Genomic DNA, 57,671 nt, shown 5'->3' with positions numbered 1-57,671 from the left:
AATGAAGATAATGGTGGAGGTAATAACGGAGGTTTTGTAGTCTCTCAAAACGGTTTATTACAAGTAAGCGGTAATAAAATTGTCAATAGAAACGGAGAGTCAGTGAGTTTTGCAGGACCAAGTTTCTTCTGGTCAAATAATAACTGGGGAGCGGACAGATTTTATAATGCAGACGTTGTATCGTGGGTGAAACAAGACTGGAATGCAGGTATTGTTCGTGCGGCAATGGGTGTTGAAGATCCAGGTGGATATTTTGATGATCCGACAAGCAATAAGGCGAGAGTAGAGGCGGTGGTAAATGCGGCAATTGCCAATGATATGTATGTGATCATCGATTGGCACTCGCATCATGCCAATGAACATGATTGGTCACGTGCGGAGAGTTTCTTTGCAGAGATGGCTCAGAAGTATGGTCAGTATGACAATGTAATGTATGAGATTTATAATGAGCCTTTACAAATTTCATGGTCATCAGGAATCAAACCTTATGCGGAGTCAATTATATCAACGATCCGTCAGCACGATCCAGACAATATCATCATTGTAGGAACACCAACTTGGTCACAAGATGTAGATCAGGCGGCGAACGATCCAATCAACCAATCAAATATCGCCTACACATTGCATTTCTATGCTGGTACTCACGGTCAATATTTAAGAGACAAAGGTAACTATGCACTTTCAAGAGGACTGGCTTTATTCGTAACGGAGTGGGGTTCGGTGAATGCAAACGGCGATGGTGCTGTAAATTATAACGAAACTTGGGCTTGGATTGACTGGATGAAAGCCAACGGAATTTCACACTGTAAATGGTCTATTAATGATAAACAAGAGGGAGCCTCATTCTTAAACCCAGGTGCATCAAGCACTGGTGGCTGGGCCAACTTGACAGCTTCTGGAGCATTTGCCAAGGAAATCATGCAGACTTATGATTATGGTGTAAGTAATGAAGGAAATAACGGTGGTAACACTGGAGGTGTAAATACAGGAGGATCAGGAATCCGTCTTGAAGCTGAAAATTATACTTTCATGAGTGGTATTGAAGCTGGAAATGGTATTGTAGGATACATTGATGCAGGAGACTGGTTAGCATTCCATGGAGTAAACATCCCTTCGAGTGGTAATTATACTATTTCTTATCATGTTTCAAGTCCTTATGCTGGAGGAAAAGTGCAGTTAGAAGGGAATTCTGGATCGACAGTATACGGAAGTGTAGATGTGCCAAGTACTGGCGGATGGGATAACTATCAAACGATATCACATGTTGCTTACTTAAACGCAGGTGAGCAGGACTTCGGAATCGGGTTCCCGGCAGGTCCTTTCAACCTTGATTGGATTGAAATTACACCTGAAACTTCTTCAGGAAGGACAGCCAATAACACTTCACTGTCGTTAGAAGAAGAGATCGAAGTCTTGGCATATCCAAATCCAGCCAATAATTTCGTTAACTTATCTGGCTTAGAGGGGAATTTCTCATCATTGAAATTATTCAATCTTGCAGGTAAAATGAAGGGTGCATTGGATCTTCGAGACAACCAATCTTATAAGCTAGATATCAGTAATCTTCAAAAAGGAATTTACCTGATACAGTTAATTGGAAAAGATAAGTCTAAGACTGTCAAAATTATAAAACAATAATTAAAAAAATATAAGTGGTGATATTTTTAGTGTAATATCGCCACTTATAAGGTGATAAAAAATAAGTGTAAAAGGTGACTTTTATCTTTTTATTCTAGGTGGTTTTAGGGTGTAATTTTAACTCAAAATTAAATTACTTAACAAATCCTAATGACCTAAAAATAATAATATTTTTTACCGTTCTTAAGGGTATGATTAATAACATGTCTAACATAAATTGACACGACAATGGAAAACACAATATTGTCCGCTATAGAAAGGCTAGAACAACAAGTAGCTTTTATTAAAGGAAGAATCAGAGTATTAGAAGGAAATGGTTGTTCCCTGAAGGATACAGAGCACTTAAGAGCACGTATGAAACGTCATAAAGTTGAACTCAACGAACTCAGATTTCAGCAGGCAAGAGGGTAGTTTCCCGAATGGTTAATCATCCGCATACTTAAGAAACTAAAAAAAATAGATAAGCAACCCGTTGCTTATCTATTTTTTTGTAATAGAGCATTGTTACTAAATTTTACATCAATAAACGTAGAAATAACATTTGCATTCTACTGAATATATACGTATTTTTATACAATATACTGTTATATTTATATACATATTGAATTGAACTATCTAAAAGAGACCAATGGTTAGAACACTACTTTTTTTTACTCTAACTTTTTTTACCATACCATCAATTTCATTTTCACAACATATCAAAAAACAATTTGAGCATTTACGTACGGAAGATGGACTTTCTGATGCTACTGTTAATTCAATTTTACAAGACAGTAAAGGATTTATGTGGTTTGGCACATTTAAAGGGCTGAACAGGTATGATGGCTATGAAATGAAAGTTTACCCCTATGATATGGGGAGCGAGAAAGGACCTAATGATAATATGATTTCATGTTTGCTGGAAGATCATCAAGGTTTGCTATGGATAGGCTTTTTGAATAATGGGATGAGTGTCTATAATCCTAAAGATGAAACATTTAAGCATATTGAAGGAGGGTGGCAAGAGAATTTGATGGTGCCAAGCTTTTCAGTGAACTGTATGATGGAAGATGACGAACAACAGTTATGGATAGGTGCCAGTGGTGGAATTTCTATTATATCTAAGGACAGAAAGCAATACAAAAAATACTATTTTGAAGAAGGAAATCCAAATACGATCAATGGAGTATCCGTACATGATATGGTAGAGGATAAATGGAATCGAATATGGTTGGCCACTGACAACAGAAAGTTGTGTGTTTATGATAAGAACACAAAAAACTTTTCTGAAGTTGAGTACACTCATCTTCCGTTAAATAGCCTTGATGATAATGCTAAAAAAAATCTATTTATCTATAATGATACATTGCTTTATGTAGGTAGTAATAGTGGCGGACTAGCGGAGTATAACCTGCTCACCGGTCAATATACTACTTATGTGACAGGCGTTCCCGGTAAAGGGCCTAGTAGTAATAATATCAAAGATATATTGCAGGTGGGCAATAAATTATGGTTAGCTACAGATGGTGCAGGGCTCGATGTGTTTGATGTGAATACAAAATATTTTGAATCTCACATACATTCAAAAGTAGATCCTCTTTCTTTGTCAACGGATGTGTTGTGGAGTATGTATAAGGACAAAGAAGAAAATATTTGGATAGGTGCTTATCTAGAAGGAGTGGATAAGTTTGACCCTCGCAAAAACTTCTTTAAGCAAATCAATCACACTCCTTGTGATGATAATACTTTGCCAAATAAACCTGTACTTTCTCTCTATTATGATAAAAAAGGAAAACTATGGGCAGGTACTGACTGGGGGGGATTGCATCAGCAGTCAGATGAAAACGAAAATAATTTTAAGCATTTTGACATTGACGGCAAGCAGATTGATGGTTTTGCGGTGGATGTAGTGAAAACAATGACAGAAGATTCTCTTGGCAATTTCCTTGTAGGGACTTATAGTGAAGGATTGAGAGTGGTAGATAAAAAAACAGGGAAGTACTTTCATATGAAAAGAGATGGCAATGATGATTGTTTGACTACAAATAATATTTGGGCACTTTATACAGATTCTAAAGGAATCACATGGGTCGGTACTTTGGGAGGAGGAATTACCCAATATGACCCAGTAAAGAAAGAATGTGTGAGTTTGAATTTAGATTATTCTAATGCTGGACAAATTCATGTATATCATATTTTTGAAGATGCTCAATCTAATATCTGGTTTAGTACGGATAGTGGGGTAGTGCTTTTTGAAAGAAGTACAGGCAAGTGGACTTTTGATTTGATGAACAAGCTGATAGAAACCAATCATAATTTCAATTATGTAAAAGCGGTTTTTGAAGATAAGTTGAGACACATTTGGTTAGCGACAGCTGTTGGACTGGTAAAATATCTTCCAGAGAGAAAAGAGTTTAAAGTATTGACGGAAAAGGATGGTATACCACAGTTGCCATTGCTTAATATCACTTCCGACCAAATGGGTAACTTGATTATTGTATCTAAAAAGTACATTTCCAAAATGTCTTTGTCTGGTGAAGATATAGTGAGTTTTCATATTCCTAATAACTCATTTAACTATAATTCATTAGAAAAAAATAACAAGGGAGAAATCTTAATTGGCGGTACAGAAGGCATAACCATTTTTAACCCACAAATGCTAGGAGAAAATGAAGTTGTGCCACCAGTATATATCACAGGTTTCGATATTTTTAATGTACCTCAAATTCCAACCGATTCTACATCTATTCTTAAAAACTCAGTGTTGGAAACTGAGACAATTGAGCTAGAATATGATCAGTCTGTTTTCAATTTTAATTACTGTGCTTTGAACTTCACAGAAACAGATCGAAATCAATACGCTTACAAGCTTTCGGGTTTTGATACAAAGTGGAATTATGTGGGAGATCGAAGAATTGCAACTTACACCAACTTAGATCCGGGCAAGTATACTTTTAAAGTCATCGCATCTAATAATCATGGTGTTTGGAATAAAGAAGGGGCGTCAATCAATGTAATCATAAAAACACCTTTCTGGCAATCCACATGGTTTAGATTGCTGATGTTGTCACTAATCCTTTTGGCCCTTTATTTCTTACAAAGGGTGAGGATTATGAATGTGAAAAAACAATTCGCATTAGAAAGCATCCAAGCGGAGCGAGAGAAAATTAAGATTCAGAATACAACACTTGAAAAAGAACTTGATACCACAAAAGGTGAACTGACTAATATTACAATCAGTCATCTTCATAAAAATCAAAGTTTACAGCAAGTAAAACAGAAGCTGGAAGAGTTGGCTGCCAATTTGGGAAGTACTGAGAAACGTAAAATCAGAACAATCGTCAAAGAAATCAACAAAGAGAGTGATGATCATGATTATTGGGATAAGTTTGAGCACCAATTCAATAAGTCACATGATAACTTCTTGGAGAGGTTTAAAGTACAGTATCCTGATCTAAGCAAAAGGGAACTGAGGATTTGTGCTTATCTGAGAATGGACCTAGAGAATCAGGAAATAGCCACATTGATGAATGTCAGTGTGAGGACACTCGAAACTTCGAGATATAGAATCAGAAAAAAAATTGGTTTGGAGAAACGGAAATCGCTAACCAAAATGATCACAAGGTTTTAAGTAAAAAGAAAGGCTGCTTTTAAAGTGGCCTTTTTTTATGGGGCTAAAAATCATGAGGTCGTGTAAGTACTCTGAATACACGCTGTAGTACACTATTATTAGTTGAATTCTAGATGAAATCGCCTTTACTTTGTAATTGTAAATAATGAGTGAATTATACACTTCTATAAAGTAAAAGTTTTGGAACAAGGAATCATTACAAATTTACAGCGCCTTTCATTGCATGACGGTAACGGTATTAGAACTGTTATTTTCTTGAAAGGGTGTAATATGAGTTGTTTGTGGTGCCATAATCCAGAAACTTTTTCATCAAAAATTCAAATTGAAAGAGTCGAACAGAAGTGTATCTCTTGTGGAGCTTGTGTGGAAGTATGTTCTACTGATGCATTATTTGTTAATGACGGTAAAGTACACTATAATCCTAGTTTATGTGATAATCACAGAAATTGTACACAAGTGTGTTATTCCGGAGCAATGCATGAGGTAGGGAAAACCTATTCACCTCAAGGTTTATATAAAGCGATTGAAAAGGATATTCCTTTTTTTAAGTCCTCCAACGGAGGAATTACATTTTCCGGAGGAGAGCCTTTATTACAGCATCAATTCTTACTTCAGACTTTGAAGTATTTCAAAGAGCGAGGATTGAATATAGCAGTGGAGTCCAACTTCAATGTTTCATGGAGTATTATTTCAAAGGTGCTTCCTTATGTAGATCATTGGTTGATAGATCTCAAATTTGTTGATGCTGCAAAGCATAAGCAATGGACATCCACCGGAAATCAAAAGGTTTTATCCAATATAAAAAGGATAGACCAAGAAAAAGTGAGTTACGAGTTGAGAACCCCTTTAATACCGACAGCGAATAATAATAAAGAGGAGATCACTGCGATTAATGATTTTGTACATCAACTTTCAAACTGCAAGGACTTTAAGCTCAATCCTTATCATAAATTAGGGGAGCAAAAATACAAGAACCTTGGTTTGGAATACAACTTGGCACATATCAATGAAATGAATCATTCAGAATTCAAATTTTGGTCTGATTTGATAAAGAAATAGAATGAAAATGAAAGAATATTACTTACAAAAAATTGAAAACCTAAAAAGAGCGAAATCGCTTCAGACGAAAGAGAAAATTCAGAAAGAAGGACTTTTGGATGAGGATGATTATGGAAGAATTGCTGTTCCTGATGACGGTTGGGAAATTATTCCTAACCATAGTGATGGTTCATTTTATGGTGTAAAAGGCTGGACAGATAATTTTTGTGATTTGATGGACAATCATCCTGTTTACATCGATGAAAAGGATGCATTTGCGGGGCGTTGGATTTATTTTATGTCCAAAATGCGCCCGAACAAATGGAATCCATCTTATCCTTATACTCACTTAATGGCTGATCAGGAGAAGTACGACATTATTCATGGAATAGGAGATGATGCCCACTTTGCACCTGACTTTGAATTGGGATTGCAATTAGGTTGGAAGGGTTTATTGATGAAAATAGAGACCTGTGCTTCTATTCATCAAAGTGATGAGCAGAAAGAATTCTATGCCTCTCATAAAAGAGCAATTATCAGTATTCAAGGCTGGATAGAAAGGCACATTGATGCATTGGAAACAAGAATTCAAAACGAGCAAGATACTTTAGTGAAGGAGCATCTGCAGCAAATGAAAGAAACGAATGTTGCTATTCTGCATCATCCACCTAAAACTTTCCGTCAAGCTTGTCAATGGATCATATGGTTTCATTTGGCTTCAAGAACTTATAATAGAGACGGAGCAGGTGGTCAGATCGATACCTTATTGCAGCCGTATTATGAAAATGACCTAAAAAATGGAATAATAGATAAAGAAGAGGCGGTTTATTACCTTTCTTGTTTTCTCATCAACGACCCTATTTATTGGCAGTTAGGAGGTCCTGATGGTAATGGAGGTGATGTTGCCTCAGAAATTTCATTCCTCATACTTGAAGCAGCAGATAAGATCAATACTTCATTAAATATTACAGTCAGAGTACATGATAATATGAATGAAGCGTTGTTTGAGCAATCATTGAATTACCTGATAAAGAATAAAAATGCCTGGCCTCGTTTTTCTGGTGACAAAGGACTGATCAGTGGTTTTATGAAAAATGGTTATTCAGAAGAATTATCTAGGAAAAGGATTGCAGTTGGTTGTAATTGGATGTCATTGCCAGGATTAGAATATACGATGAATGACCTTGTGAAAGTAAATATGGCTAAGGTTTTTGAGGTGGCATTTGAAGAGGTGATGCTTTCTTCTGAGGTAAAAAGTGCAACACAACTTTGGGATAAGTTTTCATCACACCTTGAAAAAGCAGTCAACACTGCAGCTGAAGGAATAAGACATCATCTGAAATATCAGAAATATAATGAGCCTGAACTGATCCTGAATTTACTATCCTATGGTCCTTTGGAAAAAGGGAAAGACGTAAGTGATGGAGGAGCAATGTATTATAACCTTTCTATAGATGGAGCAGGAATAGCGATAGTAGCGGATTCATTTGCCGCCATTGAGCAGAGAATTGAAGAAGAAGGACGTTTAAGTTGGGAAGAATTGAAATTTCATATGGACACGAACTTCGAGGATGAAAATGGAGAAAGAGTTCGTGCATTGCTTCAAAACAGTGAAAAATATGGGCAGGGTGAAACCAAGGGGGATCATTGGGCAAGCCTAATTTCAAACCTTTTCTCAAAGTTAGTGAAGAGTCAGTCGGATGAAAAATACAATCATTGCTTTATCCCAGGGCTATTTTCATGGGCCAATACAGTAGGGCTAGGTAAAAAAGTAAAAGCCACTCCTAATGGAAGAAAGGCTGGCGAACCTATAAATCATGGAGCGAATCCTACTCCAGGATTTGTGGTAGATGGAGGCTCTCTAGCATTAGCCTCTGCAGTAGCAAAAGTGCAGCCCGGTTATGGGAATACTGCACCGATGCAATGGGAGTTGGACCCGTCATTGGCAAAGCAAGAGCATGCATCTATTATTGGAGCAATCATTAAAACACACTTTGAACTAGGAGGGACATTGATTAATGTGAACATCATGGACAAAGAACAAGTTTTAGCCGCTCACGAAAACCCAGATCTTTACCCTGATTTAGTGGTGAGAATTACAGGGTTTACGGCGTATTTTGCCATGCTTTCTAAGGAATTCAGACAGCTTGTTGTAGATAGAATATTGGAGAATTAAGATGAATATTACAGAAAGATATACGCACGAGGGTGATGGCTATAATCCCTTTTTGATTAGAGAGGGTTGGCAGGTGGCCCAATTAAATTATGAGGAGGAAAGTAAGCCTGAAAATATCAAAAGACTTGATATTCACTACCAGACAGATGAAGCCTTTTTATTAATACAAGGGAAAGCTATATTAGTTTCAGCTCAAATTCATGAAGATAAGATCAGTTATGATATGGAGGAAATGAAAGAAGGCGTAACCTATAATATCCCTAAAAATGTTTGGCATACCATTGCATTAAAAGAAGGTGCAAAAGTGCTTATCATTGAAAAAGACAACACACATTTAGGTGATTTTGAGTTCTATGATTTTAATGAAGAACAAGAAATACAGTTTTTAAATGAAGTAAATAAAATTTGGAAATAAATTATACAGTTAAGTAATAAACCATTATCAAGAGAGTGAAAATGAATACTACCATCAAAAAAACATTAATCGCATCAGTTTTAGTAGCGTCAACAACATTACTAGGAACATCTTGTGGAAATACAGCAAGTGAATCTTCTAAAGAAATAGTAACACAAGAAATTTCTCAAAAAGAAAAGAAAGAATATCAAGAAAGAGTAAAAACGGCTTTCAAAAAAGGGTGGAGAGCATATATGGATTATGCTAAAGGGTTAGATGCCGTTAATCCTATCTCAGAAAAAGGCCACAATTGGTACGCGGAATCATTATTGATGACTCCTGTCGATGCATTTTCTACCATGTATCTGATGGGTTTGGAAGAGGAAATGAAAGAGTGTAAAGAACTTATTTTCTCAGAATTAAACTCCGATAAAGACTTAGATGTACAGCAGTTTGAAATTGCCATCCGAATTTTAGGTGGTTTACTTTCATCTTATCAGTTAGATGGAGATCCAAGGTTTTTAGAATTAGCCAAAGATCTTGGTGATAGAATGATTCCTGTTTTTGAATCACCTACAGGTATTCCTTACAGATTAGTAAACCTTCGTACAGGTAAAACAGGTGGACAGGGTACTAACCCATGTGAAATCGGTTCGATGTTATTGGAGTATGGTGTTTTGTCAAAATTGACGGGTGATGATAAATACTATGAATTATGTAAGAGAGGTATCAAAGCTTCTTATGACAGAAGAGGAGAGACAGGATTGCAAGGTTCATGGATTGACCAAGATACAGGAGAATGGGCGGATACAAGGGCACATATTTCAGGAGGTATTGATGCTTATTACGAATACTTATTAAAAGGATATTTATTATTTGGAGATGAAGACTTATTGGAATGGTATAACGTTTCAAGAGATGCTGTCAACAAATATTTAGTAGATACAACATCTGTAGATGGTGAATTCTGGATCGGTTGGGCTGATATGAATACTGGTGAAAGAATCAGTACTAGATTTGGTGCATTGGATTGTTTCTGGAACTTATGTTATGTACTAGACGGAGATTTAGATAGAGCAGAAAAGTTACAGGCGTCTATCAATAAAATGTGGTTTAAAGATGGAATTGAGCCTGAAGCGGTGGATTACACCACAATGAAACCTTTCTATGAAGGGGCTGAATATTATATGATGCGTCCTGAAGCTATTGAATCTACTTACTATGTTTGGAGAGGTACAGGCAATAACAAATACTATGAGCAGGGTAAGAAGATGTTCGAAAGCATTGAAAAATACTGTCAAGTTGAGAACGGCTATGTACAGTTGAAGGATGTGAAAACAAAAGAGAAGTGGGACACTTTGGAAAGCTTCTTCTTTGCAGAAACAATGAAATACTGTTATTTATTCTTTGCCCCTGAAGATGTATTTGATTTTGAAAAATATGTATTGAATACTGAAGCTCACCCATTGAAAAATACTTGGGATAAAGGGTGGAAAGGAAATAAAATTGGTTTGAAGTAATTTAAATTTCAGAATCATAAGAAGAGCTAAGCTGTTACGGTTTAGCTCTTTTTTTGTGCTTGAGGATAGGACCCTTAAAATTAAATCATCTAAGTACAAAGTCAGAAATAAATACTAGTTAATTCTAATTTATTTTTTGTGAGTACAACGCTAAAAAACGAATTAATAGTGGTTCTATTGAAAGTTTTTTGAAGGAAGTAATCGCAAGACAATAAATAGAATTAGTATTAGATAATTTTGAATTTGTACTTATATTCGCATTACTAATAACAAACTTTTTGGCTGAATAAATCGAAGGATTCAAAAGCCAATATTTTTCGTCAAAAAACAACTTACTTTGAAAAATACTTCCGCCTTCCGTTCACCAATGTACAAATTCTTACTCGTCTTATCCATTGCCACCGCATTAGGATTCCAAGGCTGGCGTACATTGTTCAACAATTTTGCAGTAGATGAAATCGGTTTGAATGGTTTTGATATTGGAGCCATACAGTCATTCAGAGAAGTGCCAGGCTTTTTGGTGGTGACAGCGTTGTTTTTTCTGATGTTTATCAAAGAAGATAAATTTGCTTCCATCTCCATCATTGTCATGGGAGTAGGAGTAGGTCTAACAGGTTTATTTCCTACTTTCTGGGGTTTGATGATGACCACTTTGATCATGTCGATAGGCTTTCATTATTATGAAACTTCTAATCAATCACTCACCCTTCAGAGTTTCTCCAAAGAAGATAGCCCGCATGTGCTGGCAAGACTGAAAAGTATCATGGCTTTTACAAATATAGCTATTGGAGGAGCGATTTACGGGTTGACTTTCGTTGCATCCTATGAAATAATCTATCTGTTGATTGGAGTAGTGGTTGTATTGGCAGGAGCTTGGGCTTTATTCCAAAAACCGATTGAAGAAGATGCAGTGATGCAGCACAAAAAGATGATTTTGAAGTCAAAGTACTGGCTTTTCTATGTGTTGAATTTACTGAGCGGTGCAAGAAGACAGGTTTTTGTGGTGTTTGCCGTATTGCTTTTAGTAGAGAAATATGATTTTACTATCAAAGAGATTACAATCCTTTTTGTATTGAACAATATCGTTTCCATGTATTTCAATCCGATTATAGCAAGAATGCTGAATAAATACGGAGAACGAAAAATGTTGAGTTTTGAATACATCAGCCTAACCATTGTTTTCCTTGCTTATGCATTAATAGAAAACAGATGGGTTGTGGCAGGGCTTTACATCATTGATCATATTTTCTTCAGTTTTTCAATAGGAATCAAAACCTATTTCCAAAAAAATGCAGATCCGAAAGATATTGCACCTTCTATGGCTGTTGGGTTTACCATCAACCATGTAGTAGCGGTATTTCTTCCATTATTAGGAGGATGGATTTGGTTGCAGGATTGGACATTACCTTTTTATGGAGGTGCTGTGCTATGTGTTATCTCACTTATTTTTGCACAATTTGTTAAGGTTCCTACCCTTAAAAAATAAATTCATTGTACTATATCAAGTAATGTGAACCAAAGGGGAAAAAATTGAGCTTGTAATAAAAAAAACTCCTATCATTTTATTACTTTAATATTTAAAATCAACTGAATTAAAGTTATTTAATGAAGCACTACTTAATTAAATAATTCAACCTACGTGCTGAGATGAAAATAATTTGTCTTGGTACTCAATCATTCAATTATTCGTATGGCAGAAAACCAAACTGTAGCACAAGAGTATATCGACAATGCATTTACTTACGAAGTATACAGAGAAGCATTAGACAATCTATTAGCGGAAGAACCGGCACTGATCAGCTACGATGATTCCCAATTAGTCGACTACACTCGTTTGAATGTTACAAGAATGCAAAGGATTGACAAGACCAACAGACTATTGGACCCTTTGAGAGTGGCCGGAAGAGCAGTAAACCGAAGTGTTTATTGGTTGGTGCTGACTGAAGGGTGGTGTGGTGATGCAGCCCAGAGTTTGCCCATTATTGCGGAAGCAGCTCAGGTGTCACCCAAAATTGAGTTGAGGTTCTTATTGAGGGATAATAACCTTGATCTGATGGAGCAGTTTTTAACGAATGGTTCCAGGTCTATTCCTAAGTTGATCATGATTGATCAGAAAACCAATGAAGTGTTGGGAGAGTGGGGACCTAGACCGGAAGAGTTGACAAGACTTATTCCAGAATTCAAGAAGGAAGTAGGAGAAGATAAGCAACAGTTCTCAATGAAAGTGCAACGATGGTACAACAAAGATAAAGGAAAAGCCATCATGAAAGACTTACAGAAAATGCTCGAAAGTTTGAAATAAATCTAAAAAATGCCATAAATTCGATGAATGATTTTATGGCATTTTTTTCTTTAAACACCTATGTCCTCACACCACATTGTCAGAGATGATCAGGAACCTGCAGTGCTGATCGATACGCTCGATGACACCCAATTCCCACTTTTATATTCTTTGTTAGAATGGAGCCCGATAGTGATTGCCTCAGAACAGTCTTATGAGAAACTATTGTCTTTAGATATCAAAATTGATGTTATTTTTTATAAAAAGAATAAAGATAACATCAGTGAGAATATGACAAGACAGAATGAATTTTTTAAGTTAGTACATTACAATGATCAATTACTTGAGACTGTTTTGAAATGGCTTTCTGGTCAAAAACATTTTGCACTTAACTTCATTACAGATCAACTTGAAGCAGAACATCATAAGCTCTTGAAAGGTCAAAATCATATCAACACATTGGTCATCTTTGTAAATTCTTTTAAATATATTTTAAATACAGTTTCACCCTACGAGAAATGGATTCCTAAAGGTGTAGAATTAATAGTAGATGATACAGTTGAGGCGACAGAAAACCTAGTGTCAAAAGTAAATGGAAAGTATAGCGTTGAGAAAGACGGTGTCATCAAAGTTTTTCATCAAGGTAAATTAATAATAGGAGAGAAGTTGAACGTAGTTTATGATCGGTAGCCAATCAAATTGACGGTGTCGACTATTGTTGAAACAAATATTTTTTCTTGATTCACTATTTATTTACAAAACATCCATTAAATTCGTAGATCGAAGAATAATAAACACAATGAATACTTACAAAATTCCATTCGAAACAGCCGGTTTATACGGAAAAATGTTTCTTGATTACCTTTCGGAAAAAGAAGAGATTAAACCTTTATATCAACATTCACCTCAATTATCATCATTTGATCAGATCATTGAAAATCGAAGTGACTTTACTGATGCATCAAGACAAAGATTAGTGCAATCTTTACATGAGCAGTATAGTAAAATAGAAGATTATCCTTCGGAGCAAATCGATTTACTTTTAGATAAAAATACCTACACCATTATCACTGGGCATCAGCTCAATATCTTTACAGGACCTTTGTTTTTTGTCTATAAAATTGCCGCCACCATCAATTTGTGTAAGCAATTAAAGGAGAAGTACCCAGATAAAAATTTCATTCCTGTGTATTGGATGGCAACAGAGGATCACGATTTTGAAGAAATTGCCTCTTTTCAGCTAGGCGGTAGAAAATATACTTGGGAGCACCCTAATGCTTCTGGTCCAGTTGGCCGACTTTCCTTGGAAGGAATGGATCAGATTCTGGATAGAATTAAAGATATGCCAGCACTTTTTGTGAATGCTTACAGACAAAGTGAGAACCTTACGGAAGCATCAAGAAAGATTGTCAATGAACTTTTTAAAGAATTCGGGTTAGTATGTGTTGATGCAGATCACAAAATATTAAAAGAGCCTTTCAGAGAAATCATTAAAAAAGAGTTGTTTGAAGGAGTAAGTTATCAGAAAGTCACAGAGACTAATGCAGTGATTGAAGCACAAGGTTATAAAACGCAGATTTATGCTCGTGAAATCAACCTTTTCTATATGGAAGATGGCGTCCGTTTGAGATTAGAAAAAACAGCAGAAGGATTTCAGACCGTTGGGGGAGATTATAAATGGACTTCTGAAGAAATGAATCTTTTGGTTGACGAGAGTCCAGAGAAATTCAGTCCTAATGTAGTGTTGAGACCAGTATTACAGGAAGTTTTATTGCCTAACCTTGCTTATTTAGGCGGTCCTGCGGAAGTGGTGTATTGGTTACAGTTGAAAAGCGCTTTTGATGCTTACAATGTAAAGTACCCGATGGTATTACCAAGAGGATTTTGTTTGGTATTGGACGGGCATTTCAGTGAAAAATGGCGTAAATCGGGTTGGCCTTTAGAAGAGCTTTTAAAACCCAAAAGGGAGATTGAAGAACAGTTGTTGGATACGAATGAAAGTGTAGACACAGATATTACTTCAGAGTTAGTAAAAATAGAGTTGGCTTATAATGATATTTTGACAAAAGCGAGTGCAATAACTCCTAATCTGAAGAAGCATGTTGATGCAGAAATGACACGTATGCAGAAGAGGGTGCAGCACACTCAAAATAAGTTGCGCAAAGAGGGTAAAAGAAAAATACAAGATGATATTGAAAGAGTACTATGTATAAGGGAATGCCTGTTGCCAAATAACGCTCCACAAGAAAGAATTGTGAATTTGATTGAGTTTTGGCCTAAAAATGTGGATTTTATTCCCGAACTTATAGGAGAGTTAGACCCGTTGTCCTTCAATTTGAATGTGATGGTGGGCGATTAATCCTATAACCCTTACAAAACTATTTATAATGGATATTTCTTCATCATCAATCAATGAAAAAAAATCTAAAGAAAAGAAACTATTTGAAAACCCTCTACTAGAAAAATTAACGCATACACACGCAGCGGTCCCCATCTCAATGTATCTCATTTTTGGAGCAGGGTTGTTGGTGTATGCGTTATACCATGAGCTCGTTACAGTTCCACTGACTATTCTTCTATTTTTCGTTGGCTTACTGCTCTTTACACTCGTGGAGTATGTCATGCACCGGTTTGTGTTTCATATGGAGCCTACTACAAAACTGAAGAAAGATATTACGCACAAGTTTCACGGCGTGCATCATCATCACCCCAAAGACAAATCAAGATTAGCCATGCCTCCAGTAGTGAGTGTAGTGTTGGCGTCCTCCTTTTTTTACTTGTTTTATTTAGCCTTAGATGACTATTGTTATCCCTTCACAGCAGGTTTTCTAACAGGATATGCATTATATTTGGGGGTCCATTATATGATTCATGCTATGCACCCTCCAAAAAACTTCTTAAAGATTTTATGGATCCATCATAGTATCCATCACTATAGGGATGACACTAAGGCATTTGGAGTATCATCTCCCTTATGGGATTTCGTCTTTAGAACTATGCCTGATTGATATTAATCAGTTTGACTTTTTAAACACATAATAACAATGACTAAGTACATCGAGGAGAACAAGGATAGATTCTTATCTGAGCTTTTTGAATTATTACGCATTCCTTCTGTCAGTACCGACGTTGCATATCAGCCTGATATTAAAAAAGCGGCTGCATTTATTGCACATAAACTGAATGAAGCAGGAGCAGATAAGGTAGAAATTTGTCCTACAAAAGGTAATCCTGTTGTTTACGGAGAAAAAATTATTGACCCTTCTTTACCTACAGTAATCGTATATGGCCACTATGACGTACAACCTGCAGATCCAATTGATCTTTGGGATACGCCTCCATTTGAGCCTACGATCAAAAATGATAGTATTTACGCAAGAGGAGCTTCAGATGATAAAGGGCAGATGTATATGCACGTCAAGGCTTTTGAGTCGATGATGAAAAACAATACATTGGCTTGTAATGTGAAGTTTATGCTGGAAGGAGAGGAAGAAATTGGTTCTGTGAATTTAGGTGACTTTATCCGCGAGAGAAAAGAAGACCTGAAGGCAGATGTGATCCTGATTTCGGATACAGGAATGATTTCAGTAGATACGCCATCAATTACAGTTGGTTTAAGAGGTTTGAGTTATATGGAATTGGAATTGACAGGACCAAACCGTGACCTTCACTCAGGCATGTATGGCGGTGCCGTGCAGAATCCATTAAATGCGATGTCTGAGGTTTTAGCAGCCTTGAAAGATAAAGATGGTCACATTACCATTCCAGGATTCTATGATAAAGTGGAAATTCTTTCTGAAGAAGAAAGAGCTAAAATGGCAAAAGCACCATTTGATCTTGAAGCCTATAAAAAAGCGTTAGATATTGATAAGGAATTTGGTGAAAAAGGATTCTCAACAAATGAGAGAACAAGTATCCGACCTACTTTAGATATCAATGGTATGTGGGGTGGTTATACTGGCGAAGGAGCCAAAACGGTAATTCCTTCAAAAGCTTACGCTAAAGTATCCATGCGTTTGGTGCCTCATCAGTCATGGGAAGAAATCTCTGATTTGTTTACGAAGCATGTAGAATCTATCGTACCTGATGGCATTACTGTAAAAGTTACAGCACATCATGGCGGTACTCCTGTAGTTATTCCGACAAATTCTGTAGAATATCAAGCTGCAAATGATGCCTACACAGAAGCGTTCAGTAAAGAACCAATTCCAGTAAGAAGTGGCGGTTCTATTCCAATAGTTGCACTTTTCAAAGAAGAACTGGGTTTGGACTCTGTTATGATGGGATTTGGTTTGGATTCAGATGCGATCCACTCACCAAATGAAAAATTTGGAATTTTTAATTTCTTGAAAGGGATTGAAACAATAGAATTATTTTACAAGCATTATGCAAAATTAAAAAAATAATTCTTCCTCATTATAGATATAAAAAGCAGTTAGGCTACCCGCTTAATTGCTTTTTTTATGGAATAGAAAGATCAAAGAGAGCCTGTTAGGTGGTAAGAATTGCAAAAAGAAAGGGTTATCTAGAAAGACAACCCACAATTATTTAAATTCTTTAAATAAGTTAAGGCTAAGGTATACAGTCATGAAAAAAAATACCCGTAATAACACAACTTGAGGCGGAGTTGTGTTAGCAACTTTAACGTTTGTAAATATAATTATTATAGTGTATAAATTGCATTTAATGTAGTTTTTTTTTCAATTTTCTGCAATAATCATCTTTTTAATAGAATTGATAAACTTTTTGATGCTAAAACTCAACTTTCTGAAATTTATGTCTTAATTTTGCAATTTAGAACCATACTAAATAATTAATGGATTATTTTTATTAATTATAGTAGGTATCAAACAAAACAGTTGTGTTTCTAGTTTTACTAAAAGCATAGTGAAAATTGTGTAAGAATTAATAACGTATAAAACGTTTTTATATAATGAGCGCAGATCAGGATAACAAAATTTTAGAAGACTTTACGTCCAAAGAGTATGAGCATGGTTGGACTGTCGATATTGAGGCAGACCAGGCTCCGAAAGGATTAAATGAGGAGATTGTAAGATTCATTTCTGCAAAAAAAGAAGAGCCGGAATGGTTGCTGGAATGGAGGCTTAGTGCTTTCAGAGAATGGCAAAAGATGGAATGCCCGGAGTGGGCTAACGTGGTCTATGAAAAAGTAGATTACCAAGACATCATTTATTATTCTGCACCAGTGCAAAAGAAGGCCATCGAATCTTTAGAGGAAGTTGATCCTGAATTATTAGCTACTTTCGAAAAATTAGGTATTTCTCTTGATGAACAAAAGCGTTTGACAGGAGTTAAAGATTCAAATATTGCCGTTGATGCTGTATTTGACTCTGTATCTGTTGCTACTACATTCAAAGACACTCTTGCAGAAAAAGGCATTATTTTCTGTTCTTTCTCAGAAGCAGTAAAAGATCACCCAGAGCTAGTGAAAAAGTATTTAGGATCAGTTGTTCCTGTAAAAGATAACTTTTTCTCTGCACTAAACTCTGCAGTATTCTCTGACGGTTCTTTCTGTTACATTCCGAAAGGAGTACACTGCCCTATGGAATTGTCAACTTACTTCAGAATCAACGCTTCAGGTACTGGTCAGTTTGAGCGTACTTTGATCGTTGCTGAAGATTCGTCTTACGTTTCATACTTAGAAGGTTGTACTGCACCTCAGCGTGACGAGAATCAGTTGCACGCTGCTGTAGTAGAAATCTTTGTACACGAAGATGCAGAAGTGAAGTACTCAACAGTACAGAACTGGTATCCTGGTGACGAAAATGGTAAAGGTGGTGTTTACAACTTCGTAACAAAACGTGGTATTTGTGATGGCAACAACTCAAAGCTGTCATGGACACAAGTGGAAACAGGTTCATCTGTAACTTGGAAGTACCCTTCATGTATTTTGAAAGGTGATAATTCAGTAGGTGAATTCTACTCAGTAGCTGTAACAAACAACATGCAGCAAGCGGATACTGGTACGAAAATGATTCACATCGGTAAAAACACAAAATCTAGAATTGTTTCTAAAGGTGTTTCTGCTGGTAAATCTCAAAACTCATACAGAGGTTTGGTGAAAGTGAACAAAAACGCTACAGACTCAAGAAACTTCTCTCAATGTGATTCATTGTTGATGGGCGACCGTTGTGGTGCTCACACTTTCCCTTATATTGAAGTAGATAATCATACATCAAAAGTAGAACACGAGGCTACAACCTCTAAAATTGGTGAAGATCAAATTTTCTACTGTAACCAAAGAGGTATCGACACTGAACAAGCTGTCGCTCTGATTGTAAACGGTTACTGTAAAGAAGTATTGAATAAATTACCAATGGAATTTGCAGTGGAAGCTCAAAAATTATTGGCTTTATCACTAGAAGGTTCAGTAGGTTAATCATTCTACTCTTATAATATTACAAAGGTCACCTCTGCAAAGGGGTGGCCTTTTTATATAATACAATGTTCATAATTCATTACACTATTACAGGATTATACTTTGAACCTATAGAAAGTCGCTTAAAATTTAGTATTTTAATTATGACGCAAGTACACACTGTTGAAAGTATAGATTTAGTTAAAATATAGTTGTCAGATTTCACTGTTAAATGTAATGATAGATCAATATTTTTATAGTTTATATTTTTCGTTTGTTTAATGTGTATGCTTTTGACGATGTGTATTGTGCCCGGTTTAATTTGAGATTATTTGTTTCGACTTTTCTTTCAGTCTTTAAAATTGAGAGATTAGCTTAATCTGAAGAGAAATTGTTCGAATAAACCTATAGTTTATTAACCTGTTAATTTAGGACATACTGAAATTCAAAGATTCTTACCATAATACAGAACCCTAGTGTGTCCAGACTATCAATAGATTTGGTAAATGAATAATTGTATAGTGAATTCAAAAAGAATACATAGAGAACAAAAAGTAAGTATAAAAGACCTAAGGACATTTGCAGAAACTATACCCACTCCTGTGATGATGCTAGATCAGTCGAAAAGAATTGTAGCATACAGTAAGTTATGGCCATCTTCTTTTGGAATAAAAGACGAAATTCATGGGGATTTGTTCACATTTCATTTCAGTAAATTAAAACTGGAAGAAATGATTGATAAGGTTTTGACTACTGAAGAAATTGAAGTCCTGCCTGCTTATGAGTATCAAGAACAGGAGAAGGTGAGGCATTTCCAAATAAAAGTTACTCCATGGGAAAACACCGAAAATAACATTGGAGGGGTAATGATTTTGCTTGAAGATATTACAGTCCTGAAGGAAAAAGAACTGGCACTTCAAGAGCATAATGATGAGCTGAAACAGTTTGCCTACATTACAACGCACGATGTAAAAAGCCCAATCACTAATATCAATAGTTTTTTACATTTTCTGAAAGAAGATAAGTCAATCACTGACCCTTCTTCATTGCAGGCTATACATTGGATTGAAAAGTCGATTGACAAGGCTAACGCTAAAATCAATGATTTGGTGAAAGTGATTGAGCAAAGAGAGGCTTCTGTATTAATGGAGAATATTGAGATGGAGCCATTGATCGAAGACTTAAAAAAGAGTATTACAGTAGATGAATTATCATTAAATGATCACTTAAAAGTTGAATTCTTAGGAGAATCTTACTTGAAAAGTTCTAAAAAGCAATTAATCACTATATTAGAAAATCTGTTAACGAACGGTTTGAGATATAGAAAAAATACAAATGACCTTCAGCTCGAATTAAGAATAGATACTACACCCGAAACCCAAACAGTTATCAGTGTTAAAGATAATGGTGTGGGTATTGACTTAAGTGTTCATATGCAACGCATCTTTGGAATGTTTAAACGAGCCAATGATGTGATTGAAGGTAATGGCTTGGGTTTATATTTGACAAAACAAGCTTGTGAGCAACTAAAAGGGAAAATTGACGTGACGAGTCAGTTAGGAAAAGGGACCACTTTTTTCGTTTACTTGCCAAAATAAAATTAAACTATGAATATTCTTTTAATTGATGATGATGAAGCTTCTAACGCCTATACTGAAATTATATTGAATAGGTCGGGACTTCTTTCAAATCTAAATGTCTTCAGAAACGGAGAAAAAGCACTAGACTTTATGCTCGAAGGAGCGGATCAACAAATAGACCTCATACTTCTGGATATAAACATGCCCGTTATGAGCGGACATGAGTTTTTAGAGGAACTTGAGAAATGTCCTCAAAACGTACCCGTAGTCATCCTAAGTACTTCTATTATTGAAGAAGACGAACAGGAAGCATTAAAACATCCTTTTGTGAAAGGCTATCTAAATAAGCCTATCTCTTTTGAAAAACTACAGAATTTGATTTAGATCAAGGTATGATGCTGTAGGAAGTGAGCACTCAAAAGGGCTCCCCCAAAGCCACTAAGAAAGCCAATCACTGCACCTGTCAATATTTGATAGTACGTATGTGCTTTTAAGTATAATCTTGCCGTCATTACTACACCAAGCAAAATAATACTGATACCGAAAGCATCAAACAGGATGATATTTGGTTCTGCTTCAGCTTCTCTGATAAAGTAATACAGTATGCCAATCAACCCGGATAACCCCACCGAATGAAGACTTATTTTATCGACAAAGTTGGCGATGTTCGCTGTAATCAGTGTAATGGTAACCGCACAGAAAGAAATACTGAGGGCCGTACTTACATTGACTTTGACAATCAGTAGATAACACAGAATAGCCAAAGATAAAATCATGATGGAAAGTGCAAAGGCACGTTCTTCTCTATGATGCATCTGCGGACTTTTTACCACTCCGAATCTTTGCATAATTAAAAGACAGCTGATCGGCATTAAAGTGGTGATGGTCGAAATCAGGCTGAATAGAGACCATCTCGCTTTTGCATCTAGCCAAGGTGCTTCATTTACCCCAAAAAGAAATAACCCCGCAATAATGCAGGGTATAAATATGGGATGTAAAAGAACGGATATAATCTGAAATACTTTTTTTGTTTCAAGCATGTTATTATAGTTCTTTTCTCATTCTTGCTACTGGAATATTCATTTGCTCTCTGTACTTCGCCACAGTTCTACGGGCAATGTTGTATCCTTTGATACGGAGTAGTTTCTCAAGTTTATCATCAGACAAAGGTTTCTTCTTATCTTCAGTTTCAATCATCTCTTTCAAGACAGATTTCACTTGTTTGCTACTTACATCTTCACCGCTTTCTGTAGAAATACTTTCAGAGAAGAAATATTTAAGAGGATAAATACCAAAATCAGTCTCTACCACTTTACTGCTTGCTACTCTTGATACTGTAGAGATATCCATTTGAATAATTTCAGCAATATCTTTTAGGATCATAGGTCTCAGCTGTCCTTCATCTCCACTAAGGAAGAAAGGCATCTGATAATCTACAATGGCCTGCATCGTTCTCAGCAAAGTATCCTGACGTTGTTTGATAGCATCAATAAACCATTTGGCTGCATCGAGCTTTTGTTTTACAAAACGCACCTCCTCACGCATTTTCTTCGTCTTCTTCGGGGTTTTGTCAAAAGCGTCAATCATATCGCCATACTGACGGCTTACACGCAGGTCTGGAGCGTTCTTACCATTGAGTGATATGTTGATTCTGCCGTTTACCTCTTTTATGATAAAATCGGGTGTTAAGAATTGAGCGGATGCGGCGTTGCTATTCACTCCTCCTGGCTTAGGATTGAGGTGAATAATCATTTCAATGGCATCTTTCATTTGCTCATCATCAATACCCAGTCTTTTTTGAATCTTAGTGTAGTGCTTCTTTTTGAATTCTTCAAAACACAACACAATCATTTTGATGGCAATCTTGACGATAGAATCCTGCGTATCTTTCTTTCTCAGTTGAATTTCAAGACACTCCTGCAAAGTTCTAGCTCCAATTCCTGGAGGATCAAACTGCTGGATTTTCTTTAATACAGCTTCTACATGATTGAGATCCGTTTCCACATTCTGTAAGAAGGCAAGATCATTGACAATCGCTTCTAACGGTCTGCGGATATAGCCATCGCTTTCAATACTGCCAATTAATTGTTCACCAATCTGCTGTTCCACTTCATTGAGATTGAGAAAACTCAATTGAACAAGAAGTGAATCACCGAGGGTGTCCATCATAGGGATAGGAAGTTCTTTATCATCAGATACATCACCATCTCCATACATTTTATAGCCTGCCACGTCATCTCTGTTGACGTAGTCATCTAAATTTACTTCGTCTATTGGGTCAATTTCAGGAATGTCATCAAACTCATCATTGGTGTCATCATTTGTTGAGGCGTCATCGTTTCCGAACTCTTGTTCTTCACGGTCAGACTCCTTCCCTTCTTCAAGAACGGGATTTTCTTGAAGTTCTTCTTGAATTCTTTTTTCCAGCTCTATAGTAGGCACCTGCAAAAGTTTAATAAACTGAATTTGCTGCGGTGATAACGTCTGTGTCTGCTTGAGCTTCTGCGCCTGTTTTAACATGGTACTTGAAGTCAGTAATTAAAAAATACATTTCGATGCTTATAATAAGGCAAAGAAATAATAACAGATTCCTGATCAGTAAAGATCATAGCTTTTACCTAAAATTTGCACAAAAATCTTTTGATTCATTAACTTGTGAAAACTTTAAACACTATAGGTTATAGGTATAAGTCAAATATAGTACACGAAAAATAACATATTTTGTTGTGGAATTAAAATTAAAATCGTGCCATTATATTTTTCATACTGAAAATCAGTTATTTATATTTTTAAAAAATAATTTCTAATGAAAAACTTCTTCATCTCACTTCTTATCGGAATTGTATTTTTCAGTGCTTGTAACAGAGCAGTTAACAACGAACCACAAGTGGCAGTGTCTGATTTTGTGGAGATTAGACAAGAAAATCCTAATGCTATTGTATTGGATGTAAGGACTCCAGGCGAATTTAATGGAGGAACAATGGAAGGAGCCGTCAATATAAATGTGATGGATGATTCTTTCACGGAGGAAGTGGAGAAACTGGACAAAGATGCTACTGTAATGGTGTTTTGCAAGTCAGGAGGAAGAAGTGCCAAAGCAAAACAAAAATTAGTGGATCTTGGTTTTACTAAAGTAGTGGACCTAGAAGGTGGCATTACAGATTGGAAAAAAGCAGGAGGGAAGGTCATCATTCCTCAACAATAAAAAAGGTCTATCAGTACATAAAATTTTTTGATTGGAATAAGTGTGGTTTCAGTTGTAAATTGCACTCAGTTAATACAGCAAAAAAATATAAAAAAGATATAATTATGAAGTTAGTGGTTTCCCCAGCAAAGAGTTTAGATTATGAAACGCCATTTTCATCGGAAATTGTTTCTAATCCTAGATTTATGGATCAATCTGAACAACTTGTTAAATCATTAGCCCAACTCTCTTCTGAAGATATTGGAAAGTTGATGAGCATTAGTCCAAAATTATCTGACCTGAATAAGGAAAGATTTATGGAATGGAAGAAAGATTTTGATCCTAATAATGCCCGTCAAGCAGTTTATGCTTTTAAAGGAGATGTATATGTTGGTTTGGATGCTTATTCATTAAATACTGAACAGCAGGAATATTTACAAAATCATCTGAGAATTCTATCAGGTTTGTATGGAGTGTTAAAGCCAATGGATTTAATGCAGCCTTACCGTTTGGAAATGGGAACAAAATGGGGAGTGGAAGACCACAAAAACCTATATTCTTTCTGGAAAGAAACGGTAACGGCTTCTTTAAATGAAGAACTGACTGAAGGGGAAATGCTTGTTAACCTTGCTTCTAATGAATATTTCAAAGCTGTAGATAAGAAAAAATTGAAAGCTGAAATTGTAACGCCTGTTTTTAAAGATCATAAAAATGGAACTTATAAAGTCATCAGTTTCTTTGCCAAAAAAGCGAGAGGCTTAATGGTAAGGTATATTGTTGATCATAAAATTGATAGTATTGAAGGTTTGAAAGGTTTTGATTATGAGGATTATACTTTCAATGAAGAATTAAGCAAAGGAAACGAACTTGTTTTTACAAGAGGATAAAAAATGTTATTTGATATACAAAAGCCACTTTAGATTATTCTAAGGTGGCTTTTGTGCTTATATTTAAACTAATGAATAAGCAATGGTTATTTTCTAAGAAACTAGATCTACTTTTTTTATACCTTCCAATTTTTATCACTTGGGGTTTATGTTTTCTATTTGACAGTACATTTGCAGATATGAAGATTCCCTTGCTGGTGTGGGTGTTTTTTGTGTTAGGAGTAGACGTATCGCATGTTTGGAGTACCATTTTCAGGACTTACCTTTCCAAAGAAGAACGAGTCAATTACAGTTCAGTGATTAAATTGGCGCCAATGATCGCTTTCCTTTTTACCCTTATCTTCTCATGGTATTCTGAAAATTTATTCTGGAGAGTATTAGCCTATTTTGCATTATATCATTTTATAAAGCAACAGTACGGCTTTTTAAAACTCTATAAAATTAAATCTCCAGTAAAAGGTAAAGTATTCAAAGATGAGGCTATGATCTATCTAGGAACTTTATATCCTGTGTTTATATGGCATTTTTTAGGAGATAGAAAGTTCAATTGGTTCAATACGGATGACTTTATCACGTTCCCCATTCTTTCAACAGGAATAGTAGATATTCTAAATATTATATATTTCTCTATTTTGATGACTTGGATAGTAGAATTGTTACTTTCAAGCCAAAAAAACAATAGGTCGTTCCCTATTGGAAAAGTGCTGTGGGTAGTTTCTACTTTTGGTACATGGTGGTTGGGGATTGTGTATTTCAATTCTGATTTTTCTTTTACGATTACCAATGTTGTAGCACACGGTATACCTTATATGTTTTTAGTCTTCTATTATGTGGAAGAGAAAAAAGTAATTCGGAATAATCATAGTCAGTCCATCATGAAAGTAGTGTTCAGTGTTTTGTGGATGTTACTGATATGTCTTTTTCTAGGCTCTTCTGAAGAGATGCTCTGGGATATTTTTATTAATAATGAGAGAGTGGACTTATTTGGAAATTGGCCTGAACTCTATGTTGACCATCAGTTTTTAAGAGCGTTAATTATTGCCTTTTTATCTCTTCCTCAGATAACACATTATATACTAGACGGTTTTATCTGGAAAGGAAAAGACAACCCATACATCAAAAATATTTTTACAAGATAAATGAAAAGAAGATATTTTCTTCAGCTGTCCTCCACTGCCTTACTCGGAGTTTTGGCGGGGTGTGATAGTAAAGAAGAATACCCTTTCGAAATAGAAGTTAGATCTGATGATAAAGTAGGTCATTTGGTCTATCAAAGTAAATCATTTCCAAAAGAGGAAGCTGAAAAAGTAAAGACCATAATAGTGGGTGGAGGTGTAGCAGGTTTGGCTTCCGCTTATCAATTAAGAGAGAAAGATTTTTTATTATTTGAATTATCAGACCGTTTTGGAGGAAGTTCATCCTCACAAAATCATGGCAATACTGTTTTTGCACAAGGGGCTCATTATGATATGACTTACCCAGAGAAGTTTGGTAAAGAAGTGCTTCAAGTTTTAGAGGAATTAAATGTAATAGAAAAGAAAGGGGCATTTTATGAATTTAAAGAAAAAGAATATTTGATCTCTGAATCCTTTTTGACGAATACAAAATATAAAGGAGAATATTATGATCAAGTACTTTTGCCTTCAGCTGAAACCACCAAGTTTTATGAATTACTCCAGCCGTATTACTCAAAAATAACTTTACCTTCCCGTTTGTCTGCTGCGGAAACCAAAAGCTTGAACGATATCAATTTTAAGACTTGGCTCATAGAGCAGAGAATCAATCTTACAGAACAATTAGTAAGGGGTTTAAATTATCATTTAATAGACGATTTTGGAGCAGGAATAGAGAAGGTATCCGCTTTTGCAGGAATTGCCTATTATGCGGTAAGACCGGAATTTGGGGAGTGCTGTGCTACTTTTTCTCCACCAGAGGGCAATTATTATTTCATCAATAAATTCTTGAAACAGTTACCGGCCGAAAAATTAAAGGACAATCATTTAGTGACTTCTATTCAAAAAAAAGAAGGGCAGTTTGAAGTTTCAGTGATTGATGTTAAAGCTAAGAAAATTAAAATCTTCTATGCTGATGAAGTGATTTACGCAGGACAGAAACATGCATTGAAGTATATCTTAAAAGAAAAACAACCTTCTCTAAAACACTTAGAACAGGCTCCATGGATGGTGGTCAATATTGTTTTGAAGAAAGACAATACTATACCTTTTGGAGCTTGGCAAAATGAAGATTTATCCAATGAAACAGAATTTATGGGATTTGTAGATTCCACTACTCAAACTCTAAAAGAAGACAGAGTACTGACAGCCTATTATTGTTTTTCTTCAGCTGACAAACATAAATTGACAAAAGTAGCTCAATACCCAAAAGAAATAGCACTGCAGACAAGCCGTAATATTTCTTCATTTTTTAACCTAAAGGAAGAAGATTTAATTTCTCAAATTGAAAAAGTATATATAAATTTAATGGGGCATGCAATGCCGATTCCTATTCCGCATTACCTTTTTAAAGATATGAATGACAATAGAGAACATGAAAAGCTAGTATATGCAGGCGTAGATAATGGCAGGTTGCCTTTCTTGACTGAAGCAATTGACTCAGGGCTAAAAGCCGTTGAACTATTAGGACATAAATAATCTTTTTTTTAATCAAAGACTAAACAATTATGAAAGAACTACTATTGGATATTCTTACCGAATGGGGAATGAGTAGTATTTACATTCTCATTTTCGCTGTTATCCTTTTAATCTCTAAATTCTTCAAAAGAATTATATACAAAGACAATGTTGATGTACAGTTGACCGAAAAAGACAATGTAGCATACGGTATTTCTATCGGAGGCTATTTTATTGGTGTTTTTGCCATCTACGTTGGGGCTTTGATAGGCCCTTCTGTTGATCTTCTTCAAGATATTATAAATGTAGTTGCTTATGCTTTAGGGGGTATTGCCATTATGTTTCTTTCTTCATGGGTCAATGATCATGGTATTTTCAGAAGAGTAGCCATCCGAAAAGAGATCAAAGAAAAACATAATATTGCGGCTGCGATTGTGCAACTTGCTTCATTGTTAGCTTCAGGACTGATGATTGCAGGTGCAATTAAAGGTGAGGGTGGAGGACCTCTTCAAGCCCTTGTTTTTTATTGTATTGGTCAGGTTTTCCTAGTTTTATTTACGAAAGGATACATCAAATTCAGGTCATATGATATACAGCATCAGATTCACGAAGGAAATATCGCTGTAGCATTTAGTGTAGCTGGTAAAATGATTTCAATTGGTCTTATTGTAATGATTGCCATCGGTCATGATTTTCAAGGGTGGGGTAAAACCTTTATCATGATTTGTATGGATGGTACCATTATGATATTCTTATTATTAGTAGTCAGCTATTTCTTTGATAAATTGATTATACCGAAATCTGACCTGGATTATGAATTGGTGGAAGATAAAAATATAGGGGTAGGTGTACTAGATTTCTGTGTTAATCTAATGGTTTCCCTTTTAGTTTTATTTCTTTTTTAAGGAAGAATTTTAAAGCTACCATTATAGCACAATGATCATAACATTGATCATTGTGCTTTTTTTGTTATTAGATATAATGTTAGATATTAAATTATTTGAAGATCTCTTAAATTCAGTAATTAAATATTAAAATAAGCAGTGTTATTGGTAATGTGATTTAATAAGACTTATTGGGTAGTTGAATTCAACGTAGTTTTATATCAAACTATATAAATTGATTAATTCGTGAAAGACTACCTTTTTGTAATTTTATTATCCTTTGGTTTTATAACCATTACCCAAGCACAAGAAAACGAAGCTACCTCCCAAAATAATAACTCTAATGATCGTTATGAGATCGGAGTAAATATTAAGATTGTAGATGGTAATGCTTTAGATGCTTTAAAACTAATTCCAGCTGTAGACGTCAATGCCGATGGTATAGTGAGCTACAGAGGTAATGAGGGTGTGCAGATCTTTATCAATAACAGACCTGCCAGTCAATCGGGAGAATATGGGCCAATTCTGGAACAGATTCTTATTCAGGATATTAAATACATCGATATTATTTCCAACCCTTCAGCTCGTTATGATGCTGATGGAACAGCAGGTATTATAAACATTGCTACAAATTCCAATAATTTGAAAAATACTTCTGCCAATGTGATGCTCGGTTACGGTAGCGGAGATAAGTATGACGGTGGTGTAGGCTTTCAAAAACAAGAAGGAAAACTCTCTATTAACTCATCTTACACCTTCAAAGAAGAAAACCGATATGCGTCCATGGATGCCAATCTTCAAAATTTTGGTGAAGATGATCCATTCAAAAATACAGATCAGGGGTATTACGGTGATAATAATTTTACGAAGCATAATTTTCAGTTGGGTGCCCAATATGATTTTAATGAACACAATAACCTGAGTATTTCCACAAATGTTGTAAAGATAGATTGGTTGAGGGATGGAGATCTCTGGACAGAGGTAACAGAGGATGGAAATATGCCTCACAGATCGATGCAAACTAATATAAATGAAGGCAGTAAAATGAAAGGAGAAGTTCGGTTGGATTATTTACATACCACTGAAAGAGAAGGAGAGGAGCTAGCAATTAGTACTGCTTATGCTTCAGGAGATGTAGGTATTTTCAAAGAACTAGGTACAACGGAACAAAACTATAAAGATGCTACATTTTCAAATTTCTCATTTCAAACGGACTATACTCGTCCAATGGGAAATGTAAATTTTGAGACGGGAGTGAAGCAAACCATAAGAACAAAAACGGAAGGTTTGAATGTGATGAATTATGATGAAAATTCAGATGGGTTCCTTCCTGATGAAAGCAGAAATAATATTTTTAATTATAATGAATATGTGACTGCAGGCTATGTGATGATTTCAGGATCACATCAAAAGTTTTCTTATCAAGCGGGAGTCAGAGCCGAGCAGACTATTATCAGAACGAATTTAGAATCAGATCCTTCAGATATCTATAAAAACGACTATTTCAAATTATATCCGAGTTTGACTTTAAAACAAGGTTTGTCAGAATACGATGATGTGTTTTTTACCTATACAAAGAAAGTAGAACGTCCAAGCATGAGAATGATCAACCCTTTTGTAGATTATTCTAATCCAAGTTATATCAATCAAGGAAATCCCGAATTGAATGCATCCTTCATAGATTCTTTTGAACTCGGTTACAATTTGAATAAAGATAAAGTCAGTTTTAAAGGATCACTCTATTATAAACTTTATCAGGACCCTGCAAGGTGGTACACTACCGAAGGAGAAGATGGCGTAATGGTCAATTCTGTAGAAAATATGGACAAAGCATCAGATGCTGGTGTAGAACTGATTGTAGATACTGAATTGAAGAAGTGGTGGAATGTGAATGCTAATGTAAATGTATTTTACAATATGATTGATGGAAGGAACATTGATCCAAATGTTTATCAGACAAGTATAAACTGGAGAACTACCATCACTTCAAACATGAGACTTTGGAAAGGCTCTCAGTTTATGCTTTCAGGAACTTATCTATCACCTCAGAAAAATCCGCAAGGTGATATTGACAGAAGGTACTTTGTAAATGCTTCTATTTCTCAGTCAGTATTGAAAGGACAAGGGAGTTTAGTATTAGTTTTGGATGATATGCTAAATACACAACACTATACAATGAGTAGAAGTCAACCAACTTTTTCAGAAGATAAAACCTATGACTGGGAATCGAGAGTGGTAAGACTCACTTTTAGATATAGAATTGGAAACGCTTCAAATAGTAAGAAAAAGCCTTCTAGAGCCCCAAGTGACGCAACAGAGTCTATTTTTAACTAAAATCTAAAATAATGAGTTTTGTAAAACATTGTTAATGTTTAAACTTAAACAATTAAAATGAAGTATAACATAATACACAACTAAAGAAAGGGTTTTCCTTAAGAAGAATTCCCATTAGAGTTACTACTATTATTTATACTACATTGATTATGAAAATTCAAGACTTATTTAAATTTATTGCCCTAAATACACTATTAATTGGTTTGTTTTCTTGTTCGAATGACGAACTTGATGATTCTCCATCCACTTTACCTGTTCAGGTAAATTCTTTCACAACCTATTCCATTGAATCTTTTTCTAAAAGTGGACAAGTTCATATAGAAATGGATGAAAATGAAAAGATCTTTGTAAGAGTAAACCTGAACCAAGCTGTTACGGATGAGAATACTGTCAAAATCTACAATGGTTTATTTGATGGTACTGAACAAGATGTCTACTTGACATTAAATCCAATTCCTGCTGGAGAAACAAGCAGTTTGACAGAGGTTCATCAAAGTGATAATGGTGAAAATATTAGGTTTGAAGATCTTGTAACCGCAGATCGTAATCTTAGAGTTTTATTGAATAGTGAAGAAAACCTTTCTATTAATGTTTTTACAGATTTGGGTGCGAATGCGTTTGTGCAGTCTGGAGAAAAAAATTACCCATTATATGATAAGGATTCATCTATTATAGCAGAGACAATTATGTTGCCTCGTGAAAACGCAAGCCCTATGCTTGTGGCAGTGAAAATGTCGGAAAAAGAAGACAGCAAAGAATATTATCCACGTATTATTACAGGAACAGCCGCTACAGGTTCGCTTTCTAATGAAGTAATTGTAGAACTGCCTACAATACTAAAATTTGGAAATGAAACTACAGGAAACATTTCATTCGCAAGCCTTACTGAGTTTACAGATCCTATGGCAATTGATAATGGATTTATGGCCATTACTGAGGAGTCTGTAACAGGAAATGAAATAGGTAGAGGTGATGTTGGTGGAAACGAACTGACAGGTAACTATAATGATTATAGTTTCGATAATGAGAAAAATAAAAATTATAAAGGTACAGTGCGTTTGCAGGAAAGGAGAAATGGTTATACACTGATTGGTTATCAAATGCATTCTGGAGAGAACAATCCTTCAGAAAACTCATCGGTAGGATTATATGTTTCTAATCATATTCAATACAATGAAGGTAAAGTAACTTTATTGACAGAATATCAAGCAAACAGTGAGTCAGTTTTTTACTCAGATGTTCGCGAATTAAAATACAATGATTTGTTAGCTTCAGATTATCATATCAGAATGTTCCAAGGAACAGAAGATAAAGGAGGAGATTATTATGTGGTTTCCAATATTGGTACTGCTGCATACACAGGTACAAATTCTATAACTGATATTACTTATTTTGAAGATGTTATTGCAGAACCGCTGAAAGTGAAGCTGAAACAAAGAGTGAATGGTCAGACAGAAGGTGTAATTGAGTTTGCATCATACATTAATTCAAATGAAAGATATGAAATCTCTATTTATAAAGGAACAGATATTAATGAAGAAAACCCAACTGCTTTAGTTAATCTATTGTCAGTTAAAAGTACTGATGGTAGAGTTTCTTACAGAGATTTACATTCAGATTCAAATGGTGATCCGATTGATTATATTGATATGGTTGGAGGTCAAAACCATTACAGAGTGAAAAGAAAAATCGACGGAGGAACTTATGAATATATCGGTTACGGAATAGTGGAATAATCAATTCTGAAAATGTTTGAGGGGTTATTACTTTTGAGTAGTAACCCTTCATGTTTTATTACAATCTTCTTCCTATATTAGCTGTTCATTTCATTGAAAAAGCTTAATTGATGAGTAAAACCTACAAAATTATAACTACAACTGTTGATGCCGTTAAAGGAGATATTTCACTGTTGGATGGTGAAGAATTGAAGAGGTATAAACGGTTTATATCAGATATAAAAAAAGAAGAATTCTTAACTGCTCGAACTTTTTTGAAACATGCCTTGGCTAAAGAATTGAAAGTGGCACCCAAACAAATTTCATTGTCCTACTCAGATAATGGCAAACCGTTTCTTTCTAAGATTTACGGTGACTTCCATTTCAATTTATCACATAGCAATGGATACATAGTACTGGCAACATCCAATCATGAAATTGGAGTCGATTTAGAACCGATATCCGCTTTGGATGAGGAAAAACTGAAATGGTTTTTGTCTGATCAAGAATTGAAGGAGGTGAAGTCTATAAAAGATGCTTCCCAGAGAAAATTCGCCTTGTTCCAATTGTTCACTATGAAAGAAGCATTTATCAAGGCAACAGACAAATCTTTTTTACTTGATACTTTTACCTTCTGGTATATCAATAATCAATGGGAACTTCAAATTGAAGGGGAAAACAACTGGAAATTTGATATAAAAACGATAGGTAATGAGCTTGTAGTGGCTATTTGTTATAAATAAAACTCAAAACAAAGGCTGAAAGCCCATATAGGTTACTAAAATTTTTGCAACGCTAGCTAGAAGAAAAGTTGAGGTTAAAAACGAAAGTGCGACTGCCTCTACCACCTCTAAACCGAAATACTTGAATAAAGAAGTAAACTTCACGGTTCCTATACCTAGCAGTGTTAAAGTAATGAATATTATGATGACTTTTTCCATTTGAATGTACTTATGAATCTTGTAAAAATATAGTGATAGCAAAAATAAGAAACATTGTTACATATATTTTACATTTTTATAGTTTTTATTTATTTCATTAACACAAAATCACAAAGTCCTTTATTACAGTAGGATACTTGAGTAAGAAGTAGACAAAAACAGAATTTAAATGAATTATGATGATGTACTTCATATAATTTATTGTTAACTTCTGCGTTAGAAAATAAAATCAATCTATTACTGCTTTCAAGATAAAATCTTGATTATAAAATACTAATTGAATAAACTACTAGCATGGAGAAAATTAGAGCCATTATTACAGGAGCAACCGGCATGGTTGGAAAAGGTGTTCTATTAGAATGTCTGGAAAGTAATGATGTAGAAAAAGTTTTGATTATTGTTAGAGAATCAACAGGAATCAATCACCCAAAGTTAAACGAAGTTATTCACAAAGATTTCACGGATTTTACTGCAATTATCCCCCAGATGTCAGGATATAATGCCTGTTATTTTTGTCTGGGAATTTCATCTGCAGGTATATCCAATGAAAAGTACCATCAGATTACTTATGACCTCACTATGCATTTTGCAGAGATTGTATTACCAATCAATCCTGATATGACATTCTGTTATGTATCTGGTGCGGGAACTTCAACAGAAGAAAATTCATCACTCAACTGGGCTAATGTGAAAGGGAAAACGGAGAATGCCATTCTGAAAATGCCATTTGAAAAATCTTTTATGTTCCGTCCTGCCTTTATTCAGCCTGAAAAAGGCACATCATCAAAAGTGACTTTCTATAAAGTGATTTATATGTTTATCTCTCCTTTATTTCCTATTTTGGATAAACTTTTTCCAAAAAATATCACCACGACATCTAGATTGGGTAAAGCTATGATATCTGTGGTGAAGAATGGCTATAATGCCATTTACTTGGAGAATGATGATATTAATAAAGCAGCCTTAAAATAGTTTTTAACTACAAAAAGGAAGTCGGCCGGGTTGTAATTATTCTAGCAGTGAAAAGTCGGCCAACGTTCCTTTTGTAGTGTGTAGTTATCAGATTATTAAAAGGTAGAAAAAGGTTGCTAATCCATTTGATTAATTGAAGTAGCGGCCTCTTTCATGATATCTATTATGACTGTATAACAAGTGTTCCAAGCTATACTTATTTCACTTGTCCACTCTTGTTCCAATACAGTCTCTAAAGCATACAATAAAGCTTGTTTTACAGCTTCATAATGTGTGTCTTCAACGTTATATTCTGCATGAGTCCTACCAAAGTCATGTAGTATTGGTATAATTAACTCAATGTCAACTAAACCATTTACTACAGCAGACAGCATAGGAATCATTTTACGTTCTTGATCACTAGGATCTAACTTTAAGGAAGATTCTAGAACAGGGTCTACCTGAAACAGCTTTGCAAAAAATAGATCTGAAAATTGCTTTCTATGTGGAGTTATTAAAGTAAAAGAATGCTGCACAAGTTCAATTTGCCTGTCTGAAATTAAATCTTTTGGACTTTTTTTCTTTTTACCTAATAGTGAGCTTATAAAACCCATAGTATTAGTTTATTATGTAGTATAAAAGGAAATGTAAATTATGCAGTAGCATTACTCATCGTAGGGATGAATATTGCTTGATTGAAATTCTCCATAAAGTAGGTTGTCTCTTCTTTTATAATTGCCTCTACTTGAGGAATTGTTCTTTTTCTTCTCAATATTGTGTGATCTGTTTGCTGTCCCAAATCATCTACATTTAGTAGTTTTGTTCCCAAGCTGCAAACCTCTGTAGATACAGTTCTTGGAGAACAAAGGTCAATAACAAGTTGAGGTGGTTTGTTATTGAAATGTATATTTTTGTAAGAATAGGCTTGTTGACGGGCTGTTGTTAGAACGATATCAAACATGTGCAGTTTTTTAGAGTGTAAACCATAATCAATACAGTTGAACCCATAAGTTCTGCTCATTTCTTTTGCCTTCTTCATGGTACGGTTTGTTACCCATACATTTTTAGTATTGAATTTATTTAAGAAATAGCAGACATCACTGCCCATCTCCCCAACACCAATGATCAATACTTTTTTATTTGAATTCTTGTTGTATTCTTTCTGAATAATATTTGCCGCAGCATAAGAATTTGAAGTTATGCCATAGTTATATTCTGTTTCTGATGACACTCTTTGATAGAATTGAATTAAACGTTCCATCAAGCTGTTAAGTAAAGTTTTAACCATACCAACTTCTTTAGCTATCTCAAACGACTTTTTCAGCTGACCAAAAATCTGATGATCACCCAAAAGTGTTGAATTTAAACCAATACCTGTACATAATAAATGCCTCACAGTAGCTTCATTTTCCTTTTCCTCCACATATTCTCTATACTTCTCAGAAGGTATCAGACATTTATAAGCACAAAGCACTTGTAAAATGTCACTTGTTTGTAGGGTATCAGAACTGTAGTAGATTTCTGTACGATTACAAGAACTGTAAATCATAGCTTCATTAATGGAAAGAACCTCTTTTAATTGATGAAGTAGGTGTTTGATTTCTTGTGTATTAAGAGCAAATTTTTCACGAATTTCGACATTTGCTTTTGCATGTGAAATAGAAAAGAGTTTTAAATCAGCTGTCATTATAATAAAAGTTTAGTGTGAGAAGAAGTAAGGTATTCGAAAGTAGTGCTATATCATAGATTAACTTTACTCTTACAAAGGTAGATTCCCAAGCACGTCTTTACTATGTTATATTTCATTGTGCATTGAGTTTTATTAGAGGTTTTAAACTGTTTTTTCGCAGGGTTTTTATTTTATAAGCATCACCGTTTAAAAATTAATATGTATTGCTTTAACATATTTTACAAGTGAATGAATAAACATTTATTTAAAAACACTCGTTAATAAGCTTCAACTACGTTTTTAGATCCTCTAAAAGGATTAGGGGAGATTATTACTTTATAACAAGTAAGGAACTTACAGTTATCATTTTATTCACTATTTTAGATCGATAGGTAGTTAATATTAACTAAAATAGTCGTCGTTTTTAATGAATAAATTAATAAAATCATTAAAATAGAAGAAGCAAACAAGTTCTTACTATAATAAAAAATTAACGATGAGCGCAAAACCGTCAAATGCTTACGTCATATCTTCATGGGTAGCCACAGGAATAGGTGTATTAGGTTACTCAATCGGACTTTTCAGAGCTGAAATGGAACTAAACGAAAAAGGTTATTACTTAGTAGTATTGCTTTTCGCACTTTATTCAGCCATTTCAGTACAGAAGTGTGTAAGAGACAAAGAAGAATTTATACCGATGACCAATGTTTATTTTGGTTTTAGTTGGTTCTCGCTAATAGCATCAGTAGTGCTGTTAGGAGTGGGACTATTTAATGCGGAATTAATACCAAGTGAAAAAGGGTTTTATGCTTTTGGCTTCATTTTATCCATATTTGGAGCTATCACAGTTCAGAAAAATACCCGCGATATCGCAAAGTATGAAAGTTCTTAACTGAAAAAAGGGCTACTTCTAATCGAGGTAGCCCTTCTTGTTATGTTCAAGAACAAAAGTAAAACCTTCTGCATTAAGTACTAGGGCAGGAGAAAAGGGATAGTTTTAGGTTGATATTTTTTATTCTAATCGAGACAGATTTGCAGAGCATAGCCGAGCTACGCGATAAAAATCTAACGAAGAATAGGATAAAAAAGATAAGATAAAATGTCCATTTACTTTTATCCTAGTACTTATAGTTTAAAACTAATTGGCATTACGAGTCTTTGCTTCACAATGGTTCCGTTGTGATTGGCAGGGTTCCAACCTTTCATAACTATTGGAGCAACTCTTAAGGCTTCTTCAGAAAGTAAAGGATCGACATCATTAAGCACTTTAAAGTCCTGTCCATTGCCCTTTTCATCAATTACAAATTCAAGATAAACCTTTCCTTCAATCCCCTTTTCTTTAGCCTCTTGAGGGTATTTCATTTCTTCCCCAATAATTTTATACAAATTATTCATTCCACCCGGGAAGTTGGCTGGGTTTTGTACTTCTTCAAATACACGATCCGATTTTTCATCTTGCTTAGCCAGCATTTCCTTGTTTTCATTGATATCAAAAACCAATGAAGTAGAAGGTAAATTTTTAAGTTTTCCAATCAATTCAGTATTCAAGTCGTCTTTAAAGGAAAGAACAAGAACCCCTTTGACACTGTTATTAAAGTAAGAAGGAACCTTCTCACCTTTCAGTACATTAATAAATTTTAAATCATCAGGATTAGATCTGATCTCTTCAGAAAAGGTGTTTTGAACATCCCAATATGTTCTTCCATCAATCTGATAGCCAAAAACTTGTTCAGAAGTGACTTCAGCGAGCTGAGAGTCCGCGTCTTTAATGTCAAACTCATCTTTTACACAAGCTTGAAGGAAAACAATACTGGTCACTAGAATGGAGAAAGTAAATAGACTAGAAACTCTTTTCCATTGATTTGTACGTTCTTTTTTTAGCATTTTAATTCTTGATTTTACAGTTGAAAATTGAAATCCATGGCCCACATTTAAAGAAACATCTTCAAAAAGAGACCGGATCATTAATTGACTGTATGATGCATCGTTAGTCGTTTGGTTTGCCTTTTGATCGGCAAGGTATTCATGCTGCGTGCGCAGTGCAGCATCAATGAGGTATATAGCTGGATGGAACCAGAAGATGATCTTCAGGATTTCCATCAGAAAAATGTCTATTGAGTGGAATTCTTTGATATGTGTTCTTTCGTGCTGAAAGATAAGTTCTTGTTCGTGTTCGGTTAGTGAAGTGGTATTATCCCAAAATATATACTTCAAATAGGCAAAAGTAGGGTACTTACCCTCTGTATAGATAAGTGTGCTGCCTCTGAAATTGATTTTTTTGTGAAAACGGATAAAACGAATGAGTTTGAAATTGGAAATACAAAAACGAATAGCCAATACGATCAACACAATTGAATAAATGAGTAGTATAAAATTACTCCAGCTCCATTGTATGCTTTGCTCTTCAATGCTCTGATTGCCGACAATTATTTCTGGTAAATAGATAACAGGCAATGATTCTGAAATGAAGGACTGCTGTTGGTAGGAGAGTATATTCTCAAACAATGGAAAAACGAGACTTACGATCACTCCCACAAGTATTGTAAACCTATTTTGCTGGAAAAATGTCTCATTCTTATGAAATACAAAATAGAATAGTGCTAAAACGAGCAGGCCTGTTGAGGATAATAATAAATAACTAATCATCACTTTCTTCTTTTTTGTCCTGATCAATATCTTTTAGTAAATCTTCCAATTCATGAAGGTCTACATCTTCTTTTTTGGCAAAGAAAGAAACCATATTTTCAAATGAACCACTAAAGAAACGTCCAACAAAACTCTTTAAATACTGATGAGAGTATTGCTCTTTTGTCACTAACGGATAATACTGATGACTTTTCCCAAAAGAGTTATGACCTACAAACTCTTTTTGCTGTAATATTCTAATAATAGTGGAAACGGTATTATATGCAGGTTTAGGTTCTGGCAGTTCAGCAATTATTTCTTTGACAAACGCTTTTTTCAGGTCCCATAATACCTGCATGACTTGTTCTTCGGCGGTAGTTAATTTTTTCATTGATTTTATGATTAAATGTCTGATGATGTATGCAATGTATGAACTAAGTTTTTAGTTTACAAGTTTTAAACTAAAAACATAGTTACAAAACTAATAATTTAGTTTATGTAGATTATTAAATACTATTATTAAGTATGTAACACTGGGTTAATATTAGGGAGCTTTTATTCATTTGTTCTTTTTTGTGAAATATTTATTCTTTTTATCAGAATAGAGTGAAACCAGAATGAATTATTAACCGTTACAGTGCTGTATGTGATTATTATCATCAAAAAACCTTAAGTGTACTTAGTACATTATTCAAAATAAACAACCATCTTTATGTTACATTAATGTTAAGGAAGTGTGACATTAGTGATTTATAAACTAAAAAAGTAAAGTCATGAATATTAAAAATATATTATTACCAGTAGCATTTATTTTTGGATTAGTAATTAACGTAGTAGCAAGTAATCCAGATGACGATAAGCCATTATTCACATATCAACAAGCTAAAGTTGTAAACTATGATGCCGTTACAGCTGAGATTGATTACCCTAAAATCGGGAAAGATATGGGTATTGAAGGTCAGGTGAAAATTAAAGCTTATGTGAATGCTGAAGGAGAAGTAACAAAATATAAAGTAATTAAGGGTAGCGAAATGCTTGCATCTTCAGTGGAAGAGGCAATTATGAAGTTAGAATTTGAGCCAACAGTAGTAACAAATACTGTTACAGGTGAAGTTCAGGCAGTTCCTTCTTGGGTGATTGTTCCTTTTAATTTCTCTTTGAATTACTAATTGATAGAGATAGATAAATAAATTAGCTTAGATTATACAAAAACACCTCATCGTATTATTTTTCGATGAGGTGTTTTTCTTTTTATAATAAATTATCTTCTTTTCTTTCTTCTGTTAGAAGCTTTGGATTGTCCCATTTTCATTTCTTTAGAATGAGAAGGCTTTCCTTTGTGATGAGAAGGAGTACTTTTTCCTCCTCTTGTTTTATTTTTAGGACCTGATGATGGATTGGCTTTTGCCTCACGTTCATCTCTTTTCGCCTTAGCATGGTATTTCAATAAATCTTCCGCCATCTTGGAGTTGCCACTCTTACGCAGCGTTTCTCTGATCCACGCTTGATTTTCTTTTTTATACCAGAAGAAGAATTTATTTTGATCTTTTTTCTTTTTAGGATCTTTTACGGTGTCAACCGGTTTCAAAGTATAAGGATGCACCCCAGTATAATAAATCACTGTAGCAACAGTCATAGGAGTTGGGGTGAAGTCTTGTACTTGTTCGAGTTGGAAGCCCATTTCTTTTGTTTCCAAAGCAAGATTGGCCATGTCTTTCATATCACATCCAGGGTGGCTTGATATAAAGTAAGGAATCAAGGGCTGTCTCAAACCATGTTTTTTATTGATCTGATCAAATTTCTTTTTGAATGTATGGAAATGCTTAAAAGAAGGCTTTCTCATAATTCTTAAAACAGGATCAGAAGTGTGTTCAGGCGCTACTTTCAATCGGCCAGGAATATGTCTGGTAACCACCTGTTCCATATATTCATGCAAACTCTTTGTTTCATCCGATTTGTTGTAATCACTTACTAAAAGATCATACCTGATACCACTACTCACAAAAGCTTTCTTGATTTCGGGATGTTTATCCACCTTTCTGTAAAGTTGTGTCATGGCCTTATGAGAAGAATCCAAGTTGTCACAAACAACAGGATGGATACATGAAGGACTTACACATTTATCACAAATAGACTGTATCTTACCCTTCATTTTGTACATATTAGCACTAGGTCCGCCAAGGTCACTTAAATACCCTTTAAAATCAGGCATTTTCGTCACTTCATCAATTTCTTTAAGAATAGAAGACTCCGAGCGACTGGCAATCATCTTACCTTGATGAGCCGAAATTGTACAGAAAGAACATCCTCCAAAACACCCTCTATGCATATTGATAGAGAATTTAATCATATCAAATGCAGGGATTGCACCTAGGTTATTGTACTTCGGGTGTGGTAAACGTGTGTAAGGTAAATCAAAAGAAGCATCAATTTCTTTCTCCTTCATGGTTTTGTAAGGAGGGTTGATGATCAATTTCTTATCTCCAATTACCTGAGTTAATCGATCAGCGTATTGCTTATTTGACTCTCTTTCGATGTGTTTGAAGTTGGAGGCAAACTTGATTTTATCTTCCAAACATTCTTCATGCGAGTGGAGGTCGATCGTATTCCAGTGAACACCTTTAGGTAATTCCTCTTCAGCCGGCTGTAAAATAGCTGTTTGCTGAATCGTTTTCAACGAACGCATGGGAACCCCTTTTTTGACAAGCTTAATAATTTGTCGAAGTGGCTGTTCCCCCATTCCGTAAACCAGAATATCAGCTTCAGACTCTTCAAGAATAGAAGGTTTTAATTTATCTGACCAATAATCATAATGAGTTACCCTACGCAAAGAAGCTTCAATACCTCCAATAAGCACAGGTACATCAGGGTATATTTCTTTTAATATTTTAGAATAAACTACAGTAGCATAATCAGGTCGTTGTCCAGATTCACCACCTGCAGTATAAGCATCATTGGAACGTCTTCTTTTTGCAGCTGTATAGTGATTCACCATTGAATCCATACATCCGCCAGTCACTCCAAAAAACAGATTAGGTTTACCTAACTGTTTGAAGTCGCTTAAATCTCCTTTCCAATCAGGTTGTGGTATAATTCCAACTTTCAATCCTTCAGATTCTACTAGTCTTGCAATTACAGCCGCACCAAATGAAGGGTGGTCAACATATGCATCTCCTGATATAATAATGACATCTAGGCTATCCCACCCTCTTAATGCCATTTCTCTTTTAGTGATTGGTAACCAATCAGATAATTTATTCTCTCTTCTAATCATTCTATCTCAAGTTCGGGGTACAAATTTCGTAAGAATGTCATTAGAAATAAATTTTAAGTAAAAGTATTTCTGAAATGAACGTAAATTTTTCAGATATAAACTGATATTCAGTGTTTTTGTTCTTTTTTTAATACAATATTACTTGAGTAGTAGATTGAAGAAAATGAATTGTAGTTCAGTCAGTAATACAATATTTTTGAGATACTTCTTATCATAGTACTTAGCAGAGACTATTTCCTGTTAGACCTATTTTTTATCATTATCATTAATAAATAAAAAAAGTGGAACCGTTTTTCGATTCCACTTTTTAGTTTTATATAGGTTTTGTGTTTAAAATCTTTTTGTGATCCACCTTGGAAGGACAATCGAACCTATTGCCAAGTAAGCATAATAAGTAAACAATCTCCAGAAAAGAGCAACGATCAATACAATCCCACCATCTTGGAAGAATTCCTTGAAAAATTCACCAAAGAAAAATTCAGCAGTTCCTGCACTACCCGGTGTAGGAGAGATTAACATTACAATCCACATGATCACTTGTCGTCCAAAAATAAGGCACTGATCCAAGAAGCCCTGATGACTTATTCCTAAGAGGCTGATATGCAAAAAGGCATTGATCAAACAATTCAGCATAGCATACCTTGCCGACCAGATAAATATGGTAGAAGCAATCACTTTTACCCAATAACTTAAAGGATGACCTCTTAATTCTCTTGAAGCGACAATCATTTCATTACCACTTTTTACAGCGTCTCTTCTCCATCTTTTCGTGAATTTTGTAGAGGTTAATTTCCAGAGAAATCTTTTAAAGGATTTAGGACCGATAAAAAGTCCCCAAGCCATAAAGAGTGTATATACTGCAATCAAAGAAACACTGACCACAAAGATTTGTTTCAAACCTAATGTGAAGCCAAGAATTTCTGTAGTGTAATTATTTTCAGGGAAAATGCTTCCAGGGAATAGTGCGATGACAAGTAAAGAAGCAAAAACAAAGAATAGGTTATCTAGAATTGCTGTAAGCATTACAAAACTTAGTGCTTTTCCGAAAGGAATTTTCTCTTTGTTCATAATGAAAACAGCCACAGTTGTACCACCAACTACGGAAGGGGTCACTGCTGATGCAAACTCCCAAAGCATGATGACAAAAAAGCTGGAATTCCAATCTAATTTATTATCCGTTAATGCTCTAATTCGGAACATATATCCGAAATCTCTTGCAAACAAAACAATAAAGGAGGCAATTACCCACCAGAAGTCCATTTGTGAAAGACTATTTTTAATGACTTCTGCATTGATATTATCATCGGTTAATATCATATAAAATAAAACCCCAAGACCTACCAAAACAGGCAGGATAATCCTAGTTGGACTAAGATTTTTTAGCATTTTTTGCTGTTGGGTATCCATAGTGTTTGTTTCTCCTTTTACGCTTAAAAAAATCGAAGTTTTGATGACTTGAATGGCTTATACACATTACATATCGAAGTCAACACACAAAAATACTTTTAAAAATGAGAATCACTTATGATGTTACCTTTTTTTAGCTTTTTAGTAAGTTTTTTTTTCAATCAGAGTAATTAACTTCGTTAGAAGTGTTTCGGGATCAAAGGGTTTAGAAGCAAATCCGTTAAAACCTTTACTTTCTATTTCAGAAATATTCTCACTTGCCACATCGGCACTTAACGCTACAATAGGAAGATTTTGATAATAATCATCCCGCTTTTCTCTTATAATTTTTGTAGCCTCATAACCATTCATTACGGGCATTTGTAAATCCATAAGAATAATATCTATGGTCTGTTCCTCATCATGAAGTTTAAGGATAGCGTCTTCACCATTTTTAGCAGTAATGTATTCAGCTTCCCAGCGGTTCAAAAATTCTGAGGCAATAAGAATATTGAATTCATTATCGTCAACCAATAAGACTTTTTTGCCTTTTAAATTGCCTTCCACAATCTGGAAGTTATCTTTCTTTTTCTCTTCTTCCTGATTCTCGGCAATCGTAAAAGGTAGACTTACTTTAAAAGTACTTCCTTGACCTTCAGAGCTTTCTAGCGTTAATTGTCCCTCTAAAAGATCTACTATTTTTTTAGTGATATTCAATCCTAAGCCAGTACCACCAAACTTTCTCGTTGTACTAGTATCCGCCTGAGTGAATGCTTCAAAAATGGAATCAATACGATTTTGCGAAATACCGATGCCTGAATCTTTGACAATAAATTGATAAACGATGGATTTATCATTTTGATAAGTACAATCTACATCAAATGAAACGGCACCTTCCTCTGTAAATTTAATAGCGTTGGAAATTAAATTTAGAAGAACCTGTGACAGACGAGTAGGGTCACCCATTACAAAATTTACAGGGAGTGAAGTTGTCTTTAGCTCATACCCAATGTTTTTATCCTCAGCTTGTTGGGCGTACATCATAAACAGATGCTCCATAGTATCCGCTACAGAGAAACGGATTTTCTCAAGGCTTACTTTATTGGCTTCTAATTTATTGAAATCCAATATTTCATTGATTAGTCTTAATAAATTATCAGCCGCAAAACGCATCATTTCAAGCTTCTTGGATTGATAAGGGTTAAGTTGCGTGTCAATCAGAAGATTTATAGAGCCAATAATGGAATTCATTGGAGTTCTAATTTCATGACTCATTGTTGAGAGGAATTCCATTTTTTGCTGAGCAGATTTTTCAGCTTTCTCTTTTTCTTCTTTCAGCTTGTTTTCAATATTTTTCCGAGTAGAAATGTCTATAGCATAAACGTATACGACATTCTGATCAGGTATTGGTTTTATGGTGATGGAATAGGGGGTGTCAAGTATTATTTGTTCATACTCTTTTGTTTGATAAGCGGACAAACATTCTTTAAACATGTCAGCATAAACCCATTTGAGGTCTTCAAAGTGTGTTTTTATCTTTTTTGCTGAATGATTTAAAAATAGAATGTTGGCCTCTTTGTCAAATCGTAAAGTAGGATAGGGGCTTTGAGTATTGTGCTTTGAAGTAGAGTAACTGTGGAGTTTTTCAAGCTTCAACGTATTCACCAAACATTTAGAAAGCAGGTTCATCACCGAATTGAGCCCATTAATACTATCAAAGCCAAAATTAGTTTTTTGGGACTGAATGACCAGTATACCTTCTTCTCCAATTTCTGACAAATAATAAGACTTATCTCCTTTTGCAAACACATGGTTTGGCTGTTCAAGTTTTAAGAAGTTTTCAATAAAGTAAACTTGAGGAGGATAATACGTATGATTTGTGTAAATGTAAGCTAGCCCATAATTATGAATAAATGGAGGGTTAAGCGTCACATGGTGCTCATCTTTTTTGAAGAAAAGAGAAACATTAAATGGATTTAATATTGTAGAATAAGCATCAAAAAACAAATCAAGACTTTCTTTAAAGTTTTCTCCTTCACCAATTTTGGAAGAGAGAAACAAACAGGTTTGGGCGTCTTGATTAGATAGTAATTTGATTTGTTTTAGCTTCATAAGATAATAAGAGTAGTAATAGGGTATCGATTTGGTCACCTTCAACCTTTGACCTTAAGATCTTTGGTCTCGGTAGCAACTCCTTGCTGAATAATCTTTTTAGCTTCTTTTACCATAGGGTCTTTTGTATTCAGAACTTGATAGTAGCCTTCATCCCCCCAAAGAGCCCTTGCTATAGTTACTTTGATTCTGTGCACCAACTCTTCATCAATCTGTTCCGGATTATGGTGTTTCGATTTTCTGAAAACACCGTTCATCTCAGAGAATTTTTCTAGTTGAGTGATTAATGATGTATCACTTTCAAAATTATCAATGAAATGTGCTAAACCATGCTCCTGAAGATTGATATAATGATCATTAGCGTAGTTCAATGCAAAATCTCTTAGCAAATCAGTATGCTCTAAAGTATAATAATAGATGCCTAAAGATGTTGTATCTAAAGGTACAAAGTTGTCGGGAATAATTCCACCCCCTCCATACACAATTCTATTATTATCTGTCTTAAACTGAGGCATTTCATCCAGTTTAATACTGTCTTTAAAGAAAAGTTCCCCGCTTTCGTACCTTTCATTGATATCATTGTTATAAGAAATGCCATCACCATAAGGTTTTTGAATGCTTCTGCCGCTTGGAGTGAAGTATCTTGATATCGTTAACCTCAATAAAGAATTATCTTTAAGGCGAATTTGTCTTTGTACCAGCCCTTTGCCATAAGTTCTTCTTCCCACCACAACAGCTCGGTCATGATCTTGCAAAGCACCAGTCACAATCTCTGAGGCTGAAGCACTTCTTTCGTTCACCAATACAACGATTGGCCCTGTGAAATCGGCAGGTCTTATACTATATTCCTTTTCACTGAATTCATTTCCTTTGCCTTCAGTGTAAACAATCAGGTCGTCTTTAGGAAGTAAGTCATCTGCAATTTTTACAGCCTGACCTAAAAATCCACCGCCATTATCTCTTAAATCAAGAACAAGGTTTTCCATTCCGTCTGATTTTAAGTTTAATAAGGCGTTGTGGAATTCATCGTAAGTTTTAGTCGCAAATCTTGAGATTTTGATATACCCTGTAGCTTCATCAATCATATAGCTTGATTCCACAGAAGGTGTAGGGACCTTATCTCTTGTGATCGAAAAAGAAAGTAATTCGGCTTCACTGCGTCTTTTTATACCCACTTCAACCTTAGTACCTTTTTTTCCTCTTAATTTTTTAACGATTTGAGAATTGGAGAAATTTTGACCAGCAATTGTGTCGCCATTGACTGTGATGATTTTATCTCCTGCACGGATGCCAGTTTTCACGGAAGGACCACCCGGCATCAATGATACAACTTTTAAGGTGTCATCGATCACTCTGAATTCAATGCCGACGCCTTCAAATCCATCATCCAGTCTTGAAGCCATGATATCAGCTTCCGATGGAGGAACATAAACAGTATGCGGGTCAAGATCATCAAGAATATGATCGATTGCTTTTTGGGTGAGCTGATCGACGTCAACACTATCTACATAATATTTGTCGACATAATTAAGGAGACGTTCAAACTTGGAGGCATTAGAATCAACAGTCATGCGTTTGTTGTCAACACTAGGCGTCCTGAGGTGTGTGCCTATGATCACACCAAGCCCAATAGATAATCCTACAATTAAAGGTATCCACGCTTTAACGCCGTATTCTTTTGTTGATTTTTCTTCTGTCATTCCGGTTTAAACATCTGTAAAAAAAGTTACTGTGCGTTTTTCTTATTGAAAACAAAACCTCTCTCGTCTCTTCGATCTTCAAAATCTACTTCCAGATCAATCAAAAACATCATCTGACGCTTTTCTATGACCACAGAAATACCTTTGGTAGTGTAAGACATATCAGTTTCTTTTTCTTTGTCAAATCCTAAAGTAAAAGCAGCTCCGCCACATCCGCCTCCGCCTTTTACTCCAATTCTTAGAAAGTAGCCTTCAGGAACTTTTTTCTGGGTTAATATATTTTTTATTTCTTCTGCCGCACGATCAGTGATTGTGATCGGATTTTCAATAATCATACTTCTCTTAATAATTTATGGACTTGTGAGATGAAATGCAAGGTAAAAGACATCAAATTCAATGGAATGTTATTGAAATCTCTTAAAATCTTGATTGTACACAACAATTAAATGCTGTATTGATTTAAATAAAGATTTTAAGGAAATGTCTAATTTTGGTAAGGGTGCAAGATTTATATTTGTACTAAATAATACAATTCGTTGAAAGAATTGATTTACCTTTATAATCCAACTTTTCTGATTTTGTCAATAATAGAGCTTGTAGAGAAACCTTCCACTAACGTGATGGTTTTTACTTCTCCGCCATTGGCAATGACTTCTTTAGCACCAACTATATTTTCAATAGTATAATCGGCACCTTTCACTAGCACATCTGGTATCAGTTCATTGATCAGGTTTAAAGGTGTTTCATCACTGAAAAGGATTACCATATCAATAAATTCAAAAGCTGCTAACAAACGAGCTCTTGCGTATTCATTATTAATAGGTCTTTCTTCGCCTTTCAGTTGCTTCACTGAACTGTCAGTGTTTAAACCTAAAATCATTTTTGTTCCTTGTGCTCTAGCTTGTTCAAGGTAATCTACGTGACCTAAGTGAACAATGTCAAAACAGCCGTTGGTGAAAACTACTTTTTCATTAGAGTTTTTCCAATCAGCTCTGATTAATTTGGCTTTGGTTAGATCGACAATTTTATGTTTAGATTCCATTTTTCTCTGTTTGTTCAATACTTTCCGGTGTCTTTTTCAAGTTAGCCACCAATGTGCTAATGCCTCCAATTGTTAGCACAGAAATGGTTTGTGAAGTGTGCATTAATAACGCAAATGCAATAGCATTGGTCTCCGCAACTCCATAAATCAACAGTGTCTGTGTAGCAAAGAAGTGATACGATCCTGTGCCTCCAGGAGTTGGTAAAACCATACCTAGTCCGCCCATCATCATCATCACAAAGCCTACCATAGGTGATAAGCTGGAAGTGCCTTCTATCGCAAAAAACAGGACATAGCACATATAAAAATAAGTGATCCAGATTAAGACGGTATAAAGAAAATAAGTGGCTAAATCTTTACTACGTAATTTAAAAACACCAGCCATTCCTTCCAGAATACCATGAATAAAGCTGTATAATTTCCTGAAGAGCGGGGTCTTGAACAGTCTTTTTCTGATTTTGAATAATACACCTAAAACCATCAAACCGACAATGCCGATGATGATCAATATATATAATTTACCTTTCAGTGCTTCTTCATTACTGGTGAAATGAGGCATAATCATATCTTGAAGTTTCTCGAACTGACTGAAAAAGGCAATAGAAAAAAGTAATATAAAAATGACAAGGTCAATTGCTCTTTCGGCAACGACAGCTCCAAAGGATGTTTTTGCGGGTATTTTGGTGAGTTTTTGTAGTATACCACATCTGAAAAATTCTCCAAATCTTGGTATGATAACATTGCCTGCATACCCTGTCATGGTGGCCATGAAAAGATTAGTACCAGATGCTTTGTAGTTGAGAGGTTTTAGCATTAGCCCCCATCGGAGACCTCGTATGTAATGGCTGACCAGTGAAATAAAAATGGAAGAGAATACTATCCCCCAATTTAAATCTTCAAACGTTGTGGCAACTTCTTGAATATTTTGCTCCTTTAAAACGTACCAAAGTAAAAGTCCTGCCAGTACAAATGAGAAAATATACTTAAGAATTTCTTGTAATTTCATATAATCCTCCGTTTGTCGGGGTATCAAAAAAAAACGAGCCAACTCAAAAGGATTTATACAATTGAGTTGGCATAGTTATCTATTATCTTAAAAAACTAATCTTCCAGTTTGTTGTCATCATTAGGGAAGACAAGCTTTGGACGATATTCTTTTGCTTTTTTCTGTTTCATGTAAGCATAGGAGATGATAATAAGAATGTCACCTACTTGTACCTTTCGGGCAGCAGCGCCATTCAAACATATTGTACCACTTCCTCTTTCTCCAGTGATTACATAAGTCTCAAATCTCTCGCCGTTATTATTGTTTACGATCTGAACTTTCTCGCCTTCAATAATATTTGCAGCGTCCATAAGATCTTGGTCCACAGTAATACTACCCACGTAGTTTAGTTCTGCCTGTGTTACCTTTACTCTGTGTATTTTTGACTTTAAAACTTCTATATACATAGCTGTATTTTAAATCTTTTATCTTTTGCAAACGACATACAAAAAGCTAATACAAATATCTTTAAGAATAGAAGAATATACAAATTATTAGTAGCTTGATATTCAGTTTATTAATATATTATCTGCGATGCTTTTATAAAATATGCGTGCAAAAATAAGATTATTTTAGGGAACGAACAATAGTATTAAGCATCCTTAGTATAAAGATTTAATGATTGATCGTTCATTGGTTTATATATGCTTGATGTTTAAAGTACTAGAATAGAAGAATTCAAAAGGATTAATACTGCTTATTCTATCTCTATTCAATTAATGAAAAATGAATAAGGTATATTGAATATTCAGATACTAAAAATGTAAAACTTAATTCTCGTAAGTACGAAATCTGTACTTACTAGTACTTTATTATTAATTATAATCTAATTTCAACACCCTCTTCTCTTAAATGAGATTTTAAATGAGGAATTCCAATTTCTTTGAAGTGGAAAATACTAGCGGCCAAAGCGGCGTCAGCGGCATCTTCTTGGAAAAGGTCGATAAAATGACTCTCTGCTCCGGCTCCTCCTGAAGCAATAACAGGAATATTCAAAGACTGAGAAATTTCTTTTGTAAGTTCAATAGCAAAGCCATTTTTTGTTCCGTCGTGATCCATTGATGTCAATAAAATCTCACCGGCACCTCTTTCCTGACATTCATGTACCCATGGAATTGTTCTTAATTCAGTAGGAGTACGTCCACCTCTTACGTGAACGATGTGTTCGCCGTCTACATATCTTGTATCAACAGCAACAACCACACATTGACTTCCAAATTCATCTGATAATTCGTTGATCAATTCAGGTCTTTTTACAGCCGAAGAGTTGATAGAAACTTTGTCAGCTCCGGCATTTAATAAAGCAGAAACATCTTCAATACTTGAGATGCCACCACCAACGGTAAAGGGGATATTGATCTGAGAAGCAACTCTTTGCACGAGATCAATTAATGTTTTTCTTTTTTCTACAGTAGCTGTAATATCAAGAAATACTAATTCATCAGCACCCTCATTACTGTAGATCTTTGCAAGTTCTACGGGGTCTCCGGCATCTCTTAATTCTACAAAGTTGACACCTTTTACAGTCTTGCCATCTTTGATGTCTAGACAAGGAATTATTCGTTTTGTTAGCATATAGGCGATTTTTAGAAAAAGTACAAAGATAGATGAAGATTTTGTGAATTCTGAGTAAAAACAACTTTAATTTTTTAATCGAAGAATATTGTTATTTTAATAGGGATTTTAAAGTTTTCTATATTAGTTTTGCACCCCGAGTGTTAAGTCATGTTTTAAACGAGATAGCAAAATGCCTAGAAAGAAGCACATTAAGTCGGTACTTATCATCGGGAGCGGTCCAATCATCATCGGACAAGCTTGTGAGTTTGATTATTCAGGAACTCAAGCCGCACGTTCACTAAGAGAAGAGGGTATCGAAGTTACTCTGATCAACTCTAATCCTGCAACTATTATGACGGATCCGGTTACTGCGGATAACGTCTATCTCCTTCCTTTAGAGAAAAAATCTCTAATCACAATTCTTGAAAAGCATGATATCGATGCAGTATTACCTACAATGGGTGGTCAGACTGCATTGAACCTAGCGATTGATGCTCAAGAAGCAGGAATCTGGGAGGACTTTGGTGTAGAGATTATCGGTGTTGATATTGATGCGATCAATACGACAGAAGATAGAGAGCTGTTTAGACAAAAAATGCTTGAGCTAGGCGTAGGTGTATGTAAAGGACGTACAGCTAAATCTTTCCTTCAAGGTAAAGAGATTGCTCAAGAAATTGGATTCCCATTAGTAATTAGACCATCATTTACTTTGGGTGGTACTGGAGGTGGTTTTGTAAACACGCCAGACGAGTTCGAAAAAGCATTATCAAGAGGATTGGAAATGTCTCCAGTTCACGAGGTATTGATCGAACAATCTATCTTAGGATGGAAAGAATACGAATTGGAGTTATTGAGAGATGATTTAGGAAACGTAATTATCATCTGTTCAATTGAGAACTTTGACCCAATGGGTGTTCACACTGGTGACTCTATCACAGTGGCGCCTGCACAAACATTACCAGATACAGTATACCAAAGAATGAGAGATCTTGCGATCAAGATGATGAATGGTATCGGTATGTTCGCTGGTGGATGTAACGTTCAGTTCTCTGTATCTCCTGATGATAGTGAAATCATTGGTATCGAGATCAACCCTCGTGTATCAAGATCGTCAGCATTAGCCTCTAAAGCTACTGGTTACCCAATCGCTAAGATTGCGGCCAAATTAGCTATTGGTTATAACTTAGATGAATTGAAAAACCCAATTACAGGTACTACTTCAGCGTTCTTCGAGCCTGCATTAGACTATGTAATTGTGAAAATCCCTCGTTGGAACTTTGACAAGTTCAAAGGTGCAGATACTAAACTTGGTTTACAGATGAAAGCTGTAGGTGAGGTAATGGGTATCGGACGTACATTCCAAGAGGCTATACAAAAAGCTTGTCAGTCATTAGAAATCAAACGTAACGGTATTGGTGCTGATGGTAAAGAGATTACGAAGCAGGATGAAATTCTTGACAAATTAGAAAATCCTTCATGGGATAGATTGTTTAGAATTTGGGATGCCATGAAATTAGGTATCGCCATGAAGACTGTTCGTAAGATCACTAAAATTGACAAGTGGTTCTTGCGTCAAATCTTAGACTTAGTATTAGTTGAGAAGAAAATCGGTGAGCAAACAATTGACACTATTTCTTTTGAATTGATGCGTGAAGCAAAAGAAAAAGGTTTTGGTGACCGTCAAATCGCTCACATCTTAGGATGTCTTGAGTCTGAAGTATTTGATAAGCGTTACAAAGAATTGGACATCAAACGTCAGTGGAAACTTGTAGATACTTGTGCTGCTGAGTTTGAAGCGAAAACACCTTATTTCTACTCTACATTTGACAGCCAAAACGAATCGAAACCTTCTAAGAAGAAGAAAGTAGTTGTATTAGGTGCTGGTCCTAACCGTATCGGTCAAGGTATTGAGTTTGATTACTGCTGTGTTCACGGTGTCTTAGCTGCAAAAGAGGCTGGATACGAAACAATCATGATCAACTGTAACCCTGAAACGGTTTCTACTGACCCTGATATTGCTGATAAATTATACTTCGAGCCTGTATTCTGGGAGCACATCTATGAGATTATCTTGCACGAGAAGCCAGTAGGTGTAATTGTACAGTTAGGTGGTCAAACTGCTCTTAAGATTGCTGAGAAATTAACGAAATACGGCATTAAGATCTTAGGTACTAGTTTTGAAGCATTAGACTTAGCAGAGGATAGAGGTAGCTTCTCAACATTGTTGAAAGAAAACAATATTCCTTACCCTAAATTCGATGTGATCGAAACTGCTGATGAGGCATTAGAGAAATCAGAAGATTTAGGATTCCCTCTTCTAGTTAGACCTTCTTATGTATTAGGTGGTCAGAAAATGAAGATTGTGATCAACGAGGAAGAATTAGAGCAACATGTTGTTGAAACATTGCGTGATATTCCTGGTAACAAAGTTCTTCTTGATCACTACTTAGATGGTGCGATCGAAGCAGAAGCAGATGCGATCTGTGATGGTGAGGATGTTCACATCGTAGGTATCATGCAGCATATCGAGCCTGCAGGTATCCACTCAGGTGACTCTTACGCTGTATTGCCTCCTTACAACTTAGGTGATATGGTCATCGAGCAAATCGAAGAGTACACGAAGAAGATTGCTGTAGCCTTGAAAACAAAAGGTCTATTGAATATTCAGTTTGCTATTAAAGATGATAAAGTTTACATCATCGAAGCGAACCCTCGTGCATCTCGTACTGTACCATTTATCTGTAAAGCATACCAAGAGCCGTATGTAAACTATGCGACTAAGGTGATGTTAGGAGATAAGAAGGTGAAAGACTTCGATTTCAAACCAGTGAAGAAAGGTTATGCAATCAAGATTCCTGTATTCTCATTCAACAAGTTCCCTAACGTAGATAAGCAGTTAGGACCTGAAATGAAATCTACAGGTGAAGCAATCTACTTCATTGATACATTGAAAGACGATTACTTCTTGGATATTTACTCAAGAAGAAATCAATACTTAAGTAGATAATTCGGATTTTTCCGTAACTATATTGAAGCCCTGTATTACGGTACAGGGCTTTTTTTTATTTATTTTTTGAAACAATTATTTATAACAGTAAAATACTATTATGAGCGATATGGAAAGAGCACACGAATTTGATTTAGCCTTTATGAGATGTGCAGAATCAATTGCTGAATTAAGCAGATGCGTACGTTTGAAAGTAGGGGCGATCATTGTGAAAGATGGAAATATTATCTCAATGGGGTACAACGGTACACCAAAAGGTTTTGACAATTGTTGTGAAATTGAAGTGAGTACGTGGAATGAGGAGTTGCAACAAGATGAAACAGCTCTTAAAACCAAAGAAGAAGTATTGCATGCGGAAGCAAATGCGATTACAAAAGCGGCGAAATCTACCTACTCAACAGATGGGGCATCATTATACTGTACGGATAGTTGTTGCTTTGGATGTGCCAAATTAATAGTTCAAGCAGGGATCTCTTCTTTCTTCTATAAGAGGGCCTACAGGGATCAATCAGGACTGGATTTGTTACGCAAAGCAGGAATAAGGGTTACGCAAGTCACCTATTAGAGTTTAATTGTATCTCACTGTAAATCAATATCTTCATATAAAATATCGAATTTAGTCATCAAAAAAGTATGATATATATCATCAATGTAAAAATACTTTAATATATTTGATGGAATTTTATGCGAACTTATTTTTCTCAATAGAGAATTAAGACGATAAATTGTCACAATAAAGTATATCACGAACTTACACACTATCACAAAGGTATGACAACGGCTTTACTTTTTGCCACGGGAGCGATCTTAATCATAGCAGTACTTGCTTTGGTTTATCGTATTATTACTCTTGTAGGAATCGCTAAGGGCGACCAGAAGACGAAGGTTACGACAAGTAACAAAATTAATGCAGCATTATTTCCAATTGTTTTAATTGTTGGATCAGGCCTAATTATGTGGTCTTTCAACGATGCAAAACAATTTTTCTTACCAGAAGCTGCATCGATTCATGGTAAAGAGACAGATCATCTATTTTGGATAACAATGGCGATTGTGTTCACTGCATTTGCTTTGACACACTTGTTATTATTCACATTCCCGTTCTTGTTTCAATTCTCAGAAAAAAGAAAAGCAGATTTCAATCCTCATAATGACACATTAGAGATTGCTTGGACAGCAGTTCCTGCAATTGTAATGGCAGTTCTTGTGATTTTCGGTTGGAGAGCATGGGCAGATATCACTGCACCAGCTACAGAAGATGCTATTCAAGTAGAATTAATGGGTAAGCAGTTCGCTTGGGAAATTCGTTACCCTGGTAAAGATTTGAAATTAGGCCGTTATGATGTGGCAAACATCGACAATACCAACTCAATGGGTGTAGACTATGATGATGTGAATGCTCAAGATGACTTTACTGCCAGAGAAATTTATCTTCCAGTAGGTAGAGAAGTCGAATTGAAAATCAGAGCTATTGACGTAATCCACTCTGTTTTCTTACCGCATTTCCGTGTGAAAATGGATGCAGTACCAGGTATGCCAACTCGTTTCAAATTCACGCCAACAATTACAACGGCTGAAATGAGACAAAAAACAAACAATCCTAAGTTCAACTATGAATTAGCTTGTACAGAGGTTTGTGGTTACGGTCACTTCGGTATGAGAAAGTTAGTGAAAGTAGTTACTCAAGAGGAGTATGATGAGTGGTTAATGAAGCAGAAGCCTTGGTTAGAGAAAAACCCTGATTACTTATCACAATGGGAAGCTAAGAAAGCTAAAACTGCATCAGTAGCTAAATCTCATTAATCCTTTTCAATTTAGATTCAAACTCAAAAAAGATAGATAACATGTCAAGTGTAGCATTAGACGTAGAAAATAAAGACGTTCACTCGCACGATGATCATGAACACCACGGTAACTTCATTACCAACTATGTGTTTTCATTTGATCACAAAGTTATTGCAAAGCAATATTTGATTTCTGGTATTTTCTGGGCAATCATTGGTGGCGGTTTATCATTATTATTCCGTATTCAATTAGGTTTTCCAGAAGCAAACTTAGAGTGGTTAAGACCACTTTTAGGAGACTGGATTACTGAGTCTGGTAAAATGGATACAACATTCTACTTAGCGGCAGTAACAATGCACGGTACCATCATGGTATTCTTTGTATTGACAGCAGGTCTTAGTGGTACGTTCTCCAATTTCTTGATTCCATTGCAAATTGGAGCAAGAGATATGGCATCAGGATTTATGAACATGCTTTCTTACTGGTTGTTCTTCGTAGCATCAGTGATTATGTTCATCTCATTATTTGCTTCAACAGGTCCTGCGTCAGGTGGTTGGGTAATTTATCCTCCATTATCGGCATTACCTCAAGCGGTGTCAGGTTCAGGTATTGGTATGACATTATGGTTGGTATCAATGGTATTTTTCATTGCTTCTTCTTTATTAGGTTCGATCAACTATATCTCAACAGTGATCAACTTAAGAACAGCAGGTATGTCTTTCGCTAAAATGCCACTTACTATCTGGTCATTCTTTATCACAGCGATCATTGGTACTTTATCATTCCCTGTATTATTTGCAGCGGCATTATTATTAGTATTTGACCGTAGCTTTGGAACATCATTCTACTTGTCAGATATCTACATTCAAGGTGAATTGTTAGAGCACTCAGGTGGTAGCCCTATCTTATTCCAGCACTTATTCTGGTTCTTAGGTCACCCAGAGGTATATATCGTATTATTACCAGCTTTAGGTTTGACTTCAGAGGTAATTTCTACGAACTCAAGAAAGCCAATCTTCGGTTACAGAGCGATGATCGGTTCAATGTTAGGTATTGCATTCCTTTCATTTATTGTATGGGCACACCACATGTTCGTGTCAGGTATGAACCCATTCTTAGGAACGATCTTTATGTTCTTGACATTGATCATTGCGGTACCTTCAGCAGTAAAAGCATTTAACTACATCACAACATTATTCAGAGGTAATATCATCTTTACACCTGCAATGTTGTTCTCAATTGGTCTAGTTTCATTGTTTATCTCAGGTGGTGTTACAGGTATTATCCTTGGTAACTCAGCATTGGATATTCAATTACACGATACTTATTTTGTAGTAGCTCACTTCCACTTAGTAATGGGTTCTGCAGCATTTTTTGGTATGATGGCTGGTGTTTACCACTGGTATCCAAAAATGTTTGGTAGAATGATGAACAGTGCTATGGGTTATGTTCACTTCTGGTTAACTTTCATCGGTGCTTACATGGTATTCTTCCCAATGCATTACATCGGTATTGCTGGTTTCCCAAGAAGATACTACTCGTTCACAAACTTTGATGCATTCTCTACTTTCACAGATTTGAATACATTTATTTCAATTGCGGCAATCTTAACAGTAACTGCTCAATTTATCTTCGTATTCAACTTCTTCTGGAGTATGTTCAGAGGTAGATTAGCTCCATTGAACCCTTGGAATGCAACTACATTAGAGTGGACTACACCAAGAAAACCAGGTCACGGAAACTGGCCAGGTGCTTTACCAGTAGTTTACCGTTGGCCATATGATTACTCTAAGCCAGGTGCTGAGAAAGATGGCTTCACAGACTTTATTCCTCAAAACGTTCCGCTTTCATCAACAATGAGCTCGAACACTCCTGAGGAGAAAGTACTAGCTGAATTAGACGAAAAATTCGATCAATTAGGTGAAGAGAGAGAAAAGAATCCTTTCATCTAAGAAAACGAAATCTATTTAATAGATATACTTTTATCAGAAAGTATCCGGGGTATAGGCTTTTAGTCTATACCCTTTTTGTTTGCCCTGCATGCAAACTATCCCGACAGCTTGAAAGAAAGCTGTTTCGCCCCTCGGAGGGAAGAAAATGCGACCTCAAGTGCGTTACTGGCAACGGTAAGGTGTGAAGGAAGAGTTAGCAAGTTTACTGAACATAGCGAAAGTGAACTGATTTTGGCGTGTTGTAGTGGGTAAGGTTGCAAAATATGCCGAAGCCCCATTTTCGAGAGTACTCAATACGTTATAACAGATGCGTTAGTAAACAGGGAAGTTTAGCTTAACAGGGGAAGCCTTTATTTCTGTTCGTGTTTTTTTTTT

Annotated in this window: 46 protein-coding genes (1 of these 46 running past the window's edge); 31 read left to right on the top strand and 15 right to left on the bottom strand. The window is 35.4% G+C overall.

Going from position 1 to position 57,671, the window contains the following annotated elements; all coding sequences use genetic code 11:
* The 16 genes from HHU12_RS34990 to HHU12_RS05845 all read left to right on the top strand — a co-directional run.
* Window positions 1-1,638, top strand: partial view of a cellulase family glycosylhydrolase gene (locus HHU12_RS34990; protein ID WP_205959793.1) — the 3' end only. Its footprint begins 2,064 nt before the window's first position; 1,638 of the gene's 3,702 nt are visible here — the last part of the coding sequence; its start codon lies beyond the left edge, outside the window; it ends in the stop codon at window positions 1,636-1,638.
* Between the two features lie 228 nt (window positions 1,639-1,866).
* Complete coding sequence (locus tag HHU12_RS05915) at window positions 1,867-2,049, top strand: hypothetical protein (RefSeq protein WP_169655833.1); 183 nt, start codon at window positions 1,867-1,869, stop codon at window positions 2,047-2,049.
* Between the two features lie 217 nt (window positions 2,050-2,266).
* Window positions 2,267-5,248, top strand: coding sequence for a two-component regulator propeller domain-containing protein (locus tag HHU12_RS05910; RefSeq protein WP_169655832.1), 2,982 nt, complete (start codon window positions 2,267-2,269; stop codon window positions 5,246-5,248).
* A 180-nt stretch (window positions 5,249-5,428) separates the two neighbouring features.
* Entirely contained in the window at window positions 5,429-6,307 is an 879-nt protein-coding gene (locus tag HHU12_RS05905) for a glycyl-radical enzyme activating protein (RefSeq protein ID WP_169655831.1), read from the top strand.
* Window positions 6,308-6,314: 7 nt separating this feature from the next.
* Window positions 6,315-8,462: a pyruvate formate lyase family protein gene (locus HHU12_RS05900; RefSeq protein WP_169655830.1), complete on the top strand. Its 2,148-nt coding sequence runs from the start codon at window positions 6,315-6,317 to the stop codon at window positions 8,460-8,462.
* 1 nt (window position 8,463) lies between these two features.
* Window positions 8,464-8,877, top strand: coding sequence for a hypothetical protein (locus tag HHU12_RS05895; RefSeq protein WP_169655829.1), 414 nt, complete (start codon window positions 8,464-8,466; stop codon window positions 8,875-8,877).
* A gap of 41 nt (window positions 8,878-8,918) precedes the next feature.
* Window positions 8,919-10,376 carry a glycoside hydrolase family 47 protein gene (locus HHU12_RS05890; RefSeq protein ID WP_169655828.1) on the top strand — a complete coding sequence of 486 codons (1,458 nt, stop codon included), beginning with the start codon at window positions 8,919-8,921 and terminating at the stop codon, window positions 10,374-10,376.
* A gap of 337 nt (window positions 10,377-10,713) precedes the next feature.
* Complete coding sequence (locus HHU12_RS05885; protein WP_205959792.1) at window positions 10,714-11,862, top strand: MFS transporter; 1,149 nt, start codon at window positions 10,714-10,716, stop codon at window positions 11,860-11,862.
* A gap of 204 nt (window positions 11,863-12,066) precedes the next feature.
* Window positions 12,067-12,678: a thioredoxin family protein gene (locus tag HHU12_RS05880; RefSeq protein ID WP_169655827.1), complete on the top strand. Its 612-nt coding sequence runs from the start codon at window positions 12,067-12,069 to the stop codon at window positions 12,676-12,678.
* Window positions 12,679-12,738: 60 nt separating this feature from the next.
* On the top strand, window positions 12,739-13,347 hold the full coding sequence (locus HHU12_RS05875; RefSeq protein ID WP_169655826.1) for a hypothetical protein: 609 nt from the start codon (window positions 12,739-12,741) through the stop codon (window positions 13,345-13,347).
* A gap of 109 nt (window positions 13,348-13,456) precedes the next feature.
* A complete protein-coding gene (bshC, locus tag HHU12_RS05870; RefSeq protein WP_169655825.1) occupies window positions 13,457-15,016 on the top strand; it encodes a bacillithiol biosynthesis cysteine-adding enzyme BshC in 1,560 nt (519 codons plus the stop codon).
* Window positions 15,017-15,044: 28 nt separating this feature from the next.
* Complete coding sequence (locus HHU12_RS05865; protein ID WP_169655824.1) at window positions 15,045-15,665, top strand: sterol desaturase family protein; 621 nt, start codon at window positions 15,045-15,047, stop codon at window positions 15,663-15,665.
* A 36-nt stretch (window positions 15,666-15,701) separates the two neighbouring features.
* Window positions 15,702-17,063: a dipeptidase gene (locus tag HHU12_RS05860; RefSeq protein ID WP_169655823.1), complete on the top strand. Its 1,362-nt coding sequence runs from the start codon at window positions 15,702-15,704 to the stop codon at window positions 17,061-17,063.
* Window positions 17,064-17,590: 527 nt separating this feature from the next.
* Window positions 17,591-19,057 carry a Fe-S cluster assembly protein SufB gene (gene sufB / locus HHU12_RS05855; RefSeq protein WP_169655822.1) on the top strand — a complete coding sequence of 489 codons (1,467 nt, stop codon included), beginning with the start codon at window positions 17,591-17,593 and terminating at the stop codon, window positions 19,055-19,057.
* A gap of 485 nt (window positions 19,058-19,542) precedes the next feature.
* Entirely contained in the window at window positions 19,543-20,634 is a 1,092-nt protein-coding gene (locus HHU12_RS05850; RefSeq protein ID WP_169655821.1) for a PAS domain-containing sensor histidine kinase, read from the top strand.
* A gap of 9 nt (window positions 20,635-20,643) precedes the next feature.
* Complete coding sequence (locus HHU12_RS05845) at window positions 20,644-21,000, top strand: response regulator (RefSeq protein ID WP_169655820.1); 357 nt, start codon at window positions 20,644-20,646, stop codon at window positions 20,998-21,000.
* On the opposite strand, the gene HHU12_RS05840 is transcribed toward HHU12_RS05845, so the two are convergent.
* Window positions 20,997-21,464 (bottom strand): hypothetical protein, encoded by a 468-nt coding sequence (locus tag HHU12_RS05840; RefSeq protein ID WP_169655819.1) that lies wholly within the window; start codon window positions 21,462-21,464, stop codon window positions 20,997-20,999. The two genes, HHU12_RS05845 and HHU12_RS05840, sit on opposite strands and share 4 nt — an antisense overlap.
* A gap of 196 nt (window positions 21,465-21,660) precedes the next feature.
* Window positions 21,661-23,136 carry an RNA polymerase factor sigma-54 gene (gene rpoN, locus HHU12_RS05835; protein WP_169655818.1) on the bottom strand — a complete coding sequence of 492 codons (1,476 nt, stop codon included), beginning with the start codon at window positions 23,134-23,136 and terminating at the stop codon, window positions 21,661-21,663.
* A gap of 286 nt (window positions 23,137-23,422) precedes the next feature.
* On the opposite strand from rpoN, the gene HHU12_RS05830 reads away from it, so the two are divergent.
* The 9 genes from HHU12_RS05830 (at window position 23,423) to HHU12_RS05790 (ending at window position 34,163) form a co-directional block, all read left to right on the top strand.
* The gene (locus HHU12_RS05830; protein WP_169655817.1) at window positions 23,423-23,821 is read left to right on the top strand and encodes a rhodanese-like domain-containing protein; all 399 of its coding nucleotides are present in this window, start codon (window positions 23,423-23,425) and stop codon (window positions 23,819-23,821) included.
* 104 nt (window positions 23,822-23,925) lie between these two features.
* The gene (gene yaaA / locus HHU12_RS05825; RefSeq protein WP_169655816.1) at window positions 23,926-24,687 is read left to right on the top strand and encodes a peroxide stress protein YaaA; all 762 of its coding nucleotides are present in this window, start codon (window positions 23,926-23,928) and stop codon (window positions 24,685-24,687) included.
* A 71-nt stretch (window positions 24,688-24,758) separates the two neighbouring features.
* On the top strand, window positions 24,759-25,826 hold the full coding sequence (locus tag HHU12_RS05820; RefSeq protein ID WP_169655815.1) for a hypothetical protein: 1,068 nt from the start codon (window positions 24,759-24,761) through the stop codon (window positions 25,824-25,826).
* Window positions 25,827-27,338: an NAD(P)/FAD-dependent oxidoreductase gene (locus tag HHU12_RS05815; RefSeq protein ID WP_169655814.1), complete on the top strand. Its 1,512-nt coding sequence runs from the start codon at window positions 25,827-25,829 to the stop codon at window positions 27,336-27,338.
* Window positions 27,339-27,367: 29 nt separating this feature from the next.
* Window positions 27,368-28,222 carry a DUF350 domain-containing protein gene (locus HHU12_RS05810; RefSeq protein ID WP_169655813.1) on the top strand — a complete coding sequence of 285 codons (855 nt, stop codon included), beginning with the start codon at window positions 27,368-27,370 and terminating at the stop codon, window positions 28,220-28,222.
* Between the two features lie 225 nt (window positions 28,223-28,447).
* Window positions 28,448-30,535: a TonB-dependent receptor domain-containing protein gene (locus HHU12_RS05805; protein WP_169655812.1), complete on the top strand. Its 2,088-nt coding sequence runs from the start codon at window positions 28,448-28,450 to the stop codon at window positions 30,533-30,535.
* A 149-nt stretch (window positions 30,536-30,684) separates the two neighbouring features.
* Complete coding sequence (locus HHU12_RS05800; RefSeq protein WP_169655811.1) at window positions 30,685-32,271, top strand: PH domain-containing protein; 1,587 nt, start codon at window positions 30,685-30,687, stop codon at window positions 32,269-32,271.
* Window positions 32,272-32,381: 110 nt separating this feature from the next.
* Window positions 32,382-32,993 carry a 4'-phosphopantetheinyl transferase family protein gene (locus HHU12_RS05795; RefSeq protein ID WP_169655810.1) on the top strand — a complete coding sequence of 204 codons (612 nt, stop codon included), beginning with the start codon at window positions 32,382-32,384 and terminating at the stop codon, window positions 32,991-32,993.
* Between the two features lie 492 nt (window positions 32,994-33,485).
* Complete coding sequence (locus tag HHU12_RS05790; protein ID WP_169655809.1) at window positions 33,486-34,163, top strand: NAD-dependent epimerase/dehydratase family protein; 678 nt, start codon at window positions 33,486-33,488, stop codon at window positions 34,161-34,163.
* A gap of 116 nt (window positions 34,164-34,279) precedes the next feature.
* On the opposite strand, the gene HHU12_RS05785 is transcribed toward HHU12_RS05790, so the two are convergent.
* Together HHU12_RS05785 and hemA are read right to left on the bottom strand one after the other, a co-directional pair.
* Entirely contained in the window at window positions 34,280-34,756 is a 477-nt protein-coding gene (locus HHU12_RS05785) for a globin domain-containing protein (protein WP_169655808.1), read from the bottom strand.
* Between the two features lie 38 nt (window positions 34,757-34,794).
* Entirely contained in the window at window positions 34,795-35,829 is a 1,035-nt protein-coding gene (gene hemA / locus HHU12_RS05780; RefSeq protein WP_169655807.1) for a glutamyl-tRNA reductase, read from the bottom strand.
* Between the two features lie 478 nt (window positions 35,830-36,307).
* Here hemA and yiaA point away from each other — a divergent pair, with 478 nt between their 5' ends.
* Window positions 36,308-36,703 (top strand): inner membrane protein YiaA, encoded by a 396-nt coding sequence (yiaA, locus tag HHU12_RS05775; protein WP_169655806.1) that lies wholly within the window; start codon window positions 36,308-36,310, stop codon window positions 36,701-36,703.
* A 233-nt stretch (window positions 36,704-36,936) separates the two neighbouring features.
* Here yiaA and HHU12_RS05770 read toward each other — a convergent pair whose 3' ends face one another.
* Together HHU12_RS05770 and HHU12_RS05765 are read right to left on the bottom strand one after the other, a co-directional pair.
* On the bottom strand, window positions 36,937-38,457 hold the full coding sequence (locus HHU12_RS05770) for a M56 family metallopeptidase (protein WP_169655805.1): 1,521 nt from the start codon (window positions 38,455-38,457) through the stop codon (window positions 36,937-36,939).
* The gene (locus tag HHU12_RS05765) at window positions 38,450-38,827 is read right to left on the bottom strand and encodes a BlaI/MecI/CopY family transcriptional regulator (protein ID WP_169655804.1); all 378 of its coding nucleotides are present in this window, start codon (window positions 38,825-38,827) and stop codon (window positions 38,450-38,452) included. The genes HHU12_RS05770 and HHU12_RS05765 overlap by 8 nt, the downstream gene beginning before the upstream one ends.
* Window positions 38,828-39,209: 382 nt before the next feature.
* Here HHU12_RS05765 and HHU12_RS05760 point away from each other — a divergent pair, with 382 nt between their 5' ends.
* A complete protein-coding gene (locus tag HHU12_RS05760; protein WP_169655803.1) occupies window positions 39,210-39,605 on the top strand; it encodes an energy transducer TonB in 396 nt (131 codons plus the stop codon).
* Between the two features lie 92 nt (window positions 39,606-39,697).
* Here HHU12_RS05760 and HHU12_RS05755 read toward each other — a convergent pair whose 3' ends face one another.
* The 9 genes from HHU12_RS05755 to hisF all read right to left on the bottom strand — a co-directional run bounded on the left by HHU12_RS05755 (window position 39,698) and on the right by hisF (window position 50,570).
* Window positions 39,698-41,710, bottom strand: a complete 2,013-nt coding sequence (locus HHU12_RS05755) for a YgiQ family radical SAM protein (protein WP_169655802.1) — start codon at window positions 41,708-41,710, stop codon at window positions 39,698-39,700.
* 330 nt (window positions 41,711-42,040) lie between these two features.
* Window positions 42,041-43,096: a lysylphosphatidylglycerol synthase transmembrane domain-containing protein gene (locus HHU12_RS05750; RefSeq protein WP_240970865.1), complete on the bottom strand. Its 1,056-nt coding sequence runs from the start codon at window positions 43,094-43,096 to the stop codon at window positions 42,041-42,043.
* Window positions 43,097-43,258: 162 nt separating this feature from the next.
* Window positions 43,259-45,208 (bottom strand): ATP-binding protein, encoded by a 1,950-nt coding sequence (locus HHU12_RS05745; RefSeq protein WP_169655800.1) that lies wholly within the window; start codon window positions 45,206-45,208, stop codon window positions 43,259-43,261.
* Window positions 45,209-45,249: 41 nt separating this feature from the next.
* On the bottom strand, window positions 45,250-46,908 hold the full coding sequence (locus HHU12_RS05740; RefSeq protein ID WP_169655799.1) for a S41 family peptidase: 1,659 nt from the start codon (window positions 46,906-46,908) through the stop codon (window positions 45,250-45,252).
* Between the two features lie 26 nt (window positions 46,909-46,934).
* Window positions 46,935-47,243 (bottom strand): HesB/IscA family protein, encoded by a 309-nt coding sequence (locus HHU12_RS05735; protein ID WP_169655798.1) that lies wholly within the window; start codon window positions 47,241-47,243, stop codon window positions 46,935-46,937.
* Window positions 47,244-47,464: 221 nt separating this feature from the next.
* On the bottom strand, window positions 47,465-47,950 hold the full coding sequence (gene rfaE2, locus HHU12_RS05730; protein WP_169655797.1) for a D-glycero-beta-D-manno-heptose 1-phosphate adenylyltransferase: 486 nt from the start codon (window positions 47,948-47,950) through the stop codon (window positions 47,465-47,467).
* Window positions 47,940-48,956 carry a lysylphosphatidylglycerol synthase transmembrane domain-containing protein gene (locus HHU12_RS05725; RefSeq protein ID WP_169655796.1) on the bottom strand — a complete coding sequence of 339 codons (1,017 nt, stop codon included), beginning with the start codon at window positions 48,954-48,956 and terminating at the stop codon, window positions 47,940-47,942. The genes rfaE2 and HHU12_RS05725 overlap by 11 nt, the downstream gene beginning before the upstream one ends.
* 95 nt (window positions 48,957-49,051) lie before the next feature.
* Window positions 49,052-49,402 carry an aspartate 1-decarboxylase gene (gene panD, locus HHU12_RS05720; protein WP_044201768.1) on the bottom strand — a complete coding sequence of 117 codons (351 nt, stop codon included), beginning with the start codon at window positions 49,400-49,402 and terminating at the stop codon, window positions 49,052-49,054.
* Between the two features lie 412 nt (window positions 49,403-49,814).
* A complete protein-coding gene (gene hisF, locus HHU12_RS05715) occupies window positions 49,815-50,570 on the bottom strand; it encodes an imidazole glycerol phosphate synthase subunit HisF (RefSeq protein ID WP_169655795.1) in 756 nt (251 codons plus the stop codon).
* Between the two features lie 172 nt (window positions 50,571-50,742).
* Between hisF and carB the strand changes: the two genes are divergently transcribed.
* The 4 genes from carB to HHU12_RS05695 all read left to right on the top strand — a co-directional run bounded on the left by carB (window position 50,743) and on the right by HHU12_RS05695 (window position 57,296).
* Window positions 50,743-53,559, top strand: a complete 2,817-nt coding sequence (gene carB / locus HHU12_RS05710) for a carbamoyl-phosphate synthase large subunit (RefSeq protein ID WP_169655794.1) — start codon at window positions 50,743-50,745, stop codon at window positions 53,557-53,559.
* A 100-nt stretch (window positions 53,560-53,659) separates the two neighbouring features.
* A complete protein-coding gene (locus tag HHU12_RS05705; protein ID WP_240970864.1) occupies window positions 53,660-54,124 on the top strand; it encodes a deoxycytidylate deaminase in 465 nt (154 codons plus the stop codon).
* 206 nt (window positions 54,125-54,330) lie between these two features.
* Window positions 54,331-55,362, top strand: coding sequence for a cytochrome c oxidase subunit II (locus HHU12_RS05700; protein WP_169655793.1), 1,032 nt, complete (start codon window positions 54,331-54,333; stop codon window positions 55,360-55,362).
* 41 nt (window positions 55,363-55,403) lie between these two features.
* Window positions 55,404-57,296, top strand: coding sequence for a cytochrome c oxidase subunit I (locus tag HHU12_RS05695; protein ID WP_169655792.1), 1,893 nt, complete (start codon window positions 55,404-55,406; stop codon window positions 57,294-57,296).
* Window positions 57,297-57,671: the final 375 nt, after the last annotated feature.

This window comes from Flammeovirga aprica JL-4, from assembly GCF_012844305.1.
GTDB lineage: Bacteria > Bacteroidota > Bacteroidia > Cytophagales > Flammeovirgaceae > Flammeovirga > Flammeovirga aprica.
Note: the sequence above shows the minus strand (reverse complement) of the source record. Positions and strands in the feature narration are given on the sequence as shown.

Coding starts and splice junctions, on each gene's coding strand:
- HHU12_RS05915 (WP_169655833.1), top strand. CDS start 1,867: ATGGAAAACACAATATTGTCCGCTATAGAAAGGCTAGAACAACAAGTA.
- HHU12_RS05910 (WP_169655832.1), top strand. CDS start 2,267: ATGGTTAGAACACTACTTTTTTTTACTCTAACTTTTTTTACCATACCA.
- HHU12_RS05900 (WP_169655830.1), top strand. CDS start 6,315: ATGAAAGAATATTACTTACAAAAAATTGAAAACCTAAAAAGAGCGAAA.
- HHU12_RS05895 (WP_169655829.1), top strand. CDS start 8,464: ATGAATATTACAGAAAGATATACGCACGAGGGTGATGGCTATAATCCC.
- HHU12_RS05890 (WP_169655828.1), top strand. CDS start 8,919: ATGAATACTACCATCAAAAAAACATTAATCGCATCAGTTTTAGTAGCG.
- HHU12_RS05880 (WP_169655827.1), top strand. CDS start 12,067: ATGGCAGAAAACCAAACTGTAGCACAAGAGTATATCGACAATGCATTT.
- HHU12_RS05875 (WP_169655826.1), top strand. CDS start 12,739: ATGTCCTCACACCACATTGTCAGAGATGATCAGGAACCTGCAGTGCTG.
- bshC (WP_169655825.1), top strand. CDS start 13,457: ATGAATACTTACAAAATTCCATTCGAAACAGCCGGTTTATACGGAAAA.
- HHU12_RS05865 (WP_169655824.1), top strand. CDS start 15,045: ATGGATATTTCTTCATCATCAATCAATGAAAAAAAATCTAAAGAAAAG.
- HHU12_RS05860 (WP_169655823.1), top strand. CDS start 15,702: ATGACTAAGTACATCGAGGAGAACAAGGATAGATTCTTATCTGAGCTT.
- sufB (WP_169655822.1), top strand. CDS start 17,591: ATGAGCGCAGATCAGGATAACAAAATTTTAGAAGACTTTACGTCCAAA.
- HHU12_RS05850 (WP_169655821.1), top strand. CDS start 19,543: ATGAATAATTGTATAGTGAATTCAAAAAGAATACATAGAGAACAAAAA.
- HHU12_RS05845 (WP_169655820.1), top strand. CDS start 20,644: ATGAATATTCTTTTAATTGATGATGATGAAGCTTCTAACGCCTATACT.
- HHU12_RS05840 (WP_169655819.1), bottom strand. CDS start 21,464: ATGCAAAGATTCGGAGTGGTAAAAAGTCCGCAGATGCATCATAGAGAA.
- rpoN (WP_169655818.1), bottom strand. CDS start 23,136: ATGTTAAAACAGGCGCAGAAGCTCAAGCAGACACAGACGTTATCACCG.
- HHU12_RS05830 (WP_169655817.1), top strand. CDS start 23,423: ATGAAAAACTTCTTCATCTCACTTCTTATCGGAATTGTATTTTTCAGT.
- yaaA (WP_169655816.1), top strand. CDS start 23,926: ATGAAGTTAGTGGTTTCCCCAGCAAAGAGTTTAGATTATGAAACGCCA.
- HHU12_RS05820 (WP_169655815.1), top strand. CDS start 24,759: ATGAATAAGCAATGGTTATTTTCTAAGAAACTAGATCTACTTTTTTTA.
- HHU12_RS05815 (WP_169655814.1), top strand. CDS start 25,827: ATGAAAAGAAGATATTTTCTTCAGCTGTCCTCCACTGCCTTACTCGGA.
- HHU12_RS05810 (WP_169655813.1), top strand. CDS start 27,368: ATGAAAGAACTACTATTGGATATTCTTACCGAATGGGGAATGAGTAGT.
- HHU12_RS05800 (WP_169655811.1), top strand. CDS start 30,685: ATGAAAATTCAAGACTTATTTAAATTTATTGCCCTAAATACACTATTA.
- HHU12_RS05795 (WP_169655810.1), top strand. CDS start 32,382: ATGAGTAAAACCTACAAAATTATAACTACAACTGTTGATGCCGTTAAA.
- HHU12_RS05790 (WP_169655809.1), top strand. CDS start 33,486: ATGGAGAAAATTAGAGCCATTATTACAGGAGCAACCGGCATGGTTGGA.
- HHU12_RS05785 (WP_169655808.1), bottom strand. CDS start 34,756: ATGGGTTTTATAAGCTCACTATTAGGTAAAAAGAAAAAAAGTCCAAAA.
- hemA (WP_169655807.1), bottom strand. CDS start 35,829: ATGACAGCTGATTTAAAACTCTTTTCTATTTCACATGCAAAAGCAAAT.
- yiaA (WP_169655806.1), top strand. CDS start 36,308: ATGAGCGCAAAACCGTCAAATGCTTACGTCATATCTTCATGGGTAGCC.
- HHU12_RS05770 (WP_169655805.1), bottom strand. CDS start 38,457: ATGATTAGTTATTTATTATTATCCTCAACAGGCCTGCTCGTTTTAGCA.
- HHU12_RS05765 (WP_169655804.1), bottom strand. CDS start 38,827: ATGAAAAAATTAACTACCGCCGAAGAACAAGTCATGCAGGTATTATGG.
- HHU12_RS05760 (WP_169655803.1), top strand. CDS start 39,210: ATGAATATTAAAAATATATTATTACCAGTAGCATTTATTTTTGGATTA.
- HHU12_RS05755 (WP_169655802.1), bottom strand. CDS start 41,710: ATGATTAGAAGAGAGAATAAATTATCTGATTGGTTACCAATCACTAAA.
- HHU12_RS05750 (WP_240970865.1), bottom strand. CDS start 43,096: ATGCTAAAAAATCTTAGTCCAACTAGGATTATCCTGCCTGTTTTGGTA.
- HHU12_RS05745 (WP_169655800.1), bottom strand. CDS start 45,208: ATGAAGCTAAAACAAATCAAATTACTATCTAATCAAGACGCCCAAACC.
- HHU12_RS05740 (WP_169655799.1), bottom strand. CDS start 46,908: ATGACAGAAGAAAAATCAACAAAAGAATACGGCGTTAAAGCGTGGATA.
- HHU12_RS05735 (WP_169655798.1), bottom strand. CDS start 47,243: ATGATTATTGAAAATCCGATCACAATCACTGATCGTGCGGCAGAAGAA.
- rfaE2 (WP_169655797.1), bottom strand. CDS start 47,950: ATGGAATCTAAACATAAAATTGTCGATCTAACCAAAGCCAAATTAATC.
- HHU12_RS05725 (WP_169655796.1), bottom strand. CDS start 48,956: ATGAAATTACAAGAAATTCTTAAGTATATTTTCTCATTTGTACTGGCA.
- panD (WP_044201768.1), bottom strand. CDS start 49,402: ATGTATATAGAAGTTTTAAAGTCAAAAATACACAGAGTAAAGGTAACA.
- hisF (WP_169655795.1), bottom strand. CDS start 50,570: ATGCTAACAAAACGAATAATTCCTTGTCTAGACATCAAAGATGGCAAG.
- carB (WP_169655794.1), top strand. CDS start 50,743: ATGCCTAGAAAGAAGCACATTAAGTCGGTACTTATCATCGGGAGCGGT.
- HHU12_RS05705 (WP_240970864.1), top strand. CDS start 53,660: ATGAGCGATATGGAAAGAGCACACGAATTTGATTTAGCCTTTATGAGA.
- HHU12_RS05700 (WP_169655793.1), top strand. CDS start 54,331: ATGACAACGGCTTTACTTTTTGCCACGGGAGCGATCTTAATCATAGCA.
- HHU12_RS05695 (WP_169655792.1), top strand. CDS start 55,404: ATGTCAAGTGTAGCATTAGACGTAGAAAATAAAGACGTTCACTCGCAC.